Annotated in this window: 46 protein-coding genes and 1 tRNA gene (1 of these 47 only partly in view); 34 read left to right on the forward strand and 13 right to left on the reverse strand. The window is 71.0% G+C overall.

Annotated elements, in window-relative coordinates; all coding sequences use genetic code 11:
- The 4 genes from H490_RS26095 to H490_RS26110 form a co-directional block, all read left to right on the forward strand.
- Positions 1–87, forward strand: the end of a protein-coding gene (locus tag H490_RS26095) for a hypothetical protein (RefSeq protein ID WP_017884431.1). It extends 312 nt beyond the left edge of the window; only the last 87 of its 399 coding nucleotides appear in the window; its start codon lies beyond the left edge, outside the window; its stop codon occupies positions 85–87.
- On the forward strand, positions 87–1,034 hold the full coding sequence (locus H490_RS26100; RefSeq protein ID WP_017884432.1) for a bifunctional riboflavin kinase/FAD synthetase: 948 nt from the start codon (positions 87–89) through the stop codon (positions 1,032–1,034). The genes H490_RS26095 and H490_RS26100 overlap by 1 nt, the downstream gene beginning before the upstream one ends.
- A 303-nt stretch (positions 1,035–1,337) precedes the next feature.
- Positions 1,338–3,536 carry a DEAD/DEAH box helicase gene (locus tag H490_RS26105; protein WP_017884433.1) on the forward strand — a complete coding sequence of 733 codons (2,199 nt, stop codon included), beginning with the start codon at positions 1,338–1,340 and terminating at the stop codon, positions 3,534–3,536.
- 353 nt (positions 3,537–3,889) lie between these two features.
- On the forward strand, positions 3,890–4,927 hold the full coding sequence (locus tag H490_RS26110; RefSeq protein WP_031290110.1) for a 6-phosphofructokinase: 1,038 nt from the start codon (positions 3,890–3,892) through the stop codon (positions 4,925–4,927).
- Positions 4,928–5,072: 145 nt separating this feature from the next.
- Here H490_RS26110 and H490_RS26115 read toward each other — a convergent pair whose 3' ends face one another.
- Positions 5,073–5,345 (reverse strand): mycoredoxin, encoded by a 273-nt coding sequence (locus H490_RS26115; RefSeq protein WP_017884435.1) that lies wholly within the window; start codon positions 5,343–5,345, stop codon positions 5,073–5,075.
- Between the two features lie 302 nt (positions 5,346–5,647).
- Here H490_RS26115 and H490_RS26120 point away from each other — a divergent pair, with 302 nt between their 5' ends.
- The 5 genes from H490_RS26120 (at position 5,648) to ilvA (ending at position 11,233) form a co-directional block, all read left to right on the forward strand.
- Positions 5,648–6,964 (forward strand): inorganic phosphate transporter, encoded by a 1,317-nt coding sequence (locus H490_RS26120; RefSeq protein WP_017884436.1) that lies wholly within the window; start codon positions 5,648–5,650, stop codon positions 6,962–6,964.
- Entirely contained in the window at positions 6,961–7,260 is a 300-nt protein-coding gene (locus tag H490_RS26125) for a hypothetical protein (protein WP_017884437.1), read from the forward strand. Before H490_RS26120 ends, H490_RS26125 begins: the two co-directional genes overlap by 4 nt.
- A gap of 45 nt (positions 7,261–7,305) precedes the next feature.
- A complete protein-coding gene (locus H490_RS26130) occupies positions 7,306–8,709 on the forward strand; it encodes an aldehyde dehydrogenase family protein (RefSeq protein WP_031290111.1) in 1,404 nt (467 codons plus the stop codon).
- Between the two features lie 83 nt (positions 8,710–8,792).
- The gene (locus tag H490_RS26135) at positions 8,793–9,989 is read left to right on the forward strand and encodes an AI-2E family transporter (protein ID WP_017884439.1); all 1,197 of its coding nucleotides are present in this window, start codon (positions 8,793–8,795) and stop codon (positions 9,987–9,989) included.
- Positions 9,986–11,233 (forward strand): threonine ammonia-lyase, encoded by a 1,248-nt coding sequence (gene ilvA, locus H490_RS26140; RefSeq protein WP_017884440.1) that lies wholly within the window; start codon positions 9,986–9,988, stop codon positions 11,231–11,233. The genes H490_RS26135 and ilvA overlap by 4 nt, the downstream gene beginning before the upstream one ends.
- A 221-nt stretch (positions 11,234–11,454) precedes the next feature.
- Here the strand turns inward: ilvA and H490_RS26145 are convergent, their stop codons facing one another.
- Positions 11,455–12,054: a TetR/AcrR family transcriptional regulator gene (locus H490_RS26145; protein WP_017884441.1), complete on the reverse strand. Its 600-nt coding sequence runs from the start codon at positions 12,052–12,054 to the stop codon at positions 11,455–11,457.
- Between the two features lie 243 nt (positions 12,055–12,297).
- Here H490_RS26145 and H490_RS26150 point away from each other — a divergent pair, with 243 nt between their 5' ends.
- The 3 genes from H490_RS26150 (at position 12,298) to H490_RS26160 (ending at position 16,468) form a co-directional block, all read left to right on the forward strand.
- Entirely contained in the window at positions 12,298–14,013 is a 1,716-nt protein-coding gene (locus H490_RS26150) for an amidohydrolase (RefSeq protein WP_017884442.1), read from the forward strand.
- A gap of 136 nt (positions 14,014–14,149) precedes the next feature.
- Positions 14,150–15,559, forward strand: a complete 1,410-nt coding sequence (locus H490_RS26155) for an APC family permease (RefSeq protein ID WP_017884443.1) — start codon at positions 14,150–14,152, stop codon at positions 15,557–15,559.
- A gap of 114 nt (positions 15,560–15,673) precedes the next feature.
- Complete coding sequence (locus tag H490_RS26160; RefSeq protein WP_017884444.1) at positions 15,674–16,468, forward strand: TSUP family transporter; 795 nt, start codon at positions 15,674–15,676, stop codon at positions 16,466–16,468.
- A gap of 124 nt (positions 16,469–16,592) precedes the next feature.
- On the opposite strand, the gene greA is transcribed toward H490_RS26160, so the two are convergent.
- On the reverse strand, positions 16,593–17,078 hold the full coding sequence (gene greA / locus H490_RS26165) for a transcription elongation factor GreA (protein ID WP_017884445.1): 486 nt from the start codon (positions 17,076–17,078) through the stop codon (positions 16,593–16,595).
- Between the two features lie 249 nt (positions 17,079–17,327).
- Positions 17,328–17,792, reverse strand: coding sequence for a DUF4307 domain-containing protein (locus H490_RS26170; RefSeq protein WP_238560338.1), 465 nt, complete (start codon positions 17,790–17,792; stop codon positions 17,328–17,330).
- Between the two features lie 85 nt (positions 17,793–17,877).
- Between H490_RS26170 and mca the strand changes: the two genes are divergently transcribed.
- The 3 genes from mca to recQ are packed head-to-tail and all read left to right on the forward strand — an operon-like array spanning position 17,878 to position 21,203.
- Positions 17,878–18,744: a mycothiol conjugate amidase Mca gene (mca, locus tag H490_RS26175; RefSeq protein ID WP_031290113.1), complete on the forward strand. Its 867-nt coding sequence runs from the start codon at positions 17,878–17,880 to the stop codon at positions 18,742–18,744.
- Positions 18,741–19,004: a hypothetical protein gene (locus H490_RS26180; protein WP_152424267.1), complete on the forward strand. Its 264-nt coding sequence runs from the start codon at positions 18,741–18,743 to the stop codon at positions 19,002–19,004. The genes mca and H490_RS26180 overlap by 4 nt, the downstream gene beginning before the upstream one ends.
- A 6-nt stretch (positions 19,005–19,010) precedes the next feature.
- The gene (recQ, locus tag H490_RS26185) at positions 19,011–21,203 is read left to right on the forward strand and encodes a DNA helicase RecQ (protein ID WP_017884449.1); all 2,193 of its coding nucleotides are present in this window, start codon (positions 19,011–19,013) and stop codon (positions 21,201–21,203) included.
- A 73-nt stretch (positions 21,204–21,276) separates the two neighbouring features.
- Here the strand turns inward: recQ and trhA are convergent, their stop codons facing one another.
- Complete coding sequence (trhA, locus tag H490_RS26190; RefSeq protein ID WP_017884450.1) at positions 21,277–22,080, reverse strand: PAQR family membrane homeostasis protein TrhA; 804 nt, start codon at positions 22,078–22,080, stop codon at positions 21,277–21,279.
- Between the two features lie 102 nt (positions 22,081–22,182).
- On the opposite strand from trhA, the gene H490_RS26195 reads away from it, so the two are divergent.
- The 4 genes from H490_RS26195 (at position 22,183) to H490_RS0116110 (ending at position 26,153) form a co-directional block, all read left to right on the forward strand.
- Entirely contained in the window at positions 22,183–22,968 is a 786-nt protein-coding gene (locus H490_RS26195; RefSeq protein WP_017884451.1) for an isoprenyl transferase, read from the forward strand.
- Complete coding sequence (locus tag H490_RS26200) at positions 22,965–23,768, forward strand: SDR family NAD(P)-dependent oxidoreductase (RefSeq protein ID WP_017884452.1); 804 nt, start codon at positions 22,965–22,967, stop codon at positions 23,766–23,768. Before H490_RS26195 ends, H490_RS26200 begins: the two co-directional genes overlap by 4 nt.
- 74 nt (positions 23,769–23,842) lie before the next feature.
- Complete coding sequence (locus H490_RS26205) at positions 23,843–25,243, forward strand: amidohydrolase (protein WP_017884453.1); 1,401 nt, start codon at positions 23,843–23,845, stop codon at positions 25,241–25,243.
- A gap of 154 nt (positions 25,244–25,397) precedes the next feature.
- Positions 25,398–26,153: a nucleoside phosphorylase gene (locus H490_RS0116110; protein ID WP_017884454.1), complete on the forward strand. Its 756-nt coding sequence runs from the start codon at positions 25,398–25,400 to the stop codon at positions 26,151–26,153.
- Between the two features lie 208 nt (positions 26,154–26,361).
- Here the strand turns inward: H490_RS0116110 and H490_RS26210 are convergent, their stop codons facing one another.
- Both H490_RS26210 and H490_RS26215 read right to left on the reverse strand, forming a co-directional pair.
- Entirely contained in the window at positions 26,362–26,853 is a 492-nt protein-coding gene (locus tag H490_RS26210) for an S-ribosylhomocysteine lyase (RefSeq protein WP_017884455.1), read from the reverse strand.
- 145 nt (positions 26,854–26,998) lie between these two features.
- The gene (locus H490_RS26215) at positions 26,999–27,301 is read right to left on the reverse strand and encodes a hypothetical protein (protein ID WP_017884456.1); all 303 of its coding nucleotides are present in this window, start codon (positions 27,299–27,301) and stop codon (positions 26,999–27,001) included.
- 282 nt (positions 27,302–27,583) lie between these two features.
- Between H490_RS26215 and H490_RS26220 the strand changes: the two genes are divergently transcribed.
- Positions 27,584–28,141 (forward strand): purine-nucleoside phosphorylase, encoded by a 558-nt coding sequence (locus tag H490_RS26220; RefSeq protein WP_017884457.1) that lies wholly within the window; start codon positions 27,584–27,586, stop codon positions 28,139–28,141.
- A gap of 91 nt (positions 28,142–28,232) precedes the next feature.
- On the opposite strand, the gene H490_RS26225 is transcribed toward H490_RS26220, so the two are convergent.
- Positions 28,233–28,323 (reverse strand) — tRNA-Ser (locus H490_RS26225).
- A gap of 48 nt (positions 28,324–28,371) precedes the next feature.
- Entirely contained in the window at positions 28,372–30,909 is a 2,538-nt protein-coding gene (locus tag H490_RS32545) for a helix-turn-helix transcriptional regulator (RefSeq protein WP_202950834.1), read from the reverse strand.
- Positions 30,910–31,313: 404 nt separating this feature from the next.
- Here H490_RS32545 and H490_RS32365 point away from each other — a divergent pair, with 404 nt between their 5' ends.
- From H490_RS32365 to H490_RS26255, 7 genes are all read left to right on the forward strand, one after another.
- On the forward strand, positions 31,314–34,160 hold the full coding sequence (locus H490_RS32365; RefSeq protein WP_017884459.1) for a choice-of-anchor G family protein: 2,847 nt from the start codon (positions 31,314–31,316) through the stop codon (positions 34,158–34,160).
- Positions 34,161–34,455: 295 nt separating this feature from the next.
- Positions 34,456–35,007 carry a DUF5819 family protein gene (locus H490_RS26235; RefSeq protein WP_017884460.1) on the forward strand — a complete coding sequence of 184 codons (552 nt, stop codon included), beginning with the start codon at positions 34,456–34,458 and terminating at the stop codon, positions 35,005–35,007.
- Complete coding sequence (locus H490_RS26240) at positions 34,977–35,246, forward strand: hypothetical protein (protein WP_152424268.1); 270 nt, start codon at positions 34,977–34,979, stop codon at positions 35,244–35,246. Before H490_RS26235 ends, H490_RS26240 begins: the two co-directional genes overlap by 31 nt.
- On the forward strand, positions 35,243–36,334 hold the full coding sequence (locus H490_RS0116125) for an HTTM domain-containing protein (RefSeq protein ID WP_017884462.1): 1,092 nt from the start codon (positions 35,243–35,245) through the stop codon (positions 36,332–36,334). Before H490_RS26240 ends, H490_RS0116125 begins: the two co-directional genes overlap by 4 nt.
- Positions 36,335–36,369: 35 nt before the next feature.
- Positions 36,370–38,025 carry a helicase HerA-like domain-containing protein gene (locus tag H490_RS26245; RefSeq protein ID WP_017884463.1) on the forward strand — a complete coding sequence of 552 codons (1,656 nt, stop codon included), beginning with the start codon at positions 36,370–36,372 and terminating at the stop codon, positions 38,023–38,025.
- 105 nt (positions 38,026–38,130) lie between these two features.
- The gene (gene radA / locus H490_RS26250) at positions 38,131–39,453 is read left to right on the forward strand and encodes a DNA repair protein RadA (RefSeq protein WP_017884464.1); all 1,323 of its coding nucleotides are present in this window, start codon (positions 38,131–38,133) and stop codon (positions 39,451–39,453) included.
- 29 nt (positions 39,454–39,482) lie between these two features.
- Positions 39,483–40,985, forward strand: coding sequence for a malate:quinone oxidoreductase (locus H490_RS26255; protein WP_031290115.1), 1,503 nt, complete (start codon positions 39,483–39,485; stop codon positions 40,983–40,985).
- Positions 40,986–41,163: 178 nt separating this feature from the next.
- Here H490_RS26255 and H490_RS26260 read toward each other — a convergent pair whose 3' ends face one another.
- Positions 41,164–41,928, reverse strand: coding sequence for an HAD-IIB family hydrolase (locus tag H490_RS26260; RefSeq protein WP_017884466.1), 765 nt, complete (start codon positions 41,926–41,928; stop codon positions 41,164–41,166).
- Positions 41,929–42,020: 92 nt separating this feature from the next.
- Positions 42,021–42,449 carry a DUF6941 family protein gene (locus tag H490_RS26265; RefSeq protein ID WP_017884467.1) on the reverse strand — a complete coding sequence of 143 codons (429 nt, stop codon included), beginning with the start codon at positions 42,447–42,449 and terminating at the stop codon, positions 42,021–42,023.
- Positions 42,450–42,583: 134 nt separating this feature from the next.
- Here H490_RS26265 and argF point away from each other — a divergent pair, with 134 nt between their 5' ends.
- The 3 genes from argF (at position 42,584) to argH (ending at position 46,252) form a co-directional block, all read left to right on the forward strand.
- Positions 42,584–43,522: an ornithine carbamoyltransferase gene (argF, locus tag H490_RS26270; protein ID WP_017884468.1), complete on the forward strand. Its 939-nt coding sequence runs from the start codon at positions 42,584–42,586 to the stop codon at positions 43,520–43,522.
- A gap of 25 nt (positions 43,523–43,547) precedes the next feature.
- Positions 43,548–44,663 (forward strand): DUF4870 domain-containing protein, encoded by a 1,116-nt coding sequence (locus tag H490_RS31755; RefSeq protein ID WP_017884469.1) that lies wholly within the window; start codon positions 43,548–43,550, stop codon positions 44,661–44,663.
- A 152-nt stretch (positions 44,664–44,815) separates the two neighbouring features.
- Positions 44,816–46,252 carry an argininosuccinate lyase gene (gene argH / locus H490_RS26280; protein ID WP_017884470.1) on the forward strand — a complete coding sequence of 479 codons (1,437 nt, stop codon included), beginning with the start codon at positions 44,816–44,818 and terminating at the stop codon, positions 46,250–46,252.
- A 121-nt stretch (positions 46,253–46,373) separates the two neighbouring features.
- Here the strand turns inward: argH and H490_RS26285 are convergent, their stop codons facing one another.
- Positions 46,374–48,185: a YncE family protein gene (locus tag H490_RS26285; protein ID WP_017884471.1), complete on the reverse strand. Its 1,812-nt coding sequence runs from the start codon at positions 48,183–48,185 to the stop codon at positions 46,374–46,376.
- 289 nt (positions 48,186–48,474) lie between these two features.
- Between H490_RS26285 and tyrS the strand changes: the two genes are divergently transcribed.
- A complete protein-coding gene (tyrS, locus tag H490_RS26290) occupies positions 48,475–49,818 on the forward strand; it encodes a tyrosine--tRNA ligase (protein WP_051066201.1) in 1,344 nt (447 codons plus the stop codon).
- 137 nt (positions 49,819–49,955) lie between these two features.
- Here tyrS and H490_RS26295 read toward each other — a convergent pair whose 3' ends face one another.
- On the reverse strand, positions 49,956–50,537 hold the full coding sequence (locus tag H490_RS26295; protein WP_031290116.1) for a helix-turn-helix domain-containing protein: 582 nt from the start codon (positions 50,535–50,537) through the stop codon (positions 49,956–49,958).
- A 141-nt stretch (positions 50,538–50,678) separates the two neighbouring features.
- Here H490_RS26295 and speB point away from each other — a divergent pair, with 141 nt between their 5' ends.
- The 3 genes from speB to H490_RS26310 all read left to right on the forward strand — a co-directional run bounded on the left by speB (position 50,679) and on the right by H490_RS26310 (position 53,586).
- A complete protein-coding gene (gene speB, locus H490_RS26300) occupies positions 50,679–51,626 on the forward strand; it encodes an agmatinase (RefSeq protein ID WP_017884474.1) in 948 nt (315 codons plus the stop codon).
- A 125-nt stretch (positions 51,627–51,751) separates the two neighbouring features.
- A complete protein-coding gene (locus H490_RS26305) occupies positions 51,752–52,162 on the forward strand; it encodes a YybH family protein (protein WP_017884475.1) in 411 nt (136 codons plus the stop codon).
- A complete protein-coding gene (locus tag H490_RS26310; RefSeq protein ID WP_017884476.1) occupies positions 52,159–53,586 on the forward strand; it encodes a purine-cytosine permease family protein in 1,428 nt (475 codons plus the stop codon). Before H490_RS26305 ends, H490_RS26310 begins: the two co-directional genes overlap by 4 nt.
- Positions 53,587–54,257: the final 671 nt, after the last annotated feature.

The following is a 54,257-nucleotide window of genomic DNA, read 5'->3' on the forward strand; positions in this document are numbered from 1 at the left end:
CTGCCGGTGCTGGGCCTGCTGTGGCTGCGGAGCACCGCGCGCGCGGCCGGTGCCGGTGCCGCCGCGGGCGGTGAGGGATCGGCCTGATGCGCGTCATCGAAACGCTCGAGGCGATCCGACCCGCCGACTATCCCGAGGGCAGCGGCGTCGCGATCGGCAAGTTCGACGGGCTGCACCTGGGACACCGGGCGATCCTGCGCACCCTCATCGAGGGAGCGCACGCCGCCGGCCGCCCCGCCGTGGTGCTCACCTTCGCGAACAACCCCCTCAGCCTGCTGCGCCCCGAACTCTGCCCCCGCCCGCTCATGAGCCGCGAGCAGCGGCTCGAGGGCTTCGAGGCCGCCGGGGTCGACGATTGCGTGATGATCGAGTTCGACGAAGCGGTGGCCTCGATCCCCGCGGCAGATTTCGTGCGCGACGTACTGGTCGGGCGGCTGCGCGCCAAGCACATCATCATGGGGGCCGACTTCCGGTTCGGCCACCGCGGCGCGGGCGACGGCGGGCTGCTGCGAGAGCTGGGGGAGCGGTACGGATTCAAGGCCGAGACGCTCCAGTTGGTCGCCGCGGACGGCACCGGGGAGGTGTCGTCGTCGCGAGTGCGCGAGGCGGTGCTCGCGGGTGACGTCGAGGCCGCCGGGCGAATGCTCGGCCGGTCGCCCGTCGTGCGCGGCGAGGTCGTGCGGGGCGACGCGCGCGGGCGCGAGATCGGATTTCCCACCGCCAACCTCGGCGGTGAGATCGAGGGCCTCGTGCCGGCCGACGGCGTCTACGCCGGGTGGGCGGTGCTCGGCGACGACGACGCGGATCCGCGTCCCGCCGCGATCTCCGTGGGCAACAACCCCACCTTCACGCCCGACGCGCTGTCTCGCGTGGAGGCGTTCCTGCTCGACTTCTCGGGCGACCTGTACGGGCAGCGGATCGAGGTGCGCTTCGCGCATCGGCTGCGCGGCATGGAGCGCTACGACTCGCTCGACGCGCTGCTCGAGCAGATGCGAGCCGACGTGGTGCGCACCCGGGAGCTGCTGAGCCGCTGATCTGCCGATCCGGCTCACGGCGTTCCGCGTGAGCCGGATCCCTGATCGCGCCGCTCCGGATGAACGAGCCGAGGGGGTCATGGGCGGCTCGTGCACCGGAACGCCGCCCGTGCCGACGACATGCTCCCGGTGTTCGGGAAATCCTGGGGCTCTCGCAGGTGCGGATGGTAGGATCGGAGCACGGTCGCGATCCGCGAAGCGTTCTCGAGCCCCATGCCGCGCATGAGGTCAGGCTCTGAAGCCGCATGCGACCCCGGCTCCGGCATGCAGGCCGGGGCTGCACCACGCCGATCAGGAGATCCATTGGCACTCACCACTGCCGAGCGTCAGCCCGCTGCGAACAGCGCAGCCGAGCACACGCCGAAGTCTTCCCGCGCCCAGAAGGCGCAGAACGCCCAGAAGGGCGGCCAGCAGCGCGGCGGCGCTCGCCGCAAGCACACCCACAACGAGGGCATCATCCCGCTGCTCGCCCGCGCCGTGCGCGAGGTCGAGGCGTCCGCTCAGCGCGGCAAGGCCTCGCCCGCCGGCCGCACGAAGTTCCACGTGATCGCGCTCCTCATGCGCGAGGAGCGCGCCCGCGTCAAGACCGACGAGAACGTGAGCGAATCCGAGCGCACCGAGACGCTGAAGCGGCTCGACGGCGTCGCCGCGATCCTCGCGAAGACCGCTGCGCGCGACACGAGCCTCATCACCCTGCTCGAGCCGACCGCGCCCATCACCGAGGCGACCCGTCTGCTCAAGCGCAAGATGCTCACCCAGGCCGGCATCGAGCTGCCCGAAGAGCAGCCGAGCAAGGCCGAACCCGCTCGGGCGTTCGTGCCGCCCGAGCTCGCCGAACGCCAGGTCGAGCCCGCGGGCATCGAGACCCGCATGCTCGCCAATCCCTTCCTCGCGCCCGACCTCACTCCGCCCCGCAAGCCGACCCCGGTGGTGCGGCTCGCCAACTGGGAACTGCTCGGCCCCCTGCTCAAGTCGTTCGAGCAGGGCGGCGGAGGATCCGCGTGCATGGAGCTCCCCGAGCCCCCCGTGCCCGACCGCCTCGCCCCGGCCGGCCGCGAACTCATGCCCCACCAGGCGCGCCTCCTCGCGAGCGTGCGCGACGGGCACCGCAGCTTCCTGCTGGCCGACGAGCCCGGTCTCGGCAAGACCGCGCAGTCGGTGCTGGCCGCCTCGGTCGCGGAGGCCTACCCGCTGCTCGTCGTCGTTCCCAACGTCGTCAAGATGAACTGGGCTCGCGAGGTGGAGCGGTGGACCCCGCAGCGCCGCGTCACCGTCATCCACGGCGACGGTCAGGACATCGACGCGTTCGCCGACGTGTTCGTGGTCAACTACGAGATCCTCGACCGCCACCTGAGCTGGATCTCCCGCTTCGGGTTCAAGGGCATGGTCGTCGACGAGGCCCACATGATCAAGAACGTGCAGTCGCAGCGGTCGCGCAACGTGCTCGCGATCGCCGAGCGCATCCGCGAGCGCACCCCCGGGGTCTCGCCGCTGCTCATCGCTCTCACCGGCACCCCCCTCATCAACGACATCGACGACTTCCGCGCCATCTGGCGCTTCCTCGGCTGGATCGACGCCGAGAAGCCGGGTCCCGAGCTCATGGCGCGGCTCGAGAGCAACGGGTGGACGCCCGCCGACCCCGCCTTCTACCCAGAGGCGAGGCAGAGCGTCGTCGACATGGGCATCGTGCGCCGTCGCAAGATCGACGTCGCGGCCGACCTGCCGGCGAAGCGCGTGGTCGATCTGCCCGTCGAGCTCGACGACGAACTGGGGCGCGGCATCCGCGAGGCCGAGGCGAAGCTCGCCCGCAAGCTGCTCGACCGCTTCACCGCGGTCAAGAACGGCAAGCTCGGCGAGAAGCTCTCGGACGACGCGATCATCCGCATGGTGTGCGCCCAGGAGCTCGAGGAGTCGAACGCCTCGAGCGACGGCACCAACGTGTTCACCATGGTGCGCCAGATCGGCCAGGCCAAGGCGGGGCTCGCCGCCGACTACACCGCGCAGCTCGCGCGCTCGGTCGGCAAGGTGGTGTTCTTCGCGAAGCACATCGACGTGATGGATCGGGCCGAGGCGCAGCTGGCCGAGGCGGGCCTGCGCACGGTCTCGATCCGCGGCGACCAGACCGCGGCGTTCCGCCAGGACCAGATCGACGCGTTCAACAAGGATCCCGATGTGGCGGTGGCGGTCTGCTCGCTCACCGCGGCGGGTGTGGGCGTCAACCTGCAGGCCTCGTCGAACGTGGTGCTGGCCGAGCTCAGCTGGACCGACGCCGAGCAGACGCAGGCGATCGACCGCGTGCACCGCATCGGTCAGGAGGAGCCGGTCACCGCGTGGCGCATCGTCGCCGCTCAGACGATCGACGCGAAGATCGCCGAACTGATCGACGGCAAGGCGGGGCTCGCGGCGCGCGCTCTCGACGGCGCTGCGGCGCCGGCCGAGGACGCCGATTCGGTGCAGCTGCTCGCGCTCATCGAGGTGCTGAACAGGGCGCTGGCGCAGTAGGCGGACGCGCCAGCGTTCGCCGCGCCAGCGCGGCGCCCACAGGCGCCGGCCCACGGAGCGGAGCGCGGGGTGGCTGGCGCAGTAGGCGGACGCGCCAGCGTTCGCCGCGCCAGCGCGGCGCCCACAGGCGCCGGCCCACGGAGCGGAGCGCGGGGTGGCTGGCGCAGTAGGCGGACGCGTCAGCGTTCGCCGCGCCGACCTGTCCGATTCCGTGCCGATTTTGGCCGGATTCGATCTGTCAGCTCCATTCTTGCCACGGCTAGCATGGAGCACGTCAGAGGTCGTGCGCACTGGCGCGACCCCGGGACGCGGGCATCCGGGCCCGTGCGGCAGTCGATTCGAGGGAGACCCACATGCGCATCGGTGTGCTCTGCTCAGGAGGCGACAGCCCCGGTATGAACGCGGCGATCCGGGGGGCGGTGCTGCGCGGGGTCGACGTGCACGGCTTCGAGATGGTCGGCTTCATGGACGGCTGGCGGGGGTTCCACGAGGGAGACCGGATCCCGCTCGACCGGTCGGCGGTGCGCGGCCTGTCGCCGCTCGGCGGCGTGATGCTCGGCACGAGCCGGGTGCCTCCGTTCGCGAAGGGCAGCGACCCTGTCGAGGGCCTGCGGGCCGTGCGGGATCGTGCGGCCGAGTACGGCCTCGACGGCCTCCTGCTGATCGGCGGCAACGGCACCCAGACCGTCGCGAGCCTGCTCGACGAGGGGGGCGTGCCCACGATCGGACTGCCCAAGACCATCGACAACGATCTCGGGGGCACCGACTACACCTTCGGCTTCGACACCGCCGTGTCGATCGCCTCGGAGGCGATCGACCGCCTGCGCACCACGGGCGAGTCGCATCGGCGCTGCATGGTGCTCGAGGTCATGGGCCGAGACGCGGGGTGGATCGCCCTGCACGCGGGCATGGCGGCCGGCGCCCAGGTCTCGCTGATCCCCGAGTTCCCCGAATCGATCGAGCAGATCGGCGAGTGGGTGCTGAGCGTGCGGGATCGCGGCCGCTCATCGCTCGTGGTCGTCGCCGAGGGCTTCCGCCTTGCGGGCGCCGACCGCGCGGTGACGCGCGAGGGGCTCGACGGCTTCGGTCGGCCGCGGCTGGGCGGCGTGGCCGAGGTGCTCGCACCGCTCATCGAGCAGCGCACGGGGATCGAGACTCGCGCCACGGTGCTCGGCCACGTGCAGCGGGGCGGATCGCCGACGGCCTTCGACCGAGTGCTCGCCACCCGCACCGGCATCGCCGCCGCCGACGCCGTGCTCGCGGGGCAGTGGGGCACGATGGCCGGTCTGCGCGGCGACCGCATCGAGATGGTGCCGCTCGAGGAGGCGGTGGGTCGGCTGAAGACCGTGCCTCCCGAGCGCTACGAGGAGGCTCGCCTCAACTTCGGGTAGCGCCGCGGTCGGATCGGCTCGCATCCGCTCTTCGGGGCGTAGCGGTTCTTCGGAGCGGATCCGGTGCTGCGATCCGAAACGTTGGCGAGCTCCGAGATTTCGAAGACGACGATCCGGGCCGCGCAGAGAGCGGCGGGTGCCGCGGCTACAGCCCGAGCGCCGCCTTGACGTCGTTCAGCGACGGATTGGTGGCGGTCGTACCGTCGGGGTACACCACCGTGGGCACCGTCTGGTTGCCGCCGTTGACCTGCTCGACGAGCTCGGGGGTGCCCGGGGTGTGCTCGATGTCGACCTCGCTGTACCCGATGCCGGTCTTGTCGAGCATCAGCTTCAGGCGTTTGCAGTAGCCGCACCACTCGGTCGAGAACATGGTGATGGTGCCCGCCTCGGGCACGTAGTCGGTCAGCGCTGCGCTCATGTTCCGCTCCTCGCTCGTGATGCGATCCTGGGCTCAGCCTACTCGCGCGACCTCCGAGCCCGCCGGGTGCGGCGAGCCCCGCGAGGGGAGCGAGGGCGATGGTCGGGCCGACGGATCGCCGGGCCTTCCGAACGCCAGGTGAACGGGCGGTGAACTTCAGCCCCTGGCTTGACCTGTGCTGGGCGAGGTGAAACCATAATGTACGGCGCGCGCGGTGTGCCGATGTCCTCGGAACGAACTGTGAACATCGGGTGTCTTCGCGGGTGATCCAAGCACCACATGCTCCCGAACGAAAGACGCCGGTGGAACTCACTCTCATCGTGCTGCTGGTCATCGTGCTGGCACTCTTCTTCGACTTCACCAACGGCTTTCACGACACCGCCAACGCGATGGCCACCCCCATCGCGACCGGTGCGCTCAAGCCGAAGACCGCGGTGCTGCTGGCCGCGATCCTCAACCTCGTGGGCGCCTTCCTCTCGACCGAGGTGGCCAAGACCATCTCGGGCGGCCTCATCAACGAGGGCGACGGCGGGGTGCTCATCACCCCCGAGATGATCTTCGCCGGCCTGATCGGCGCCATCGTCTGGAACCTGCTCACGTGGCTCTACGGGCTGCCGTCCAGCTCGTCGCACGCGCTCTTCGGCGGCCTCATCGGCGCGGCCATCGTGGGCGCCGGCATCTCGTCCGTCAACGGCGGCGTCTTCCTCTCGAAGATCCTGATCCCGATGCTCGCCGCGCCCCTCACCGCCGGCATCGTCGCGTTCACGGCGACCCGCGTCGCCTACGCGATCACACGACGCCACGACGGCAAGAAGGACGGCCGCGGGCGTTTCCGCTACGCGCAGATCGCGTCGTCGTCGCTGATCGCGCTCGCGCACGGCACCAACGACGCGCAGAAGACCATGGGTGTCATCACGCTCACACTCGTCGCGGCGAACCTGCAGGATCCCGGCACCGGTCCGCACCTCTGGGTGATCACGGCCTGCGCGCTCGCGATCGCGCTCGGCACGTACTCGGGCGGTTGGCGCATCATCCGCACTCTCGGTGCGGGCCTGACTCAGGTGAAGCCGGCGCAGGGCTTCGCGGCCGAGACCAGCACTGCGGCCACGATCCTCGCCTCGAGCCACCTGGGCTTCGCGCTCTCGACCACGCAGGTCGCCTCGGGGTCCGTGATCGGATCCGGCCTCGGCCGTCGCGGTTCGAGCGTACGCTGGCGCGCGGTCGGCCGCATCAGCCTCGGCTGGCTCTTCACGCTGCCCGCCTCGGGCGTCGTGGCGGCCGTAGCCGCGCTCATCGCGCATATCGGCCCGATCGGCATCGTCATCGACGCGGTGCTCGGCTTCGGCTTCATCCTCTTCATCTTCTGGCGCTCGCGCCGCAACCGCGTCGATCACTCGAACGCGATCCCGGTGCCCGACGTGGCCGAGGCCGGCTACGCCGTGCGCGTGAAGAAGGGCAAGATCAAGAAGGTCAAGACGAAGACCGGCACGATCCCGCCGCTCACCCCGGTCGCGCAGTCGGCGGCGCGCGATGACATGGCCGCGCGCGAAGCCGTGAAGGCCGCCAAGGGGGCGGCCGCCGAGAAGCGCGCGGACGAGGCCCGGGAGGATGGCCGATGAACATCGACTGGATGGCGTTCCTGATCGTCTTCGCCTCGGCCCTGCTGGCGGCGGTGTTCGTGGTGGCGCTCTACTCGCTCGGGATCCGCTTCCTCGCGACCCCCGCGCCCCGCGCGCCCCGCGCCGACGGCAGCTTCGAACCCGACGGGCCGTCTCGCGATGACGAAGACGACGATGTCGACGATCTGGGTCGGCCCCGGTGGGCGACCGTCGCCGCCAACGTCTGCTTCGCGCTCTCGGCCCTCGCAGTGCTGGTGGGCATCTTCCTGATCATCCCCGCGCTGCACTTCTGGTGATCCGCCGCCCCGCCGACTGTCGGGGGACGGGAGTAGCCTGTGCGCATGAGCGAGACCCAGGTCGATCGGATTCCAGGTATCGTGGCCGGGCTGCGCCACGGATTCGAGCGCGGGATCACCCGTCCTGAGGCGTGGCGGCGCGAGCTGCTGCAACGGCTCCGAGCGCTGCTGCTGGAGCGCGGCGCCGACTTCGAACGCGCGCTGCACGACGACCTCGGCAAATCAGGCACCGAGGCGCAGCTCACCGAGATCGGGTTCCTGGTCGCCGAGATCGACCACGCGCTCGGGCACCTGCGCGCGTGGATGCGCCCACGTCGCGCGGCAGCGCCGTTGGCGGTGCAGCCGGCCTCGGCGCGGGTCGTGCCCGAGCCGTTGGGCGTCGCCCTCGTCATTGCCCCGTGGAACTACCCGCTCATGCTCGCGCTCTCGCCCGTGATCGGCGCGATCGCCGCGGGCAACGCGGTGGTCGTCAAGCCGAGCGAGCTCGCACCCGCCACCTCGAGACTCATCGCGAGCACCGTGCCCGACATCCTCGACCGTCGCGCCGTCGCCGTGGTCGAGGGCGGCGTGCCCCAGACCACGGCGCTGCTCGAGCAGCGCTTCGACCACATCTTCTACACGGGCAACGGGCGGGTCGGCCGTATCGTGTCCCGCGCCGCCGCCGAGCACCTCACCCCGGTCACGCTCGAACTCGGCGGAAAATCACCCGTGTACGTCGACGGCACCGTCGACCTGGCGGAGAGCGCGAAGCGCATCGCCTGGGGCAAGTTCATGAACGCGGGCCAGACCTGCGTCGCCCCCGACTACGTGCTCGGAACAGCGCCCGTGCTGCGAGCTCTCGGGCCCCTGCTCGCCGAAGCGATCCACGACCTGTACGGCAGCGCGCCGCACCGCAACCCCGACTACGGCCGCATCGTGAACGACGCCCAGTTCGAGCGCCTGCTCGGCTACCTCGACGACGGCGAGGTGCTGGTGGGCGGTGGCCACGACGCCGACAGTCGCTTCATCGAGCCGACCGTGCTGGTCGGCGCCGATCGGGAGTCGGCCGTGATGCGCGACGAGATCTTCGGGCCGATCCTGCCGCTCGTCGAGGTCTCCGGCCTCGACGACGCGCTCGCGTTCGTGACCGGTCGCGACAAGCCCCTCGCCGCCTACGTCTTCAGCGATTCGGCGCCCGTGCGCGAGCGCTGGGAGCGCGAGACCAGCTCGGGGGCGCTCGGCTTCGGCGTGCCGGTGCTGCACCTCGTCGCGCCCGAACTGCCCTTCGGCGGTGTCGGCGAGAGCGGCACCGGCGCGTACCACGGCGAGCGCTCCTTCCGGGCGTTCAGCCACGAGAAGGCCGTGCTCTCGAAACCGCTCGCCCCCGACACGCTTGCCGCCACGATCATGCCGCCGTTCACGCCGCAGAAGGACGCCCTGGTTCGCCGGTGGCTGCGAAAACTGCTGTGAGCGCGGGCCGAGCGCCCCGGCAGGCGAGCCCAGCCCACGCGCATATAAGCGGTTGTGCAACCGCTGCTCGGTAGGATTGTGCCGTGGAAGAGCCCAGAAGCGAACTCGGCGACGCCGTGCACGACGATGCCGCGCACGAGCTGCCCCTCGGCGTGCGGGTCGCTGCGGCCTGGTCGTGGCGCCTGATCCTCATCGGCGTCGCCTGCGCGGGGGTGCTCTGGCTCATCGTGCAGGTGCGGATCATCGTGATCCCGCTGCTCGTCGCGATCCTGCTCACCGCACTGCTCGCGCCCGTCGTGCAGTGGTTCGAGAGGCGCGGCGCACCCCGCTGGATGGGCGTGCTCTTCGCGCTCGCGATGTTCGTCGCGGCGGTGTGGATCCTCGTCACGCTCATCGCGACTCAGCTGCGCAGCGGCTTCGATGACGTCGCGAAGCGCTCCGAAGAGGTGTGGTGGCAGCTGCTGCACTGGGGCGAGGCGACGCTCGGGTTCTCGGCCGTCGAGGTCGAGGGCTTCACCGGGCAGATCATGAAGACGGTCGAGGAGCACCAGTCCGAGATCTGGAACGGCGCCCTCGGCGTCGCGACGACCGCGGGCCAGCTCATCACCGGCACCCTGCTCACCCTGTTCTCGCTCATCTTCATGCTGATCGACGGGCGCCGCATCTGGTTCTGGGTGCTCGGCTTCCTGCCGGCCAGGGCCCACGCCCCCGTCGACGCCGCCGGGCGCGCCGGCTGGATCTCGGTCGGGCAGTACGTGCGCGTGCAGATCTTCGTAGCCTTCGTCGACGCCGTCGGCATCGGCGCCGGTGCCGCCCTGCTCGGAGTGCCGCTGGCGATCCCGATCGCGGTGCTCGTGTTCCTCGGGTCGTTCATCCCGTTCCTCGGCGCCATCACCACCGGCGCCCTCGCCGCGTTCATCGCGCTCGTCTACAACGGGCCGGTCAACGCGCTCATCATGCTCGGCGTGGTGATCCTCGTCAACCAGATCGAGGGCCACGTGCTGCAGCCGCTCGTCATGGGCAGCGCCGTGAAGGTGCATCCGCTGGGCGTCGTGCTCGCGGTGTCGACCGGCGCGCTGCTCGCGGGCGTACCCGGGGCCCTGTTCGCGGTGCCCATCGCGGCCTCGGCCAATTCGATCGTCAACACGCTGGTGCAGAAGCAGTGGCAACCGGGATCCGATCCTGTCGCCGACTACCACCGTCGCGAGAAGACCTCTCTGCGGGCCCGTCATCGCGCCCGCAACGTCGCGCGCCTGCTGCGCAAGGAAGGACATTCATGAGCGAGGCCGCTCCCGCCGCCCCCACCCTCGAAGACTTCGAGCGCGCGCTCGAGACGGTACACCGGGTGACCCAGCGCACCCCGTTCGAGTCGTCGCGCTACCTCGCCGAGGTGCTCGACGTGCCGTACGTCTACCTCAAGTGCGAGAACCTGCAGCGCACGGGCGCGTACAAGCTGCGCGGCGCCTACAACCGTCTGACGCAGCTCACCGCCGAGGAGCGCGCCCGCGGCGTGGTCGCGGCTTCGGCAGGCAACCACGCCCAGGGCGTCGCATTCGCCGCGCGGGAGCTCGGGATCAGGGCCACCATCTTCATGCCGCTCGGCGTCGCCCTGCCGAAGCTGCAGGCGACTCGGCACTACGGGGCCGAGGTGGTGCTCGAGGGCGCCACCTTCGACGAGACCAACCGCGCCGCGCAGGAGTTCGTGGAGCAGAGCGGCGCGATCTTCATCCCGCCCTTCGATCACCCCGCCGTGATCGAGGGTCAGGGGACCGTCGCGCTCGAGATGCTGCAGCTGCAGCCCGAGATCGAGACCCTCATCGTGCCCATCGGCGGCGGCGGGCTCATCTCGGGTGTGGCGTCGGCGGCCAAGCAGTGGGCCGAGCGTGCGGGGCGCCCGATGAAGGTCATCGGCGTGCAGTCCGAGAACGCGGCCCCCTACATGCCGTCGCTCGAGGCCGGCCACCCGGTGACCATCCAGACCAGACCGACGATCGCCGACGGCATCGCTGTCGCCCGTCCGGGCGAGCTGAACTTCGAGATGGTGCGCGAGTACGTCGACGAGGTTGTGACCGTCAGCGACGACGACATCGCCCGCGCCATCGTCATGCTGCTCGAGCGGGCGAAGCTCGTGGTCGAGCCAGCGGGTGCTGCGGGCGTCGCGGCGATCCTCGCGGGCAAGGTGCACGCGTCGGGCGTCACCGCGACGATCCTGTCGGGCGGCAACATCGATCCGCTGCTGCTGCAGCGCGTGATCGGCCACGGGCTCGCGGCGTCAGCTCGCTACCTCAAGCTGCGGATCCTGCTGCCCGACGTTCCGGGCCAGTTGGTGCGCACGGCGTCGATCGTGGCCTCGCAGAACGCCAACGTGGTCGAGGTGATCCACACCCGGCACGCGACCGAGCTTCCGATCAGCGAGGTCGAGCTCGAACTGCACATCGAGACCCGCGGTCCGGAGCACGGCGACGCGGTCGCGCAGGCGCTGCGCGACGCGGGCTACACCGTGCGGGTGGGCGAGCGGTACTAAGGAAAAACGCGCCAGCGTTGTTGGGTACCGCTCGCGGCCGCTGTGCGGCCGGCCCACGGAGCGCAGCGAGGGGTGGAGCGGTACTAGGGAAAAACGCGCCAGCGTTGTTGGGTGCCGCTCGCGGCCGCTGTGCGGCCGGCCCACGGAGCGCAGCGAGGGGTGGAGCGGTACTCGCCCGGAGCGAAGCGTCGGGTCGGGATTCGGCGAAGCTCCGGCGCGCGTCACTCGGGGAGGGCGGCTCCGGCCTGTGCGGCGAAGAGGTGGATCGCGCGCTTGGCGTCGTCGAGCGTGATGCTGCCGCCGGCGACGATGTGCAGCCCGTAGGCGTCTTCGAGTGCGACGAAGTTCATGGCGACGTCGTCGAGGGGGCCGGTGAGCGAGAACGCCCCCGACTCGACTCCCTCGGAGAGGATGCGGCGGTAGAGCTCGAGCTGTTCGCGGTAGAGCCGCTGCACGAGTTCGTCGTGCAGCGGCGACTTACCGGCGAGCACGTCGAACTCGTAGAGCAGGCGCATGAGGGCGTCGTCGGGCCCCTCGGGCAGGCCGGCTTCGATGGCGGTCGCGAGTTTCGCCGCGGCGCCCTGCTGACGCGCGACGAGCGCGGCGCGTTCGGATCCGACGCGCTCCATGCCGGCGGCGTGCGCCTCGACGAGGATCGCCTCGAGGTCGTCGTAGTAGTAGAGCAGCGCTCCGCGGGTGACGCCGGCCTGGTTGGCGACGTCGGTGAGCGAGAGGTTGCGCAGTCCGTGTTCTGCGGCGGCGGTGAGGGCGGCGTCGACCACCTCGCGGCGGCGCTGCTTCTGGGTGCTCGGGCGTGCCATGCCTGCCAGTATGCCAGGCGCGACGGGCGGGTCGTTCGTGGCGACAGCGCGCATCACTCGCGGCATCGGCCCCCGGGGAGGCTCTGCGCGGTCGGCTCGCGGAAGGGTGCCGGCGCCGAGCGGGTGTGCGGCCAGCACGTGTTTCTTGACATTCGAGTAAATTAATTTACTCTGGAGTGAAAGAACTTGATCCTCGGCACCGCGCGCCGTCAGCGCGGCCGAGCCGCACACGCAGGAGATGACATGGCCGTCGACACCCTCTACACCGGTGGCAGGATCCGCACCTTCGATCCCGACCAGCCCTGGGCGGAGGCCCTCGGCGTCACCGGCGACCGCATCGCCTACGTGGGATCGGACGTCGACGCCCCCTCCGCGCGCCGCACCGTGCAGCTCGAGGGCCGTCTGCTCACCCCGGGCGTCGCCGACACCCACAACCACCTGCTGCTCGGCTTCGACGACCTCGCCGTGAGCCTCGACCAGGTCACGAGCCTCGATGTCGTGCGCGCCCGCATCGGCGAGTTCGCAGAGACCCACCCCGAACTCGAGTGGATCTGCGCCGAGAACGCCCTCTACTCCGTCGTCGAGGGCCGCCGGCCGAACGCCGACGACCTCGTGGGCGTCACCGACAAGCCGGTCTTCATCACCACCTACGACCAGCACTCGGTCTGGCTCAACCGCCCCGCACTCGCCAAGCTCGGCATCCTGAACGGCGGCGACATCGCCTGGGGCAACCCCGAGATCGACGCCGCCACGGGCGAGCCCACCGGCTGGGTCACCGACTTCTACACGAGCGCCATGACGATCGACGGCCTCGCCGAGCTGCAGCGCGACATCCCCATGTACTCGCCCGATCGCCGCTACGCGAAGATCGCGAACAGCCTCGACATGGCCGCGCGCTTCGGCATCACGACCGTGGTCGAGCCGCAGGTGCCCCTCGCCGAGCTCGACCTCTTCGCCCGTGCCGAGCGCGAGGGGCGCCTCACGAGCCGCACCATCGCCGCGATCTACCATCCGGTCGGGGCCGACGGCGACTTCCGCGCCCGCATCACCGAGGCGATCCGCGACACACCCCAGCACGAGCGCTTCAAGCTCGGTCCCGTCAAACTGTACGCCGACGACGTGATCGAGCCCCACACCGCCGCGATGCTGCAGGACTACGCCAACCGCCCGGGCCACCGCGGTCACACGAGCCTCGAACCCACCGAGTTCACGAGGCTCTTCACCGAGCTCGACCGCCTCGGCTACCAGGTGCACACGCACGCGACCGGCGACTGGGGCATCCGCCTCACCCTCGACTCGATCGAGGCCGCGCAGCGCGCGAACGGCCGCACCGACACCCGCCACGGCATCGTGCACGTCGAGTGCCTCGATCCCGACGACCTGCCGCGCTTCCGCGACCTCGGCGTCGTCGCCGCGATGCAGCCCCGCCACGCCTCGCCCGATCTCGTCGCCGGCACCTGGATGGAGAACGTCGGCGAGGCCCGCTGGGACCGCGCGTGGCGGTTCCGCTCGATGATCGACTCGGGCGCGCGCGTCACCTTCTCGAGCGACTGGCAGGTCGGCGAAATGGATCCGCTCGTGGGCGTCTACAGCGCCATGACCCGCGCCGGCCTCGACGGTTCCCAGGCGTGGACGCAGGGCGAGCGCGTCGGCCTCGACGCCACGCTCGAGGCGTACACGCGAGGCGGGGCCGAGGCGTTCCACCACGAGAACGCGCTCGGAATGCTGCGCGAGGGCTACCTCGCCGACATCGTCGTGTGGTCGGGCGACCTCTACGACATGGATCCCGCCGAGATCCTCGAGCAGCGTGCCGACCTGACGGTGGTCGGCGGGTCGGCGATCCACGACGTGCGCGGCGAGCTCGGCGGCACGGCGGCCGCGGCGGCGGTGCAGGATCCGGCCGGCGCCGGCCAGAGCTGCAGCGAGCCCGACGACAGCCACCACTGCCACTCCCACTGATCCGCTCCGATTCCCTGCCCGGCTCGCCCTCTGAACCTGGCGGGGCGGCGAGCGCACTCGCTCCCGCTCCTCCGAGAGGCTCGGGAGCGGCACGAGCCCGGCGAAGCCCCGATACCACGAAGAAGTGAAGGAACCCATGTCAACGCTCCCCTCCCGCTCAGCCGTCGCCACGGGCGACGACCAGCTGGCCCACACGATCACCCATCAGCCCGGGCAGCTCAAGCGCACCCTCAAGCTGCGCCACCTCGTGTTCATCGGCCTCGCCTACATGGCGCCCATGGCGGTGTTCGACATGTTCGGCATCGTGGCCGACGAGACCGACGGCCACGTGCCGCTCGCGTACCTCGTGGTGATGGTCGCGGTGCTGTTCACCGCCTTCAGCTACTCCCGCATGGTGCGGTTCTTCCCGATCGCGGGGTCCGCCTACACCTACGCGAAGGAGGCCATCAACGCGCACCTCGGCTTCCTCGTGGGCTGGGCCGCGACGCTCGACTACCTGCTGCTGCCGATGATCAACGCGATTCTCTCGGGCATCTACATGGGGGCCGTGTTCCCCGAGGTGCCGTTCTGGGTGTGGGTGCTGCTGACGGTCGGCATCTGCACGGCTCTCAACCTGGTGGGTGTGAAGCTCGCCGCGAGCATGAACGTGCTGCTCGTCTCGATCCAGCTCGTCGTCGCCGTGGTCTTCGTCGTGCTGACGATCGTGAACATCGTGAACGGGGCGAACGGCGCCGAGTTCACGATCCAGCCCTTCTTCTCGAGCGACATCCAGGCTGCCGCGATCGCCGCCGGCGCCGCGATCCTCGCCCTCTCGTTCCTCGGCTTCGACGCGGTCTCGACGCTCGCCGAGGAAGCGGAGCAGCCCACGCGCGACATCCCGCGCGCCATCTTCATCATCGTCGCGGTGGCGGGCGCCTTCTTCATCACCGTGACCTACGTGATGCAGGTGCTCTTCCCCGACGTCTCGCAGCTCGCCGACATCGTGGGGGCGTCGCCCGAGATCGCGAAGTACGTCGGCGGCGCCGCGTTCCAGGCGATCTTCGTGGGCGGCTACATGATGGCGGTGCTGGGCTGCGGCATCACGCAGCAGATGAGCGCCGCCCGCCTGCTCTACGCGATGGGGCGCGACGGCGCGCTGCCGAAGCGCCTGTTCGGCCGGGTGAGCCCCAGCGGGGTGCCCATCGGCAACGTGCTGCTGGTCGCGGCGATCGCCCTCACCGCGCTCTTCGTCGACCTCGACCAGGCGGCCTCGATGATCAACTTCGGCGCGTTCATCGCCTTCACCTTCGTGAACCTCTCGGTGATCTTCGTGTTCTTCCGCTTCCTCAAGCGGCGCGGAGCCGGGGCGTGGCTCGGCTTCGTCGCGGTGCCCGCGATCGGCGTGGCGATCAACGTGTGGCTGTGGTTCAGTCTCGACACCGTGTCGATGATCATCGGCGGCGTCTGGATCACGATCGGCCTCGTCTACCTCGTCGTGAAGACGCGCGGCTTCCGGGCCGCGGCTCCCGACCTCACGGGCCCGATCAACATCGGCATGTACGAGTAGGCGGCCCGACCCGGAGGGGCGGCGAGCGGCGCGGAGACGCGCGGCTCGCCGCCCCTCTGGCTTCAGCGCCCGTTCGGTGAGAGGCTACCGGAGGTGAGTGCGAGCGCGGCGACGATGACGTTCCTTCCGGGGGACGCCGACTGGGGTGTGCTCGCACTGCTCATCGTCGCCGCGTTCGCCGCGGGCTGGATCGACGCGGTCGTGGGCGGCGGCGGCCTGCTGCAGCTGCCGGCGCTGCTGCTCGTGCCCGGCATCACGCCCGTGCAGGCGCTCGCCACGAACAAGCTCGCCTCGATCTTCGGCACCGCGACGAGCAGCGCCACCTACTACCGGCTGGTGCGCCCGAGCCTGCGCACGGCGCTGCCGATGGCGGCGATCGCGCTGCTCGGAGCATTCGGCGGGGCGTCGGTGGCGGCGTTCCTGCCCGCGCAGGTGTTCAAGCCGATCATCGTGGTCGCGCTGATCGCGGTGGCGCTCATCACGCTCTTCAAACCGGCGCTCGGCGCGGTCACCCGCCTCAAGCACCGCGGGTCGCGTCACGTGGTGATCGCGACCGTCGCGGGCGCGGGCATCGGCTTCTACGACGGCGTGCTCGGGCCGGGCACCGGCACCTTCCTGGTGATCTCGCTCGTGGGCCTGCTCGGTTACGACTTCCTGCAGGCGAGCGCCAAGGCGAAGATCGTGAACTTCGCGACGAACGCGGGGGCGCTGCTCTTCTTCATCCCGCTGGGCGCGGTGCTGTGGCCCCTCGGGCTAGCGATGGGGCTCGCGAACGTCGTCGGCAGCCTCATCGGGTCGCGCATGGCGATCGCGAGGGGCACCCGTTTCGTGCGCACGCTGTTCCTCGTGGTGGTGGGAGTGCTCATCGTCAAACTCGGGTTCGACGTCTGGAACGAGAACCTCGCCTGAGGCTGCGGCGGCCCCTTCGCGGGAGGGAGCGCGGCGCTGCGGCGGGCACGCAGCAGGGCTCGGGATCGCGCACCGCGATCCCGAGCCCTGCGTCGGCGAGCGGCTCGGCTCGTGAGCGAGCGGCTCAGCCGGTGTAGGTGTCGACCGCGAGGATCTTCACCGGGATCTGGTTGCCGTTCGGGGCGACGTAGCTGGTCTCGTCGCCGATGCCCATGCCGATGATCGCGAGCCCGAGGGGGCTTTCGGCGCTGTAGACGTCGAGGTCGGAGCCGTCGGCGAGCTCGCGGCTGCCGAGCAGGAAGCGCTCCTCGTCGCCGAAGATCTCGGCCGTGACCACGGTGCCGACCTCGACGACGCCGCTCGCCTGGGGGGCCTCGCCCACGACGGCGTGCTTCAGCAGTTCCTCGAGGTCGCGGATGCGGGCCTCCATCTTGCCCTGCTCGTCTTTCGCGGCGTGGTAGCCGCCGTTCTCCTTGAGGTCTCCCTCTTCGCGTGCGGCTTCGATGCGCGCCGCGATGTCCTTGCGACCCGGCCCCGAGAGCTCATCCAGCTCGGCCTTGAGTCGATCGTAGGCGTCCTGGGTCAGCCAGGTCTGGGTGGGCTCGGCCATGTCGATCCTCGTTTCCTTGGTTGTTCCTGACGTCGCAGCGCACCGGTGGCGCCGTGTGCGCTGATGCTCAGGGATACACACAACGCCCCGACCGAGTCAGGGCGCAGCCTCCAGGGTATCACCGCGACCGCGAGCCGGGAGGGCGCGATCCGATGCGGCCCGTCCGTCACGGGTCGGCCCCTCGCCGCGGCCCCGGACGCCCGCTCGAGGGGAGCCGGCTCCGTCGCCGCGCCCGGAGGTGAGGCCGCGCTACTCGACCACCCAGCACTCGCGGGCGGTCGCCGCGGTGGCCGGGTTGGTGGTGATGAGACGAGTGGTGACGGCGTGGGTGTGCTCGTCGGTGAGCGGCAGCTCGACCACCTTCCAGCCGACGGTGGCCTTCGTCGTGTTGAGCGCCTCGACCGCGCACGCGACCGGGGTGCGCGGCGGTGCGCTCACCTCGAACTTCACGTCGAGGGCGAAGTCGCTGACGCGGGTGAAACCGATGTCCTGCCAGGAGACGCGGTTCGTGGTCTGCCAGCCGCTGAAGAGCAGGTAGCCCACCCCCGCGAGCACCAGCGCGCCCGCGGCGATCCAGCCGAAGCGCCGGTCGATGCTGCGACGGCGGCCGGTTCCGTAGCGATCGTCGAGCGACTGGGTGGCGCCGGGAGCCGCAGCGGAGGGCGAGGGATCGGCTCCGGGGGGCTGCGCCTGCGCCGCTGCCGCATCCAACACGGGAACCTCCGATGCGCACTGGGTAAACTGTGTGATCGTTGCCAGCGTACCGGGATCCGCCCGGGAAGCACGTGAGAGGACTCGCATGACCCTCAGGTTGATCGCAGTGCACGCCCACCCCGACGACGAGTCGAGCAAGGGGGCGGCGACGTACGCGCACTACCTCGATCAGGGCGTCGAGGTGCTGATCGTCAGCTGCACCGGCGGCGAGCGCGGCGATGTGCTCAACGAGCTGGTCGCGCGCGACCCGAAGAGCCGACGTGATCTCGCGGGCCTGCGCCGCGACGAGATGCAGAACGCGCAGCGCATCGTGGGCTTCGAGCATCGGTGGCTGGGCTACCAGGACTCGGGGCTGCCGGGCGAGGGCGATCCGGTGCCCGCCGGATCCTTCGCCGACATCCCGGCCGAGGTCTCGGCCGAGGCCCTCGTGCGCGTCGTGCGCGAGTTCCGCCCCCACGTGATGATCACCTACAACGAGCAGGGCGGGTACCCGCACCCGGATCACATCCGCTGCCACGAGGTGAGCCGCATCGCCTGGGAGCGCTCAGGCGACGCGGGCGCCTACCCCGACGCGGGGGCGCCGTGGAGCATCAAGAAGCTCTACTACGAAGAGATCTTCAACGCCGAGCGCGTCATGACCGTCTACCAGTGGCTGCTCGACCACGAGCCGCAGTCGCCGCTGATCGAGCAGTTCTCGGAGCTCAAGGAGTGGATGTCGCGCCGTGCCTACCGCGGCACGGCGAAGATCGAGGTGGGGCGCTTCTTCGAGCGTCGCGACGAGGCGCTGCGCGCGCACGCGAGCCAGGTGCCGCCCGACAGCGCGTTCTTCTTCTGGCCGAACGAGCTGCAACGGCAGGCCTGGCCGTTCGAGGACTACCGGCTCGCGGCGTCGCGCGTGGCGACGAGCGAGTTCGAGGCCGATCTGTTTCAAGGAATCGAGGAGGACGCGTGAGCGTGTGGAGTGTGGTGGCGCGAGTCGCCGAGGAGAGCACGGAGTTCGACCCCAACAAGGTGACGCCGGGCTTCGAGGGCTTCGTGTTCACGGGCCTCATGGCGGCGGGCATCATCGTGCTCGGCTTCCTGCTGGTGAACCGCCTGCGCCGCAACGCGTACCGGCACCAGGTGCGCGAGGACATCGAGCGGGAGCTCTCGGACGAGAACGGCGGATCGCCGGATCAGGGTTCCGATCCCGAAGCCGACCAGCGGAACTGACGCGCCGTGAGCGGTCGCGACGGGAAGCCCGCGCTCGGCACCGGAGCCGGGTCTGAGGCGTTCGGCGACCCCGGCGAGTTCGGTGGGGGCTTCGACGCCGACGGGGCTTTCGACACCGACGAGCGCTGGCCGGGGGAGGCCTGGGGCGCTCCCGCACCCGACGGCTGGGCGGGCCGCGGGGCGTCGATCGGGGGCCGGCCCGCGGGGGAGCGGGCGGGATCGGCGCCCCTCGATCCCGAGTCGTCGCGCTCTGCCGCGGCGACCGCCGCCGCACCGCTTGCGGCACCCGGTGCCGCTGCTGCCGCTGCCGGTGCCGCTGCTGCCGGTGCCGCCGCCGGCGGCCCGCACGTCGGCCAGGACCCGCTCGCGGTGCTCGCCGAGGTCTTCGGATATGAGTCGTTCCGGGGCGACCAGGAGGCGATCGTGCGCCAGGTCGTCGACGGGGGCGACGCCGTCGTGCTCATGCCGACCGGCGGCGGCAAGTCGATCTGCTACCAGATCCCTGCGCTCGTGCGCGAGGGCACCGGGGTCGTGCTGTCTCCGCTCGTGGCGCTCATGCACGACCAGGTCGCGGCGCTGCAGCTCGCGGGCGTGCGCGCCGCCGCCCTGAACTCGGCGATGTCGATCGAGGATCGCCGCGAGGTCGAACGCGCCTACCGCGCGGGCGAACTCGACGTGCTCTACCTCGCCCCCGAGCGGCTCTCGGCGCCCGGCACGGTGCAGCTGCTCGAACAGGGGCGCATCGCCCTCTTCGCGATCGACGAGGCCCACTGCGTCTCGCAGTGGGGTCACGACTTCCGACCCGACTACCTGCGCCTCGGCGCCCTCGCCGAGCGCTGGCCCGACGTGCCCCGCATCGCGCTCACCGCGACGGCCACCCCCGAGACCCACCGCGAGATCACGGAGCGCCTGCACCTCGAGAAGGCCCGGCACTTCGTGTCGAGCTTCGACCGCCCGAACATCCGCTACCGCATCGTGTCGAAGCAGAACGCGCGATCTCAGCTCATCGCCTTCATCCAGGGCGAGCACTCCGGCGACGCCGGCATCGTCTACGCGCTGAGCCGCAAGCGGGTCGAGCAGACGGCCGCCTCGCTGCGCGACGCCGGTATCGACGCCGTCGCCTACCACGCGGGGTTGCCCGCGCACGAGCGGCTCGACGCCCAGACCCGCTTCCTGCGCGAGGACGGCGTGGTCGTGGTCGCCACCATCGCCTTCGGCATGGGCATCGACAAGCCCGACGTGCGCTTCGTGGCGCACATCGACCTGCCCAAGTCGATCGAGGGGTACTACCAGGAGACGGGGCGCGCCGGCCGCGACGGGCTGCCCTCGCAGGCGTGGCTCGCCTACGGGCTGCAGGACGTCGTGCAGCAGCGCCAGATGATCGAGTCGGGCGACGGCGACGCCGCGACGCGCGCCAATCAGACGCGGCACCTCAACCAGATGCTCTCGCTGTGCGAGGGCGTGGAGTGCCGTCGCCGGTTCCTGATCCGCTACTTCGGTCAGGACGCCCCCGAGGCGTGCGGCAACTGCGACGTCTGCCTCGACCCGCCGAAGCTGTGGGACGCGACGACGCCGGCCCAGATGCTGCTCTCCACCGTCATCCGCACCCAGCGGGAGCGGAACCGCACCTACGCCGCGGGCCAGCACATCGACGTGCTGCGCGGGGTCGGCTCCGAGCGCGTCACCCAGATGCGGCTCGACGAGCTCTCGACGTGGGGCATCGGCAAGGAGTGGTCGGTCGCGCAGTGGCGGGGGCTCGTGCGCCACCTGCTCGCCGTCGGGCTGCTCGAGGCGCGCGGCGAGTGGGGCGTGCTGGCGCCCACGGACGCGGCGAAGCCCGTGCTGCGCGGCGACGAGCAGGTCATGATGCGCGAGGAGGTCGTCGCGAAAGCCGGCTCGGGTCGGAGCGCCCGCGGCTCGCGGGCGGCCGGATCGGCGGCGGGAGCGAAGCGATCGGCCGCTGCCGCCGACCTCAGCCCCGAACAGGCCGAGGTCTTCGAGCGCCTACGGGAGTGGCGCGCGGGCGAGGCGCGCAAGCAGGGCGTGCCGGGCTACGTCGTCTTCGGCGACGCCACGCTCGCCGCACTCGCGGTGCACCGACCGACGAGCGACGACGAGATGCTCGCGATCTCGGGCATCGGCCAGGTCAAGCTCGAGCGCTACGGGGCCGCAGTGCTCGAGGTGCTCGCCGCGGGCTGATCCGGTCGGACGGCTCTGTGGCCGGCGCGGGTGCGGGACCCGCCGCGGGCCGATCCGCGCGACTGACCCCGTCTTACCGCAGGTAGACCGGATCGAGCGCGACGAGCAGCGCGGCCGTCCAGTGGCACAGGAACGCGAGCACCGTCAGCGCGTGGAAGATCTCGTGGAAGCCGAACACGCCGGGCACGGGATTCGGTCGCTTGAGGCCGTAGACCACCGAGCCGAGCGTGTAGAGCAGACCGCCCACGATCACGAGCACCATCGCGGCCGGGCTCGCGTGGTAGATGTCGACGAGGAACATGACGGCCGCCCACCCGAGCAGCACGTATAGGGGAACGTAGAGCCAGCGCGGCGCCCCGATCCAGAACACCCTGAACCCGATGCCGAGCAGCGCGCCCGCCCACACGAGCACCAGCAGCAGCACGCCCTTGTCGAGGGGCAGCGCGAGCAGCGCGATCGGAGTGTAGGTGCCCGCGATCAGCAGGAAGATGTTGGCGTGGTCGAGGCGGCGGAACACCTGCTTGGTGCTGGGTTTCCAGTCGAAGCGGTGGTAGAGCGCCGAGACGCCGAAGAGCAGCATGCTCGAGAGCGTGTAGACGACCGACGCCCACTTGGCGACGGGGCCGTGCGCGAGCGAGATGAGCACGATGCCGGCGGCGATCGCGACGGGGAACATCCCCGCGTGGATCCACCCGCGCCAGCGGGGCTTCGGCTCGCCGCCCGCTGCGGGGGCGGGCTCGCCGCCCGGCTGGTCGTGGGCGTGGTCGAGCGCGTCGGCGAGCAGCGGGAGGGAGAAGCGGTCCGGCTCCGGGAACGGTCGCTCCTCGGCGGACTCGGGCAGCGGACGTGGTGCTTCGGGGGAGCCGGGCGTGCTCATGCTTCGAGTGTATGTTCCATACAGTTCCACCAGGGCATATATGTGCGGATCCCCAGCCGCCGGCCCCGGGATCGCCACCCGCGCAGGCGATACACTCTCAGGGTGAACGCCCCGCCCACGACGCCGCGCGCCGGACTGCTCTACCGGCTCTACCAGCGGCGCCTGCGCCGGGAGATCGATCCGCGCCGCGTGCCCCGGCACATCGCCGTGATCGTCGACGGCAATCGCCGCTGGGCCAAGCAGCGCCTCCAGGAGCGGGCCGCCTTCGGGCACCGCGCGGGCGCGCAGAAGGTGCTCGAGTTCCTGAGCTGGTGCGAGGAGGCCGGCGTCGGCACGGCGACCCTCTACCTGCTCTCTGCCGACAACCTGCGGGCTCGGGATCGGCAGGAGCTCGAGGACCTCTTCGGCATCATCGCCGCACTCGCCGCGCAGCTGGCCGAGAACCCGCGCTGGCGGGTCAAACACGTCGGCTCCTGCGACGGCCTCTCGCCCGAACTGGCCGACGCCCTGCGCGACGCCGAGCAGCGCACCGCCGATCACGAGGGGCTGCACGTCAACCTCGCGGTCGGCTACGGCGGCCGCAGCGAGATCACGGCAGCAGTGCGCGACATCATCGCCGAGCACCAGGCGGCGGGCGGCACCATCGACACCCTCGCCGAGCACCTCACGCCCGAGAACATCGGAGAGCACCTCTGGACGCGCGGTCAGGCCGACCCCGACCTCATGATCCGCACCTCGGGCGAGCAGCGGCTCAGCGACTTCATGATCTGGCAGTCGGCGCACTCCGAGTTCTACTTCGTCGAGGCGCTCTACCCGGATCTGCGCGAGGTCGATTTCCTGCGAGCCCTGCGCGACTACTCGTCGCGGCAGCGACGGATGGGGGGATGAGCGTGACGCGCGATACGAGCCTGCCCGACCTGGGCGGGCAGCGGGTGCTGGTGACGGGCGCCTCCGGCGGGGTCGGCGGCGGGATCGCCCGGCGCTTCGCCGCTGCCGGAGCGCACGTGGCGGTGCACTACCGCGGCGCCTCGGCGGCCTCGGTCGACGCCGCCTTCGAGCTGGTCGAGCAACTGCGGGCGCACGGCTCCCACGCGGTAGCGGTGCGTGCGGATCTCGGTGAGCCCGGATCGGCGGGTCGCCTCGTCGAGGAGACCGTGCGGGCGCTCGGCGGCCTCGACGGCCTCGTCAACAACGCGGGCATTCAGCCTCTGACCCCGCTCGCCGAGACCTCGCGCGAGGAGTGGGACGAGGTGCTCGCCACCAACCTGGGCGCGGTGTTCGAGCTCTCCCAGGCCGCGGCGGCCGCGATGGGGGCTGCCGGCACCCGTCCGAGCCGCTGGATCACGCACATCGCCTCGGTCGAGGCGAGCCGCCCCGCCCCGGCGCACGCGCACTACGCGGTGGCGAAGGCGGGTCTCGTCATGCACGCCCGCGCGGCGGCGCTCGAGCTCGGACCCGCGGGGATCCGGGTCAACACGGTGTCTCCCGGACTGGTGGATCGTCCGGGCCTCGCCGAGGCCTGGCCGGAGGGCGTCGAGAGCTGGATCTCGCACGCCCCGCTCGGTCGCCTGGCCACGTCGCGGGACATCGGCAACGCGTGCGTACTGCTCGCCTCGCCCGCCGCGGCCTTCATCACGGGCCAGGATCTCGCCGTCGACGGCGGCATGCTCGCCACCCCGGGCTGGTAGCCGCGCCGCCGGCCGGCGCAGGCAAGAGCGTCGGCGGCTGACGATACAGTGGGCGTGGAAGAGAGGGAGACGCCATGAGCGAGACCATTCTGAGGGCCGACGCGATGCTCACTCCGGGCGGGGTGGTCGTCGACGCCGAGCTCGCGTTCGATGCCGACGGGCGCATCACCTACGCCGGGTCCGTGCGCCCCGAGAGCATCGCCAACCTCGACCTCGGCGGGCCACACGGCGCCGAGGGCGTCAGCCCGGCCGTCCATGAGACCGGCGTGCCCGCCCACTCGGGCCGGGTGACGCACGACCTCACGGGTCACGTGCTCATGCCGGGGCTCGTGAACGGCCACACCCACTCTGCGATGACGCTGCTGCGCGGCGTCTCCGACGATGAGGGCTTCATGCCGTGGCTCGCGGCCGTGCAGGCGCTCGAGCAGCACCTCACTCACGACGACGTCGAGGTCGGCCTGCAGCTCGCGATGGTCGAGATGATCGAGACCGGCACCGTCGCCTTCGCAGACATGTACCACTGGGACGAGCCGCTCATCGAGCTCGTGCGCGCCGCGGGCATGCGCGCGATGGTCGCCCTCGCCTCCTTCGCACCCGACGCGGTCGGCTTCCCCGGGGTATCGCCGTGGAACGGCGCCGAGGCGACCGCCCAGACCGAGGCGCTCGCCGAGCGGTACGCGGGCGATCCGCAGATCCGCGTCGCCTACGGCCCTCACGCCCCCTACACCTGCCCTCCCGAGTTCCTGCGCGACATCACCGCGCGGGCGCTCGAACGCGGCATCCCGATCCACACCCACATCTCCGAGTCGGCGGCCGAGGTCGAGCAGATCCTCGAGCGCTACGGTGCGACGCCCGCCGACCACCTCGACTCGCTCGGCCTCTTCGACGCCGAGGTGCTCGCCGCGCACTGCGTGCACCTCACCGAGGGCGAGATCGAGCTGTTCGCCCGCACCGGCACGGCCGTGAGCCACAACCCGGTCTCCAACCTCAAGCTCGGCAACGGCATCGCCGACCTCCCCGCTTGGCAGCGGGCCGGGCTGCGCATCTCGCTCGGCACCGATTCGGTCGCGAGCAACAACACCCTCGACCTGTTCGAGGAGATCAAGACCGGCACCATCCTGCACCGCGGCGCGCAGCAGGACGCCGCGATCGTGCGCGCCGCCGACGTGCTCGACATCGCCACCCGGCGCGGCGCCGAGGCGATCGGCTTCCCTGAGACGGGCGCGCTCGAGGCGGGTCGCCTCGCCGACGTGATCGCACTCGACGTGACGGGATCCGCGGCCACGCCCCTCGACCTCGCCGCACAGCCGGGCGCCCTCGTCTCGCATCTCGGGTTCGGGGCCACCGGGGCCGACGTGCGGCACGTGTTCATCGGCGGCCGCCACGTCTACGCCGACGGCGAGCACCTCACCCTCGACGCTCCCGCGATCCGAGAACGGGCCGCCGTGGCCCGCTCGCGGCTGCTGGCTCTCTAAGGCCGGGGGTCGTCCCGGAGATACGGGATCTGCCGAATATATGGTGGATCTTCGGCTGTAGAACAGATACTTGGCAGATTCCATATCGACGGCCGACGGCGACCTTCACCCGAACCTTCCGAACCCCCGACAACCCGACCGAAAGGCCTCCGCCATGGCACCCGTCCGACTCCCCGCCGACGCCGAACTCCCACTGCTGCGGGCCCGGGTCTCCGACCTCGCCGATCGCGCCCTGGTCGTCGGCGACCCCGCTCGTGCGGCCCGCGTCGCCGAACGACTCGACGACGCCCGTCAGATCGCCGCCAACCGCGAGTACCACGTCTACGCGGGCACCCATCGCGGCGTGCCCGTCACCGTCGCGTCGCACGGCGTCGGCGCCGCGGGCGCGGCCGTCTGCTTCGAAGAGCTGGCACGCGGGGGCGTCACCCGCATCGTGCGCTCCGGCACCGCGGGCGGCATGCAGCCCGACGTGGTCGACGGCGCGATCGTCGTCGCCACCGGGGCCGTGCGCGCCGACGGGGTCAGCCACCAGCTGGTGCCCACCGAGTTCCCCGCCCTCGCCACCCCCGAGCTCACCATCGCGCTCAAGGCCGCCGCCGCGGCCACCGGGCTCGACGTGCACAGCGGCATCGTCGTCACGGGCGACATGTTCTACCCGAGCGACGTCATCACCGGCGTCGACCTGCGCATGTGGCAGCGTGCAGGGGCCGTCGCCGTCGAGATGGAGGCCGCAGCGCTGTTCGTGATCGCCGCACTGCACGGCATCGAGACCGGCGCGGTCTTCGCGATCGACGGCAACCCGCTCGCCGCCCAGGACGAGACGATGGACGGCTACGACCCCTACCGCGAGATCGTGACGCGCGCCGTCGACGGAGCGCTCGAGGCCGCCCTCGACGTGCTCGTGGGCTAGGCGGCCTCACTCCGAGCGGCTCTGCGCCGCGCTGGCTCGGCGCAGGAACACGGAACGGGAGTCTCGACTGCCGCATCCTCGGTCGGATCGCAGCAGGTCGAGACTCCCGATGTGCGTGTGCACGGCGCGAGGCCAGGCATGGACGTTGGGTCCGGAGCGGTGCTGGGCGCTGCTCCGAGGCGGCGCTGGGCGCTGCTCGGGGGCTCCGTCAGACGAGGCGCGAGCGGTCGAACGCGTCGAGGCTGATGCCCTGATCCAGCACCTGCTTCGCCCACTCCTTCGCGGAGTGCAGACTGTGATCGCGGTAGTTGCCGCAGCTCACCGCCTCGGTGCCGGGAACGTCGTCCCACGTGACCCGCTCGACCAGATCCTCGAGCGCGCTCTTGATCGCCGCGCCCACCTGCTCGGGCGTCGGCTCGCCCCAGGCGATCATGTGGAAGCCCGTGCGGCAGCCGAACGGAGAGATGTCGATGAGTCCGTCGAAGCGGGTGCGCAGCAGCGCCGCCAGGGTGTGCTCGATCGTATGCAGGCCCGCCGTAGGAATCTCGCCCTCGTTCGGCTGCACGAGCCGGATGTCGTAGTTCGAGATCGCGTCGCCCTTCGGCCCGTGCTCCACGCCGATCAGGCGCACGTACGGGGCCAGCACCTTCGTGTGGTCCAGGGAGAAGCTCTCAACCTCGGCAAGTTCGACATCGCTCATGCGGCCAGTGTAGCGACGGGCGCGAAGGGTGACACGAGTGTTACCGCGGCTTGCAGCGCGCGGCTCTCGGGTGGCAGATCCGACCTCGGTGAGCTCAGAACCGCGGTTCTCGTCTCACCGAAGCCGAATCTCTCGCCGAAGCCGACTACGCCGCGCGAGCGATGTCGCGGCGGGTGAGCGCGATGCGGGCGCGGGATCCGCGGGCCTCGGGATCCTCGGCGACGCGCACCTCCCATCCGGCGCGATCGAGGCGGCGGAGGTCGCCGCGCGCCTCGTCGAGACGGTCGGTCTCGACGAGGTACAGCGTGCGCCCCTCGGTGCGGTAGACCGAGCGGTGCTGCGCCCACTCGGGCACGTGCATCTCGTGATCCTGGCCGAGGGAGTGGTAGGGGGTGCGCAGCGGGCGCTCGCGCCGCTGCTGCAGGTCGATGATGTTGCTGGTTTCCATGATGAGTCCTTTCGGGGCGCACCACCGTGGCGCACCGATGTATCGATGTGCGCACGGCGCAGTGCCAAGGCGGCCGTGTGGAAGGGCCGGGGCCGTGCTGCTGAGCTTCGCGGGACTCGCGGAGTTGATCTCTCGACGCCTTGAATCTGTCCGATTGCTTCGGGCGGAAACGCGTGTCTCTCACAAGCTCAGTTCTACAGTTTAGAACATGTCTTCGAAAAACGCTAGTGTGGGTTGAGTTTCGCATCGACCGGCGTTCCCCGCGCCATGAGGAGTCAGCCCATGCCCCAGCCCTCCACGCTGCTCGTGTTCGCGCACCGCGACGAGGCCTCCGCCTTCTCGGACGTGCCTCACCTCGTGACCGGGGTCGGCAAGGTGAACGCGGCCGTGGCGCTGGCGGGCGCGCTCGCCGCGGGCGGCGTGGAGCGGGTCGTCGTGCTCGGCACGGCGGGCGTCGTGAGCGACGGCCCCGAGCGCCCCAGCCTCGAAGACGTCTACCAGATCACGGGAGCGGTGCAGCACGACTTCTCGCTGCCCTCGCCCGAGCTGCGCCCCAGCGGTGCCGCGATCCTGCCCCCCGAGCGCACGGCCGTGATCGCGACCGGCGACGTCTTCGTGAAGAACGACGCGCAGCGGGGTCACATCGCCGGGCTCGGGGCCTCGCTGGTCGACATGGAGGCCTACGCCTATGCGAGCGTGTGCGAGCGCTTCGAGGTGACGCTGCAGATGTTCAAGGTGCCGTCCGATTTCGCCGACAGTGCGACCACCGACGAGGAGTGGGACACCATCGTGTTCCGCAAGAGTGAGCAGCTGCGCGCGTTCTGGGACCGCCTCGGCTGAGCCGGGCCCCGCGCTACGCGCCGCCCGCATCCCCGGACATGACGAAGGCCCCGACTCGACCGGATCTCTCCGGGAGGCGGGGCCTTCTCAGTGGCGGTGACGGTGGGATTTGAACCCACGGTGCGGGGTTACCGCACACGACTTTTCGAGAGTCGCACCTTCGGCCGCTCGGACACGTCACCGCGAAAAAGAATACGGCATCGGTGCGTGCAACGCGAATCGGGGCCGGCTCATCGGGCGTGTTGGCGCCCCGCCGCTCGAGATCCTCCCACCCCGTCGCCCCCGACCTGCACCCAGAGCTTCGCCCGCATCGCCTCGCGGCTCGTGACGCCGAGCTTCGCGCGCGCCTGCGCGAGGTGGGATTCGACGGTGCGCACGCTGCACCGCATGCGCTCGGCGATCTCGCGGTTGCTGAGCCCCTCGGCCGCGAGCTGCGCGGTGGTCGTCTCCCGAGGGGTGAGCCGCTCGCGGGGCACATCCTCGATCGCCCCCGCGTCGAACCACGGCACGCGGCGCTCGGTCGCGGCCTTCAGCGCTGCGAGGCGGGCGTCGGCCGCTGCGACGCTGCCGCTGGCGCGCCGTCGCAGGAAGATGCGCCGGGCCTCCTGCAGCGCGGAGGCGGCGGACCCGAGGAAGGCGCCGGCCTCGAGCCTCTCGGCCGCGCGCATGAGAGCGGCGGGATTCTGGGCGCGCAGCGCTTCGAGGTGCCCGCGGATCGGCTTGCGATGCGGCAGCTCTTCGATCTCCGGCGGATCCTCGCGGTCGGCGGCGCCGGGGCGGGCCCGTGCCGCCGCGGGCTCCGGTTCGGCGAAGGTCTCTGCGCGCACCGACTCGAAGCGCCCCGAGAAGTAGAGCAGCACCTGCGCGCAGTACGAGCGGGTCGACGCGAGCTCCTGACCGCTCGCCGTCGACATCGAGCTGACCTGATCGATGAGCGCGTGCAAGCGGTAGGCGACGAAGCGGGGCGCATGAGCGGCGAACCCCGCCCACTCGGCAGCGGATCGCGTGAGGTCTCCGCAGAACAGCGCCGTGCGCGCGGCGAAGAGATGCCTCAACCAGATGCGGTGGCGGGATGCCCCGGGCAGCCGGTCGACGAGATCGAGCAGCTTGGGATCGTCGTCGATCTGCGCCGGCGCGAAGAACCTGATGACGCTCTGCGCCACGATCGTCGTCAGCAGCAGGTCGCGCAGCAGTTCGGAGGAGTGGATGGCGACGTGCGCGATGCGCTTCTCGACGGCATCGCTGTTGAACTCCCGGTAGCGCACGCCGTTGCACCCGGCCTCCAGCGAGAGCAGCTGCTCGGCGAGCAGCATGATCTCGGGAAGCGGGTGGCTGCGGGCGATGCGCAGCAGATCGGGGATGTCGACCGAGAGCGGGTGCGTATCGTTCCACCGGCGGATCACGAGCAGCGCGTCGGTCCACTCCGGGTCCTCGACGATGTCGGGATCCGCCTCGAACGGCAGCCCGGCCTCTGCGGAGAGGCGGGCGCGCAGCGCCAGCTGAGCGATTCTCTCCTCGGGGTCCGTCGGCGGAAGGTCGCAGTTGCCGCGCGGAGGCCGCGTTACGAGGAGCGTCTGCAGTCCGGTGTGCGCGTCGCGCAGCAGCGTCGTGAGCCGGGCGCGTCTCACGGGGCACAGGCCGGGCCCGTGCGTGCCGAGGCGCAGCAGCAGGTCGCGCGCCCGCTCGCCCTCGCCGAAGCAGATGAGGTCGTCGATGATGCGCTGCAGGAAGCGCGCGTGATGCTCTTCGAGCAGCGGATCGTGTACCGCGGAGCGGTCGTGGCGACTCAGCACGCGCGCGCAGAAGATGGCTTCGCGATCCGGCAGCGGGATGCCGAGGACCTCCTGGGAGAGGAGGTGCATGGCGGTGGTCCGACGGAGCCGGCCGAGCGCTTCGGCGGTCGTGAGGTTGCGCACGGCCGCGGCGTAGAGCTCGGGAACGCCGAACAGCTCGGAGGCCCGCGGGTGCGGCAGCAGGAAACCGCTGTCGAAGAGGCGGGACTGGGTGGAGGAGCCGAAGACGTCGGCGATGCCGCTGCGACTGCGCGGTCCGATCTCCGAGAGCACGATGGCCGCTGCGATCTGCTCGGAGGTGAGCTGCGCCTCCGCGACCCGCACGGGATGGTGCAGTGCGGCGAGATGCAGGTCGACGGTGTGGGTGCGTGTGATCCGGGGCCGAGGCGTGCTCGAGAGCGACCCGCTGCGGTGCAGCTGCAGCAGGGTGAGCGCCGCGCCGGGCAGTCCCCACGAGAGTTGCTGGATGGCCTCCACGGTCACCGATGAGATCGGTTCTGAGCTCGCCCGGTGCACGAGCCTCGCGATCTGGGCGTCGGTGAAGGGCTCCAGGCGCACGGATCTCGTGCGCTCGAGTTTCGGCTGCACTTCGGGGAACAGCTCGTAGAGACGGCGCATGCGCTCGCCGTTGCCGGTGTCGATGTGCGCCTCGGTGACGGTGGCGACGACCTTGCCCCCGTCCGCGATGTGCCGAGCCATCGCCTGCAGCACCTCGTAGGAGGCGAGCTCGTAGTCGTCGAAGAGGGCCAGCGCCCCGGGCGGCATCTGCTCGATGCGCTGCAGCCCATCCCGAGACGCACCGCTCACGAGCACGTGAGGCTCATCTCGACCGGTGAGCAGGGCCGAGAGCGAGCGCAGCAGGTAGGTCTTGCCGCTGCCGTGAGGGCCGGTCACGAGGATCGGTTCCTCCGCGCTGTCCAAGTGGCCGAGGAGCGCCTGCGGAAGTCGCTCGCCGTGCTTCGTTACCCCCTGCATGAGCATTCCCCTCTTGCTCGTCCAGACAGTCGTCGCTGCGTTGCTAGCTGATCTTTTGCACCACACTAGATGGCTTCTGCGGACCGCTGCTCGGCTTTACAGGGCGTAGTCGTTCTGTTATGCATCCCCGTCGGGTTTCATTGGGGAACCCGCACCCGCTTCTCAGTACCGGCGGCACCCCGTCTGGGTAGTCGCTCGCGGGGTTGTGCGGGGTGCTGACTTCCGTGGACCGGCCGGTCCTTTGCTGAAAGCCTCAAGCCGGGTGCACCTCGGCCTCGCACACCGCCGTGCGGAGGGATGCGCATCCCCAACACCCGCATCGAGACGACTGGGGAGTTCTCTTGAAAACAACATCTGAAACACGGAGGGCGAGACGACGCAGAGTCGATCTTCGGCCGCTGGCCGTGGGCACGGCCGCAGCCGTGGGCATGGCCTTCGCGGGCATCGCCGCACCGGCCGCCACGGCGGCGCCGGGAGACACGTCGGCAGCGACGGGCACGTCCCTGAGCGGCTCGATCCTGACCTATCTCGACGCGGACGTCGTCGCCGACCTCGCCGGTGCCGCCGCTGCCAACGACGGCACCGTCGCACCGTCGGTCACCGACGCGAACACCCTCGACCTGACGGCGCTCTCGGCCCTCAACGTCACCATCCCAGGCGGCGTGCAACTGCCGCTGGACTTCGCGAGCGCCGGGGTCGTCGGCCAGTACGCGAGCGCGCTGCCCAACGGGTCCTCCGTCGGGGCTTCGGGCCTCGTCAGCGAATCCGGCGCGATCGGCACCGGCGTGGAACCCGCGCCGGGCGTGGCGCCGGGCCCACTGCACATCAACCTCGGCAACGCGGTGAACGCTCTCGCGGGCGAGACCACCGCGGATCTGATCGACGAGCTCGCCTCGCTCGACCTCACCGTCGGCGCGGTGAGCGCGAACGCCTCGCAGGCGGCTCCATCCGCAGCGGTCGGCGACTACGAGATCGCGGGAGCACGGCTCGTGATCGGCAGCGAGACCGTGGCCGGCCTCTCGACCGCCGTCGAGGGTGAGCTCGCCTCGGCTCAGACCCTGCTGAACGGGGTGCAGGCGCAGCTGAACTCAGGTGTGCTCGGGCTACTCGGCACGCTCAGCGGTGTGGGCCTGCTGGAAGCCGACATCACCGTGAACGCGGACGGCGTCTTCGACGCCGCCTCTGGGCTCGTCACCGGTGAACTCACCGATCCGGCCTATCCCGGTGTGACGATCAACCTCGGTACGGGTGAGATCATCGTGGATCTCGAGCAGATCATCGATCTGAACAACCTCTCGCCGGGAACGAACGTGCTCTCGGGCGACACCCTCGAGCTCGTCGAGGCTCGAGTGCTCGCGCTGATCAACGGGCTGCTGGCCGACGTGACCGAGAGCGCGACGACCGCGCTGCGCTCGCTCGCGGTGACCGGCCACGCCGGGATCCCCGCGGTGGTCGTCGGCGGAATCGAGGTCACACCGGCCATCGACCTGCTCACGATCGACACGACCGTCGGCAGCCTGCTCGACGGCGACACCGGCGGCATCGCACTCCTCGGCCTCGGGCTCGGCCTCCCGGGCGGCCTCGCAGCCGTGGTGAGCGCGCTCACCTCGCCGCTGCAGAGCACGGTCACCCAGGTGACGGGTCTCACAGCCGCCGTGCTCGAACCCGTGAACTCGGTGCTGAGCCCGGCGCTGACCGACCTGCTGCCCCTGGTCGCCACCCTGCAGACCAACGTGCAGGAGACTCCCGCGACCGGCGTCTTCTCGGAGACCGCTCTGCGCCTGACCGTGCTGCCGGGCGTGAGCGCGGTCACGGTGGACCTGGCCAATGCCACGGTGGGGCCGAATGCGACCGCGGCCGCCGAAGTCGCCATCACTTCGCCCGCCGACGGCGCCGACTTCCCGGTCGCCGACGCGGCCGAGACGACGGCCGTCGTCATGACCGGCACCGGTGAGCCGGGCCTCGGCGTCACGGTCTCCCTCCCCGGGCAGACGGCGCAGACCGCGACCGTGAGCCCCGAGGGCACCTCGTCCGTGACCTTCGCCGCGGTGCCCGTCGGAGCGCACACCATCACCGCCGCGCAGGTCGGTGGGAGCACCGACTCGGTGGCGATCACCGTCACCGCGGCGGGTGCGGATCCGGGTGCGGATCCGGGTGCGGATCCGGGTGCGGATCCTGGCGCAGATCCGGGTGCGGATCCTGGTGCCGACCCCGGTGCGGATCCGGGTGCGGACCCCGGTGCCGACCCCGGTGCGGATCCGGGTGCCGACCCTGGTGCTGATCCGGGTACTGACCCGGGTGCCGATCCTGGTGCTGACCCCGGCGCGGATCCCGGCGCGGACCCGGGCGCGGATCCCGGTGCCGACCTAGGCGCTGACCCGGGTGCTGATCCCGGCGCGGACCCGGGTGCGGACCCCGGTACTGATCCGGGTGCGGACCCGGGTGCGGATCCCGGTGCCGACCCAGGCGCTGACCCGGGTGCCGATCCGGGTACCGATCCGGGTGCGGACCCCGGCGCGGACCCCGGCGCGGATCCGGGTGCGGATCCCGGTGCCGATCCCGGTGCCGACCCTGGCGCCGACCCGGGTACTGACCCGGGCGCCGATCCCGGTGCTGATCCGGGTGCGGACCCCGGTGCTGATCCGGGTGCGGACCCCGGTGGAGATCCTGGTGCCGACCCGGGAGCCGATCCTGGCACCGATCCGGGTGCGGACCCGGGTACGGATCCTGGTGCTGATCCCGGCGCTGATCCGGGAGCGGATCCCGGTAGCGATCCGGGAAGCGACCCCGGCGAGCCGACCGCTTCGCTGACCGCCAGCCCCACCACGGTTCACGTGGGTGGCACCGTCAGCCTCACCGGCACGGGCTTCCTGGCCGGCGAGAACGTGATCGTGACGCTGCCCGACGGCTCGAAGCGCACGGTGGCGACCGACGCATCCGGTGGCTTCACTACCGCGTGGGTCGTTCCCGCGGGCTTCGCTCCGGGCCTCGCCTCCTTCGGGGCGCTGGGCGACACGAGCGGTCGCACCGCGAACGCGAGCGCCACGGTGCTGGCGCAAGCGGGGCCGGGAGGCGGGACGCCCGGCACGCCGGGTGCGAGCGGCGCGCGGCCCTCCGCGGGCGGGGCGAAGCTCTCTACGACGGGCTCGGATCTCGCCGCACTCGCTCCGGCCGGTGCGCTGCTGCTGCTCGCGGGAGCCGGGGTGATCCTCGCCTCGCGGCGCAGGCGGGCGGACGTGACCCGCTGCTGAGGCGCCCGGGACGGGACGCGGCGGCCCCGGAGTTCGTTCCGGGGCCGCCGCGGCCCTCACGGCCGTGAGACGGGGCGGTCGGCCGCTCCCGTCTTCAGATCAACCGGGGGAACGGGGCCGACATGGTCATCGAAGTCGAACAGGCCGAGGCGGGCCGGGCCGCCGCGAGCCGCGCACCCTCCGACGGCGGGCGCCGTGCGGGCTCGCGAGACGCCCGTGGCGGGGGCGCCGCTCGCGATGCGGGCGGTGGCCGGGCGACCCCCGCGCCGCCAGGATCGCCGCGGGTTCGACCGCGGTGCTGCTCGCGGTGCACATGCTCGCGACGGCGATCTTCAACGCCCCCGCCCCGGAGGTGCGCGGCAGCAGCGCGTGGCAGCTGGCCAACGGCTACGTGCAGCCGTACCTCGTTCAGGACTACAAGATCTTCGCGCCCGAGCCCATCGACTCCGACCGGCAGTTCTGGGTGCGCGCATGGGTGGAGACCCCCGGCGGCGAACGCATCACCTCGGAGTGGGTGAACGCGACCGAGGTCGAACTCGCCGCCGACTCTCGCAAAGTGCTTCGGAAACAGCTCTCGATCGTCGGAGCCGAGCGGTTGATGGCCGCGTATCGCGGTCTCACCGATGCGCAGCGGGCCGCTGCGGCCGAGAACCACCTCGAGGGATCGGAGCTCTATGCGCTTCGAGACGCGATGATCGCAGCCGACGGATCGAATCCCGGCGCGGTCGACGCCTTCATCCGGGCGGGCAACTTCACGACGTCGTACGCGACGCAGGTGTCGCGCGCCCTCTGGGGGATCAGGGCGAGATCACCGCCGTGCAGACGAGGGCGGTCTACAGCCCCGTGATCCGCTGGGACGATCGCCGCGATCCCGCAGCCGAGCGACCGGCCTCCTCGTACACCGACCTCGGCTGGACGCCCACGCTGGAGTGGGCCGGGCAGGATCGCGAGGCCTTCGCCCGCAGCTTCCGGGCCTGGGCGGAGACCGTCGGGGTCACGACCCGCCTCGAACCGCCCGGCGCGGCGAACGCCGACTCGGACGCGAACGCCGACTCGGGCACCGACGGACAGGAGGCCGCACGATGAGCGCATCGCAGCGGAACGCCGCGTTCTCTCCGGCGGCGCGCCCCCGCGGGATCGCACCCCGGGTGGCCGACCGCTTCCTGCACTGGCTGCTCGACGAGCGCCGGTCGACCTACGGCCTCGCGCTCATGCGCATCGGCATGGGCGGCATGACGGTCCTCATCCTGGCGATGTACCTGCCGAACTTCTCCTACACCTTCGGCGAGGGATCCCGGTGGGGCGAGGCGCTGTTCCGCACCTCGTCCGTGAACGACTTCCTCTGGCCGATCTCGGCGCTCTTCTCCCGCGACGACCCCGACGGGGTGCGACTCGCGAAGACGCTGCTGCTGATGGCGGTCGCGGCGGCGTACCTGCTCGGGTGGCGGATGCGCATCACGGGCCCGGTGTTCGTCGCCATGTGGCTGGGGTTCACGACGCTCAACCCGGTCGTGTTCAACTCCGGGCACTACCAGACCTTCCGAGTGTTCCTGCTGTTCCTGCTGCTCGCCGACACCTCGCGGCGGTGGTCGCTCGACGCCCGGCGGCGCGCGCGGCAGGGCGAGGATCCGGCGCTCGGCTGGGGACGGTGGCGGCTGCCCTCGTGGGTGCCGGTGCTGGCGAACAACGCCGCGGTGCTGCTGATCGGATACCAGCTGTGCGTGATCTACGTCAGCAGCGCCCTCTGGAAGCTGCAGGGCAGCACCTGGGTGTCGGGCGTCGCGTCCTACTACCCGCTGCAGGTCGAGGAGCTCACGCTCTTCTCCGGCCTCAACCACCTGGCGTGGCAGATCACGCCGCTCGTGTTCGCGACCACCTGGCTGAGCGTCTACGGGCAGCTGCTGTTCCCGGTGATGCTGCTGACCCGGCCGACCCGCGTCATCGGTCTGATCCTCGTGACCGGCATGCACGCCTCGATCGCGGTGCTGCTCGCCCTGCCGTGGTTCTCGCTCGTCATGATCCTCGGCGACATGATCTTCATCAGGGACGACACCTGGCGCAGAGCCCTCCGCCGGGTCGGGGGCCGCCGCCCGCGAGCCCTGACGCGCACGGTTCGCGCCCCGCGATCCCGTCCGGCCGCCGCCCGCGCGCCGCATCGCTCGGCTACTCTGTGAGACGACGGGAGTGTCACACCGCGAGGAGCGAGCGCATGGGCGAACCACTGACCGAGGAGCAGATCGAGACGGTGCGTGCGGGCTACCCCGCCGCGGCGGACGGCGGCCCCACCATGCTCGAGCTCGGGGCGCTCGTGAACGGCGAGCCGCGCGCCGACGTGCAGATCACCATCCCGCTCGGCATGCTGAACCGGCACGGCCTCATCGCGGGGGCGACCGGCACGGGCAAGACCCGCACGCTGCAGGTGCTCGCCGAGCAGGTCGCCGCCCACGGTGTGCCCGTCTTCGCGGCCGACATCAAGGGCGACCTGTCGGGCGTCGCCGTCGCCGGAGAGCCGAACGAGAAGCTGCTCGCCCGCACCGAGGGCATCGGGCAGGCCTGGCAGCCGCGCGCCTCGCAGACCGAGTTCTTCACGCTCGGCGGCATGGGGATCGGCGTGCCGATCCGCACCACCATCGAGAAGTTCGGCCCGGTGATGCTCTCGAAGGTGCTGGGGCTCAACCCGACCCAGGAGTCGAGCCTCGGGCTCATCTTCTACTACGCCCGCGAGGAGGGCCTGCCGCTCGTCGGGCTCGACGACCTGCAGGCGCTGCTCGCGTACCTCACGAGCGACGACGGCAAGGCCGAGATCGCGCGGATCGGCGGCCTCTCGAAGCAGACCGTCGGCGTGATCCAGCGGAGCGTCATCGCCTTCGCCGCCGAGGGCGCCGATGTCTTCTTCGGCGAGCCCGCCTTCGACCCCGCCGACCTGCTGCGCACGATCGTCGACGGCGACGGGATCGAGCGCGGCGTCGTGAACCTGCTCGAGGTGCCCGGGGTGCAGGATCGGCCGGTGCTCTTCTCGACCTTCCTGATGTTCCTGCTGTCGGAGCTCTTCGAGACGCTGCCCGAGGTGGGCGACCGGGACAAGCCGAAGCTGGTGTTCTTCTTCGACGAGGCGCACCTGCTCTTCGCCGACGCCTCGAAAGCATTCCTGCAGCAGATCACCCAGACCGTGCGGCTGATCCGCTCGAAGGGGGTGGGCGTGTTCTTCGTGACGCAGACCCCCAAGGACGTGCCGGGCGACGTGCTCGCGCAACTCGGCTCGCGGGTGCAGCACGCGCTGCGCGCCCACACGCCCGACGACGCGAAGGCGCTGAAGGCGACCGTCTCGACCTATCCGAGCTCGGGCTACGACCTCGCCGATGCGCTGCAGTCGCTCGGCACTGGCGAAGCCGTCGTCACGGTGCTGGGGGAGAAGGGATCACCCACCCCGGTCGCGTGGACCCGGCTGCGCGCGCCGCAGGGATCGATGGATCCCGCCCCCGCGGTGACGGTGCAGGCGGCCGTGCTCGTGTCCGAGCTGCAGCCGAAGTACGGCGAGGCGGTGGACGAGCGCTCGGCGGCGGAGATGCTCGAGGAGCGCGCGACCGAGGCCGAGGCCGCGAGGGCCGAGGAGGAGGCGCGGATCTCGGCCGAGAAGGAGGCGGCCGCCGCCGCGAAGGAGGCGGAGAAGGCCGCCGCAGCCGCAGAGCGGAAGGCCGAGCGCGAAGCCGCGGCGATCCAGCGCAAGCTCGAGCAGGAGGAGGCGCGGCGGGAGCGGGAGCGGGCCGCGGCCGCGAAGAAGACCGCGGATCGGGTCGGTTCGGTGGTCACGTCAGGTGTGCGCACCGTGGTGAACCAGGTGCTGCGCAACCTCTTCAAGAGGTAGGCGGCGCGTCGGCGCCCGGCTCTCACGGGCGGCCGCGCTCCGGTTGCCCGGCGTGCGGTGCGGCCCGGCACCGGAAATGTCCGAGGCTGCCGCTAGGCTCGCCGCATGGCGAGAACGAGCAGCGCGTACGCGTGCACCGAGTGCGGTTGGCAGACCTCGAAGTGGGTCGGCCGCTGCGGCGAGTGCCAGCAGTGGGGCACGGTCGAGGAGCGCGCCGCGGCGGGCGCCTCGCTCGCGCGCACCACGCGTGCGGTCGCGCCGGGGCTCGGGCGCGAGGCCCGACCCATCACCGAGCTCACGGGCGAATCGGTGCGGCACCGCCAGACGGGCATCGGCGAGCTGGATCGTGTGCTCGGCGGCGGGGTCGTGCCCGGCGCGGCGATCCTGTTCTCGGGCGAGCCGGGGGTGGGCAAGTCGACGCTGCTGCTCGACGCCGCCGCGCGCGCGGCCTCCTCGGGCGCGCGCGTGCTCTACGCGAGCGGTGAGGAGTCGACGGGGCAGATCCGCATGCGCGCCGAGCGCACGGGTGCGCTGCACGACACGCTGTTCCTCGCGGCCGAGACCGACCTCGCGACCGTGCTCGGCCACATCGAGGCGGTCGATCCGGCGCTCGTGATCGTCGACTCGGTGCAGACCCTCGCGAGCGGCGAGGTCGACGGTGCGGCGGGCGGCCCGGCGCAGGTGCGCGAGGTCGCCGGCGCGCTCATCCGGGCCGCCAAGGGCCGGGGCACGCCGGTGATCCTGGTCGGGCACGTCACGAAAGACGGCTCGGTGGCCGGGCCCCGGCTGCTCGAGCACCTGGTCGACGTGGTCTGCCACTTCGAGGGCGACCGGCAGACGTCCCTGCGGTTCCTGCGCACGCTCAAGAACCGCTTCGGCCCCACCGACGAGGTGGGCTGCTTCGAGATGCAGGATCGCGGCATCGCCGAGGTGCCCGACCCCAGCGGCCTGTTCCTCAGCCGGGCGGCGGCGCCCGTGAGCGGCACCTGCGCGACCGTCGCCATGGAGGGCCGGCGGGCGCTGCCCGTCGAGGTGCAGGCGCTCGTCGCCAAGAGCGCGACGCCCAACCCGCGACGGGTCACGAGCGGCGTCGACCCCTCACGGGTGGCGATGATCCTGGCCGTGCTCGAGCGGCGCGTGGGCGCCCGGCTGCACGACCAAGACGTGTACGTGTCGACCGTCGGCGGTGTGAAGCTCGCCGAGCCGGCCGCCGACCTCGCCATCGCGCTCGCGGTGCTCTCCGCCATCACCGACCGTCCGCTGCCCCACGACCTCGCGGCCTTCGGCGAGATCAGCCTGGCGGGCGAGGTGCGGCCCGTCGTGGGCGGCGCGCAGCGCGCGAGCGAGGCGGCGAGGCTCGGGTACACGAGGGTGGTCGACGCGACCGCCGAGACGCTTCAGAGCGCCCGCAAGCACGCGGGTCTGTAGCCTCCCGCGGGAGGGTAGACTGAACGACCGTGAGTAAGAACACGGTAGACGTCGTCCTCGTCGGCGGTGGTGTGATGAGCGCCACCCTGGGCACTCTGATCAAGCAGGTGCAGCCCGACTGGTCGATCGAGATCTTCGAGTCCCGCTCCCAGGTGGCGACCGAGAGCAGCAACGCCTGGAACAATGCGGGCACCGGCCACGCCGCGCTCTGCGAGCTCAACTACATGCCCGAGGGCAAAGACGGCTCGCTGTCGGCCGCGAAGGCGATCGACATCAACGAGCAGTTCCAGCTCTCCCGCCAGTGGTGGTCGTCGCTCGTCAAGAAGGGTGTGCTCGGCGAGCCCTCGTCGTTCATCAACGCCACCCCGCACATGACCTTCGTGCGCGGCGAGGCGAACGTCGACTACCTCCGCCGCCGCTACGAACTGCTGAAGGGCGAACCCCTCTTCGCCGACATGGAGTTCAGCGACGATCCCGCTCAGATCGCCGAGTGGACGCCGCTGCTCGTCGATCGTCGCGCGAAGGACGAGGTCTTCGCCGCCACCCGCTCCGAGAGCGGCACCGACGTCGACTTCGGGGCGGTCACCCGACAGCTCATCGACCACCTCGTCGCCGAGGGCGCGGGCCTGCACCTCGAGCAGCGCGTCACCAAGCTGCGCCGCCAGGCCGACGGCACCTGGAACGTGCACGTCGAGAACCTCGCCGGCCACGCCCGCACGATCGTGAACGCCAAGTTCGTGTTCGTCGGAGCGGGCGGCGGCGCGCTGCCGCTGCTGCAGACCTCGGGCATCCCCGAGATCAAGGGCTTCGGCGGCTTCCCGATCAGCGGCAAGTTCCTCAAGTGCGACAACCCCGAGATCGTGAAGCAGCACCGCGCGAAGGTGTACGGCAAGGCCGCGGTGGGCGCACCGCCCATGTCGGTTCCGCACCTCGACACCCGCGTCGTCGACGGCAAGGAGAGCCTCCTCTTCGGCCCGTACGCCGGCTTCAGCCCCAACTTCCTGAAGAAGGGCTCGTGGTGGGATCTGCCCGGGTCGGTGCGCGCGCACAACCTCGGCCCCATGGTGAAGGTCGGCCTCACCGAGTTCTCGCTCGAGAAGTACCTCGTCGGCGAGGTGCTCGCGAGCCGCGAGAAGCAGATGGCCGCGCTGCGCGAGTACATGCCCACGGCGCGCACCGAAGACTGGCAGATGATCACCGCCGGCCAGCGCGTGCAGGTGATGAAGAAGGATCCGCAGAAGGGCGGCATCCTGCAGTTCGGCACCGAGGTCATCACGGGCGCCGAGGGCTCGATCGCAGGTCTGCTCGGCGCCTCGCCCGGCGCCTCGACGGCGGTGCACGCCATGGTCGGCGTGCTGCAGCGCTGCTTCCCCGAGCAGTACGACAGCCGCTGGAAGATCGTGTTCAAGCAGCAGATCCCCGCCCTGGGCGAAGGCGTCAACGGCAACGCGGCCGCCGCCGCGGCGACGCTCGCCGAGACCGCCGAGGTACTCGGTCTGGTGCCGGCCGCTCAGCCGGCCGTGGCAGCCTGAGCCGCGATCCGCAACCGCCGGGAGGGCGTCCGAGAGGGCGCCCTCTTCGCGTCTCCGGGGTGCGCCGTGCCGCGGGTAGCGGCGCTCCGCGGACGCCGTGAGCGCCAGAGCCTGCACGTCGTGCTGAGCGCGCGGCTCAGTCTGCCGGCAGAGCGGCAGAGCGGCAGAGCCGCGCGGCTCAGTCGGCGAGCAGCGCCTCCAGGAAGACAGCGGTGTCCTCCCAGCCCTCGACCTCCTGGCAGGCGACGCCGAGGGCCTTCACCGGGTAGTCGTTGCCGTCGGGGTCGAGCCGGTCGCCCACGAACAGCATCGCGTCGAGCGGGATCCCGGTGTGCGCCTCGAGCTTGCGCATGCCGTACGCCTTGTCGATGCCCTGACGTGTGATGTCGACCGAGGTCGAGCCGCCGCTGCGCACCTCGAGGTGCGGCAGACGGTCGGCCACGGCGGCGCGCAGCGCGTTCTTCTTCGCTCCGTCCGGATCCCACGCCTGCTTCACCTCGACGGGCGCGCGCTGGCCGAGGGCCGAGAACGTGACCTGCGATCCGCGATCCTCGAGGATCTCGCCCCAGGGCTCGGCCTCCCACAGCCCGAGGCGCTCGGCCTCCTCGCGCAGCGCCGCGAGCGCGGCGTCGCGCTCCTCAGGGGTGAGGTTCTCGCGGTACACGGTGACCCAGCGGCCGCCCTCGCGCCGCTCGTAGCGCGTGCCGCAGGTGGGCAGCAGGTGCAGACGCTCGAGCGCGGCCTCGTCGACGCCCTCGAAGGAGTCGAGGCGATCCACCAGCTGGGCCTCGAACTGCTCGAAGTTGCCGCCCGAGATCACGGCGACCGTGGTGCGCCCGAGCAGCCGGGCGAACACAGCGAGCATGCGGGGATCGACCGGGGATTTCGAGGGGGCGAGGGTGTCGTCGAGGTCGAAGGCGATGAGACTGGGCAGCGCGGTCATGTCTCAATCCTTCCATGAGGGGACGGGGTGCCGATCCGCCCTCGCGCCGGCCCACGCCCGGCCGCGCCCCGCGAGGGTGAGTGCCGGCGGGGCTAGAGCGACGACTCGTCGAGCGGCGGCATGGCGGTCGCGTTCGCGTAGAAGCGCACGTCGACCCGTTCGAGGCCGGTGCCCTCGAAGACGATGCGGTAGCTGCCCGGCATCGGCACCTGCGCCTCGGTCAGCGGGAAGACCATCGGGATGTAGCCCGAGGCGTCGTTGCCGCCGCCGAGGCTGAACGTGCCTTCGAGGCCGAAGACCTCGGCGCCGCCCACCGCGGGCTCGCAGCGGGCGCGGAACGAGCGCTCCGGATCGCCTCGGCGGGCCTCGCTCTCGTCGTACTCGACCACGATCACGAGCGTGGCGCCCAGCGGGGCCGGGTAGCTCTCGCGGTTGATCGTGTTGATGAACCCGGAGAGCACGCTCAACGTGCCCTCGCGCACGTTCGCCGCGTCCGCCAGAAAAGCCGCAGCCACTCGCATCACTGCCTCCTCGAGGTCGTGCGCTCCACTCTGCCACGCTCCGCTGGGTGCGCGCCCGGCCGTCGTGCGGGGGATCGGGCTCGCGCACCGGTTCGGCGCCGATCCCGGGTCCGGTCAGCGACTAGGCTGGACGCGTGACCAGACACTTCCTGCGAGACGACGACCTCACGCCCGCCGAGCAGCGGGAGGTGCTCGAACTGGCCGAGCGCCTGAAGCGAAATCCCTATGCGGAGCGCCCGCTCGAGGGCCCGCAGTCGGTGGCCGTCTTCTTCGACAAGACGTCGACCCGCACGCGCTTCAGCTTCGCGGCCGGCATCGCCGAGCTGGGCGGCAGCCCCATCGTGGTGAATCCGGGAGAGGCGCAGCTCGGCGCGAAGGAGACGATCTCGGATACGGCGAGGGTGCTCTCGCGCATGGTCTCGATGATCGTGTGGCGCACCTTCGCGCACGCGGGGCTCGAGGAGATGGCGGCGAACGCCACTGTTCCGGTGATCAACTCCCTCTCCGACGACTTCCACCCCTGCCAGATCCTCGCCGACCTGCAGACCATCCGCGAGCACCGCGCAGCCCGCAAGGGCGGCGAGCTCTCGGGCCTCACCGCCACCTACGTGGGCGACGCCGCGAACAACATGGGGCACTCGTACCTGCTCGGTTTCGCGACCGCGGGCATGCACATCAGGGTCGCGGGTCCCGACGGCTACCACCCGCGCGAGGACATCGTGGCGGATGCGAAGCGGATCGCCGCCGAGACGGGCGGCAGCGTCACGATCCTCACCGACCCGGTCGAGGCGGTGCGCGGCGCCGACGCGGTCATCACCGACACCTGGGTCTCGATGGGGCAGGAGGGCGAGAAGGCCGAGCGCGTCGCGACCTTCGGCGCCTACCGGGTCACGCCCGAGCTGATGGGGCAAGCCGCCGACGATGCGATCTTCCTGCACTGCCTGCCCGCCTACCGGGAGTACGAGGTGGCCCCCGACGTGATCGACGGCCCGCAGAGCGTGGTGTGGGACGAGGCCGAGAACCGGGTGCACGCGCAGAAGGCGCTCATGGCCTGGCTGCTGCAGCAGGGCTGAGCCGAAAGAACGAGGGGGAACGGGCATGGCGAACAGGAGTTATCTCTACACGGTCGATCGGATCCCCGACGGCTCGGGGGCACCCCTGAGCCTCCGGGCCGTCTCTGAGTGGAACTGGGATGTTCCGCTGCTGCACGAGATCCTGCTCGCCGGATCGCCCCGACTCTGCCCCTCCACGATCTGGGCCGCGCCGGCGCAGGCGATCGCGGGGGAGTTCGAGGCCGGCGTCGCGAACCTGGAGCGGGTCTTCGCGCGGCTGCCCCGCACTCCCGAGGTGGAGCGCGGCATCGCCGAGGCCCGTGCGTTCCTCTCCGACCCCGCGACGCGCGGCGCCTACTTCCTGCTCGAGCCCGCAGAGGTCCACGCGCTCTCCGACAGCGCCGAGGAGGCGCAGCAGGAGCTCGACGGGCTCGTGCACGGCCTGCGCGATCCTCAGGCCGTGATCGACTTCGCGGCCGGATACGACCTCGACAAGATCGACGAGGTCACGGGTCGCGGCGCGTGGGCGCGCACGGTGTACTACGAGCCGGGCGGCGCGGCCTCGGATCCCGCCGCGAGTCAGGCGCCCGCGCCGCAGCAGAACGGCGCGCAGGATCAGGCGCCCGCGCCGAGCGGTGCGGCACCGGCCGCGCAGCCGGCGCCGGCTGCCGAGCAGCCGTCGTTCGCCCCGCCGCAGTACCGGCAGCCGGCCGCCGCGGCGGGCCCGGGCGCCCCAGCGCAGCCCGCGGCTCCCTATTCCTTCCAGCCGCGTCCCGCGACGGGCGGCGTCGCCTGGGGTCTCGGTTTCCTCGCGTACATCCCGATCCCGTTCGCCTCCGTGCTCATCGCCGGTGTCGTGATGATGATCAGCGGACTCTCGATGCGCAGCCGGGGGCCGCTCGCCGCTGCGAACGGCCGCAACGCGGCGAACTGGGGGCTCACGCTCATCGTGCTCACGGTGGTGCTCGTGGGAGCCACGATCGTGTGGGGTGTCAGCGCGGGCGGCGGAGAGGGCAGCGGCTTCTTCCCATTCGGGATCCCGCTGCTGATCTGGGTCTGCGTCTCGGTGGCCCACGTCGTGTTCGTCATCATGGGCCTCGTGCGCGCGGGGAAGGGGCAGGTCTTCCGGGCGCCGGCGATCCCGTTCTTCGGTCGTTCCTGAGCTCGCGGGCGAGGTGCGCATCGACGGGTGCGCACGTCACCAGTGCGCTGCGCCGCACCGCTGGGGCGGGGGCGGCTTCGAGGCTCGCAGCGGCACGGCCGGCGGATCCCTCGCGAGCAAGCCGGCGCCGACCCGAACGGTAAGCTGGACGGGTGACTGAGCGCATCGAGAACGAAGACACTGGCAATCGCGCGGCCGAGGCCGGGGCCCTCTGGGGTGGACGGTTCGCGAGCGGCCCGTCGCCCGCGCTCGCCGCGCTCTCGAAGTCCACGCAGTTCGACTGGGTGCTCGCGCAGTACGACATCCGGGGATCGAAGGCTCACGCCACCGCCCTCGCGGCAGCCGGCTACCTCAGCGACGACGAGCTGCGCGACATGCGCGCGGCGCTCGACGAGCTCTCGGCCCGCGTCGCCGACGGTCGCGCAGTGCCGGCCGCCGACGACGAAGACGTGCACTCCGCGCTCGAACGGCTGCTCATCGAGATCACGGGTGTGCAGCTCGGGGGCAAGCTCCGCGCGGGCCGCAGCCGCAACGACCAGATCGCCACGCTCGTTCGCCTCTACCTGCTCGACCACGCGGCTGTCATCAAGGCCCAGCTGCTCGACCTGCTCGACGCCGTCGCCGAGCAGGCGGGCAAGCACCCCGACGCGATCCTGCCCGGCCGCACCCACCTGCAGCACGCGCAGCCCGTGCTGCTCGCCCACCAGCTCGCCGCCCACGCCTGGCCCGTCGTGCGCGACCTCGAGCGCCTGCGCGACTGGGCTCAGCGCGCCGGCGCGTCGCCGTACGGGGGCGGAGCGCTCGCCGGATCCTCGCTCGGCCTCGACCCCCGGCTCGTCGCGCGAGAGCTCGGCCTCGGCGATCCGCTCGAGAACTCCATCGACGGCACCGCGGCCCGCGACGTCGTCGCCGAGTTCGCCTTCATCTGCGCCCAGATCGGCATCGACCTCTCGCGCCTCAGCGAGGAGATCATCATCTGGAACACCAAGGAGTTCGGCTTCGTGCGGCTGCACGACGGCTACTCGACCGGATCCAGCATCATGCCGCAGAAGAAGAACCCCGACATCGCCGAGCTCGCGCGCGGCAAGTCGGGCCGCCTGATCGGCAACCTCACGGGCCTGCTCGCGACGCTCAAGGGCCTGCCGCTCGCCTACAACCGCGACCTGCAAGAGGACAAAGAGCCGGTCTTCGACTCCGTGCAGCAACTCGAGGTGCTGCTGCCCGCCTTCACCGGCATGGTCGCGACGATGAGCTTTGACACCGCGCGCATGGCCGAGCTCGCGCCCCAGGGCTTCTCGCTCGCCACCGACGTCGCCGAGTGGCTGGTGAAGCAGGGCGTGATCTTCCGCGACGCGCACGAGATCTCGGGCGAGCTGGTGCGCTACTGCGAAGAACGCGGGATCGAGCTGCACGAGCCGAGCGACGACGAGCTGGCCTCGGTCTCGCCGCACCTCACGCCCGGCGTGCGCGAGGTGCTGACCATCGAGGGTTCGGTGAACTCGCGCACGGGCGCCGGCGGCACCGCGCGGGTGCGCGTCGAGGAGCAGCTGGCCCGCCTGAACGAGCGCATCGCGGAGTTCCGCGGCTAGGGGCGGCTGCGGGGGTCTTCCTCCGCGGCGGGCGCCCTGCTCCGCAGCCGGATCGGCCGCCGTCGAACGACGAAGCCCCCGCAGACACGGTCTGCGGGGGCTTCGTGCGTTTCGGAGTGGATCAGGCGCGGCGGCGCAGGCGCGCGGCGGTGACGGCCGCGGCTCCGACGGCGAGCAGGATCGCCGCGGCCCAGAGGGGCTGGCCGCGGTCGGCATCGGAACCGGTGCTCGCGAGGCGGTTCCCGTCGGCGGCCGTGTTCGATCCGCCGCCGTTCGGCGCGGGCGGGGTCGGCTTCGGTGCCGGGGCGGCCGCGAGCGTGATCTGACGCACGGCCGCCGCGGGGGCGCCCTGGGCGGTGAAGCCCGAGGCGACGAGGTGGTGGGCGCCGGGCTCGATGCCGCTCGCGGGGATCGTCACCTGGAAGGTGGCGGTGCCGTCGGCGCCGACCTGGCCCGAGCCGAGCAGCACGGGGGAGGAGTGCAGCGAGACGTCGACGAAGGAGGCGGGTGCGAATCCCGTGGCCACCACGTCGACCTTCTGGCCGAACAGTGCGGAGGCGGGCTGGGACCCGGCGAAGGCGATGGTGGCGCCGCCCGTGGGCATCGGAACCGACGCCGGGGCCGCGGGGGCCGTGATCGTGACCGCCTGCGACGGCTGCGACGGCGTGGACCCGGTGTCGGTGGTCGCGGTCACGACGAACTGCACGGGGCCGACGGGCAGGCCGGTGATGATGCAGAACGTGGCGGTCGTGACGCAGAGCGCCTGGTCGCTGCCGGCCGCGGTGACGGTGTAGGTGGGGGAGCCAGTCGCCGAGGCGCCCCAGAGCACCGCGGCCTGACGGGCGCCGGGTGTGGCCCGCACGTTCGTGGCGGGATCCGGGGCGGGGGCGACGTGCTCGAGCACCGAGATCACGCTGTCCCACGTGTTCGTGACGTAGATGCGGGTGCCGTCGGGGGAGATCGCGGTGTCCCAGAGGCCGGCGGACAGCGCGACGGTGTCGGTGACGTCGAGGCTCGCGGGATCGATGACGAAGACGTCGCCCAGCAGGTCGGCGGCGACGATCTCACCCGTCACGGGATTCACCGAGAGCGAGGCCGAGGGGAACATGCCGTCGAGGCTCCGCGAGTCGGTGAGGGTGAAGGTCGCGGTGTCGATCGAGAAGAGCGCACCCGCGTCGTCGAGCACGTAGAGCGCGGAGCCGTCGGGGGAGATCGCGATGTCGGCCGGGGAGGAGCCGGGTAGATCGAGCATCGTCGAGGCGTTCTCGCAGCCGCAGATGTCTCCCCACTCCACGGCGTCGAGAGCGATGGCGGTGACCGACTCCTCGATCAGGTTGGCCGTGTAGACGATCGGCAGCGAGGGGTGAGCGGCGATCGCCATGCTGAAGTTGCTCAGGCCCGCCCAGCGCTCGAGGGCGCCGGTGAGCGGGTTCCGTTCGGAGAGTTGGAGGCCGCCATCGACGCTGAACACGGTGCCGGTGTGCTGCGAGTAGGTCATGGCATCGACCCCGGGCCCGGCCTCCGAAGCGATGGTCCAGGTGCCCGGCGTCAGCGAGTAGACGTCGTTGGTGCCTGCGGCGAGCACGCGGTAGCCGTCGGGCGCGGGCACGGTGAGGATGGGCTCGCCCCACCCGTCGACTGCGCGGTCGACGCCCGCCTGGGTCGCGACGTCGATGACGTTGACGACGTCGCCATCCTCGTAGTTCACGAACAGGTGATCGTTGCCGGGCGAGACGGCGACATCACGCGGATTGAGGTGCGACGTGGTGAAGGTCTCGCTGGCCTGCCACCCCGACTGGGGGCCGGGATCGGGCTCCGCGAGTGCTGCGGCCGGCCAGGCGAACGATGCGGCGACCGCTGCGAGGGCCGTGGCGATCGCGGCCGAACGCTGCGCGCGGCGGGTGCGGGCGGGGGTGACGCGGGTGTCGCGCATGATCCTCCTCGTTCGAGTGCTCGACTGCTCAGGTTAGCCAGCGCCTGTGACCCGGTCCACGGCACTGGGCGTTTTCTCCTAGGGGAGGCGGCTGCCGCCGTTCTGTGCGCGGCATCGGCGCAGCGCCGAGCCCGTGGGGCCACCCCGCTCGCTTCGGGCAGCGGCGAATGGTCGAGATGTGCTGCGCGCCGCGAGGATCCCGACGCTTTTCGACCGCTCGCGCGATCGCGGCGGCGCGCGACCCGGCTCGGGGGAGCGCCGGCGCCGGCGCGGCGCGTGTCGCGGTACGATGTCAGGCGTGTCTGTAGCAGAAGAACGAGCCGAGATCCTGGCCGCCCAGCGCAACGACGACAGCTTCGCCACCCTGTGGGACGAACTGCAGTGGCGCGGGCTGGTGCACGTGTCGACCGACCCCGAGGCGCTGTCCGAGCTGCTCGAGGGTGAGCCGTTCACCTATTACTGCGGGTTCGACCCGACGGCGCCGAGCCTGCACCTCGGCAACCTCGTCCAGCTGCTGCTGCTGCGTCGACTGCAGCTCAAGGGCCACAAGCCGCTCGGCCTCGTCGGCGGTTCCACCGGACTGATCGGCGATCCGCGCCCCACCGCCGAGCGCACCCTCAACAGCCGCGAGACCGTGGCCGAGTGGGTCACGCGCCTGCAGGGGCAGGTGACGCGGTTCCTCGCGAGCGACGGCGAGAACGCGGTGCGCCTCGTCAACAACCTCGACTGGACGGCCCCGCTGAGCGCGATCGACTTCCTGCGCGAGGTGGGCAAGCACTTCCGCGTCGGCACCATGCTGAAGAAGGACGCGGTCGCCGCGCGCCTCAACTCCGACGAGGGCATCAGCTACACCGAGTTCAGCTACCAGGTGCTGCAGGGCTTCGACTTCCTCGAGCTGTTCCGCCAGTACGACTGCGTGCTGCAGTCGGGCGGCAGCGACCAGTGGGGCAACCTGACGAGCGGCACCGACCTGATCCGCAAGGTCGAGGGGCGCTCGGCGCACGCCGTCGGCACCCCGCTGATCACGAACGCCGACGGCACGAAGTTCGGCAAGAGCGAGGGCAACGCCATCTGGCTCGACCCCGAGATGTGCTCGCCCTACACCTTCTACCAGTTCTGGCTCAACCAGGCCGACGCCGACGTGATCGACCGCCTCAAGGTGTTCACCTTCCTGTCGCGCGCCGAGATCGAGGACTACGAGCGCCAGGTCGCCGAGGAGCCCTTCAAGCGCGCCGCGCAGAAGCGGCTCGCGCTCGAGGTGACCACGCTGGTGCACGGCGCCGCCGCGGCGCAGGGCGCCATCGACGCCTCTGAGGCGCTGTTCGGCCGCGGTGACCTCGCGGCGCTCGACGAGTCGACGCTGCGGGGCGCGGTGTCCGAGCTGCCGCAGGTCGTGCTTCCCCCCACTGCCAAGTTTATTGCTAGGCCCATCACGCAGCTGATGGTCGAGGCCGGGCTCGTGAAGAGCGCGGGCGAGGCTCGCCGCGCGATCGCGCAGGGCGGCGTCTACGTGAACAACGCCGCGGTCGAGAGCGAGGATCGCGCCCTCGAGGCGGCCGACCTGCTGCACGGGCGGTTCGCGGTGCTGCGCCGCGGCAAGAAGACCCTCGCGGGCGTCGTCGCGGCGGGCTGAGCCGGTCTCGGGGCGTGCTCAGTGAGTCTGCCTCTATTTTTCGAGCCGGCCTGCAATTCGCGCGAATTGCAGGCCGACTCGAACGAAGCGGGCCGACTCGATAGCGGCTCGCCGCCGAGCGGACCGGCGGGGATCGCCTAGGCCGATCCGCTCCACGCGGCGGGCACCAGCACCCACACCACCTCGGCTCCCGCGTCGGCGGTGCGCCAGGTGTGCGGGGTACGCCCGGGGAAAGTGAGGGTGTCGCCGGCTTCGAGCACGTCCTCGCGCCCGGCGAACTCGACGATCACGGCGCCCGAGACCACGTGCAGCGACTCCACGGCGCAGTTGACGGTGTAGAGCTCGTCGCCCCCGTTCGCGTGGGGCTCGAGGGAGGATCGCAGCAGCTGCACGCGCTCCTCGGTGCGGGGCGTGATGAGGCGCTCGTCGGCGCCGCTGCCGCCCATGTTGATGCGCGGGGCGTCGGCGAGGGCGACGCGCTGCACGTCGGGCGCTTCGAACAGGTTGCCGACGGGCAGCGACAGCGCCTGGCAGATCTGCACGAGCGTGGGCACGCTGGGCATGGTGTCGTCGCGCTCGATGCGGCTGAGGAAGCCCTTGGTGAGGCCGGTCGCGTTCGCGAGCTGCTCCAGGGTCATCGACTGGGCGCGGCGGGTGGATCGCAGCTGCGCTCCGATGCGCACGGGCGTCTCGTCTGCGGTGGGGTGTACCGGTCTCATGGTGTGGCGCCCTTCTGCGAGTGGCCGATCCCGCCCCGTGGTCTCGTTGACTGCGTGGGAGGAACCGGCCTATAGTGAGTGCGAGTTCACTGATAGAACCCTCATGTTTACTATAAGACAACTTTGAAAGGAAGTGGGAACGTGACCGAACACACGCCTCAGGGCCCGGTCGACGCGAGCCTCACCCCGCGCTACGCCGGGATCGCGACCTTCGCCAAGCTGCCCCGCATCGAGGACGTGCCCGCCGCCGACATCGCCGTCGTGGGCGTTCCCTTCGACACGGGGGTGAGCTTCCGCCCGGGCGCGCGCTTCGGCCCCTCGCACGTGCGCGAGGCCTCCCGCCTGCTGCGCCCCTACAACCCTGCGCAGGACATCTCGCCCTTCGCCCGCAAGCAGGTCGTCGACGCCGGCGACATCGTGGCCAACCCCTTCAGCCTCGACGAGGCGGTGCGCCAGGTCGAGGAGGCCGCCACCGAGCTCGGCGAGCAGGTCGACAAGATCGTCACCATCGGAGGAGACCACACCATCGCCCTGCCGCTGCTGCGCGCCATCAACAAGAAGCACGGCCCCGTCGCGGTGCTGCACTTCGACGCCCACCTCGACACCTGGGACACCTACTTCGGCGCGCCCACCACGCACGGCACCCCGTTCCGCCGCGCATCGGAGGAGGGCCTCATCGACCTGACCGCCTCGATGCACGGCGGCACCCGCGGCCCGCTCTACGGCAAGGGCGACCTCGAAGACGACGTGAAGCTCGGCTTCCAGATCGTCACGAGCGAGTTCATCGAGGAGCACGGGATCCCCGCGGCCCTCGAGAAGATCCGTGAGCGCGTGGGCGACAAGCCCCTCTACATCTCGATCGACATCGACGTGCTGGATCCCGCGCACGCCCCGGGCACCGGCACGCCCGAGGCCGGGGGTCTCACCAGCCGCGAGATGCTCCGCCTCATCCGCGGCCTCGCCGATCTGCAGATCGTCGGCGCCGACGTCGTCGAGGTCGCACCGGCCTACGACCACGCCCAGATCACCGCGGTCGCCGCGAGCCACGTCGTGTACGAGCTCGTGAGCGCGATGGCCGGCCGCGACTGATCCTCTCCGCCGGTCGCGCGGCGGATCCGATCCCGCACAGTGGCTCTCGGATCCGCCGCGCCGCCGACGCCCTCCGGCTCGCGGAGCCGTTTTCTCCGCACCATGAATCCAAGGGAGTATTCGCAATGCACACCCCCACCGAGGCCGACGTGCTCGCCGCGGCCGACGCCATCATCGAGGCGTTCGCGGCGACCGACACCGCCGCCTACTTCGCCGGTTTCTCAGCCGACGCCAGCTTCGTCTTCCACCCCGAGTCCGCGCGCCTGAACTCGCGCGCCGAGTACGAGGCCCTCTGGGCGGGCTGGATCGCCTCCGGCTGGCGGGTCAGCGCCTGCAGCTCCAGCGACCGCCTCGTGCAGCCGTTCCCCGGAGGCGCCGTCTTCAGCCACACCGTCGCCACGAGCATCGACTCCGCCGAGGGCCCCGACTCCTACGTCGAGCGCGAGAGCATCGTCTTCCGCGTCGCCGAGACGGGCGGCCTCGAAGCGATCCACGAGCACCTTTCGACGGTGCCGGACGACGGGAGCGCGGCGTGACCTCTCCCGAGACCATGGCCGTCAACCTCGACGGCCACGACGACTCCGCGGGCCCGGTGCGCGGCACACAGTCGCTGCTGCGCATCGCCATGATCTGGCTCGCGGCAAACCTGGTCGTGACCACGCTGCTCACCGGCACGCTCTTCACCCCGGCCGTCTCGTTCGGCACCGCGTCGGCGATGATCGTGGTCGGCACGCTCATCGGCGTGATCGTGCTCGTGCTGATCGGCAACATGGGCACGCGCACGGGTCTGCCGACGATGGCTCTCACCCGCGGATCCTTCGGGATCAGGGGCAGCCTCGTGCCGGCGGCTGCGAACCTCATCATCCTCATGGGGTGGAGCTGGGTGCAGGCGATGCTCGCGGGCGTCACCGTCAACTACCTCGTGCACGAGGCGACCGGCTTCTCGAATCCCATGCTCTTCTCGGCAATCTGCCAGGCCATCGTGGTGGTGCTGGCGATCTTCGGGCACACGGGCATCTCGCGCGTCGAGCCCTGGCTCGCCCTCGCGATTCTCGTGGTCATGGGCTTCGTGTTCGCGGCGGCCTTCGGGGCGTTCAGCCCTGCGGAGTTCGCGGCGATCCCGGTCGACGCCGAACTGGGCGGCACGCCCTTCATCACGCTGGACATGGTCATCGCGACCGCGATCTCGTGGACGGTGCTCTCGGCCGACATGAACCGGCACGCGAAGAGCAGCACCGCGGGCATCGTGGGGTCGGGCATCGGGTACACCCTGTCGACGACGATCGCCATGTTCCTCGGCCTCGTCGCTTTCAGCGCGGTGCTGCTGCACGGCGACCGCGAGCCGATCCCGTTCGATCCGGCCACCATCGTCGCCGAGTTCGGCTGGCCGCTCGGCATCGCGATCTTCCTGTCGGTCATGGCGACCAACACGATGGTGGTGTTCGGCATGGTGACGTCGGTGGTGAACGCCCAGTCGAAGTGGCACCTGAAGTTCCTGCCCACCGCGCTCGTGCTCGGGGCGATCTCGGTGATCGGCTCGACCTTCCTCGGGCTGCTGAACCAGTTCACCGACTTCCTGTTCGTCATCAGCGCGTTCTTCGTGCCGGTGTTCGCGATCATGATCGCCGACTACTACCTGCTCAAGCACCGCGGCTACTCGCGGCAGATCCTGCACGAGCGGTCCGAGAGCCGCTACTGGTACACGGGCGGCGTCAACTGGGTCGCCGTCGTGGTCTGGGTGATCGGCGCCGTGCTGTCGTACGTGCTCGCCTATGTCGCCCCGAGCCCGATCGGCGCGAACATCCCGGCGTTCGCGGTGAGCTTCCTGCTGTATCTCGGCCTCATGGTGCTCATCGGTCGGGGCGGGGCCTGGGGCCTGCGCGACCCGCGCGACGCCGACCCCACGGGGCACCTGCTCGACGGCGCCGACGAGACGGCGGCGCTGCGACTGGAGCGCTGAGCGCGGCGGCCGGGTTCGATACAGGCCCGGCAGGTCGCGAGAACAGAAGCCGCTCGCTGTCGCCCCACCTCGGTGGGGCGGTGGCGGGCGGCTTCTCGTGTTGCCGGGGCCCTGAAGGACGAGACACGCCCGGGAAGCGCGGTCGAACCGTGTGATCGGGCCATTTCGGCCCGGTTTTCGGGGGAGCCGCACTGTGACAGCGGAATGGGTGCTGAGGGCAAGAACCGCGGAATCACGCGGAGACACGCCCGGGATGCGGGCGGTAATTGCAGAAGGACTGGGATCTGCGTAATGTATTCCCTTGTCAGCGCGACGGAGCGGGACGCGAAAGCGGCCCAGATCGGTTGCGAATCGGATCTCACGAAGATCACCCGCGAGGGACTTGATGAAGTCTGCTCGGGCGTGTAAAGTGGGACTCTCGATCTCACCACCGAGATCCATCCTGAAAGAGGATGAGATTCTGATGCTCGTTCATCGAAACGAGTTGGATTTGCGAAGAGCAAGTCCAAGTGGTAAGTTAGACAGGTTGCTGTTCGGAAGGCTTTGGCTGGTACGGGTGGTGTCTGGTCTTTGAGAACTCAATAGTGTGCACTTGATTGTCATATGCCAATTATTTATCCCCGGCATCGGCTGTTTTGGTTGGTGTTGGAGATTCCTTTTTTGGATAACGA

The organism is Leucobacter sp. UCD-THU, assembly GCF_000349545.1.
Lineage (GTDB): Bacteria > Actinomycetota > Actinomycetes > Actinomycetales > Microbacteriaceae > Leucobacter > Leucobacter muris.

Excerpts from the sequence above, each read along its gene's own strand:
- radA (WP_017884464.1), top strand. The coding sequence starts at position 38,131 with ATGGCGAGAACGAGCAGCGCGTACGCGTGCACCGAGTGCGGTTGGCAG.
- H490_RS26305 (WP_017884475.1), top strand. The coding sequence starts at position 51,752 with ATGCACACCCCCACCGAGGCCGACGTGCTCGCCGCGGCCGACGCCATC.
- H490_RS26210 (WP_017884455.1), bottom strand. The coding sequence starts at position 26,853 with ATGAGCGATGTCGAACTTGCCGAGGTTGAGAGCTTCTCCCTGGACCAC.
- H490_RS0116125 (WP_017884462.1), top strand. The coding sequence starts at position 35,243 with ATGAGCGCATCGCAGCGGAACGCCGCGTTCTCTCCGGCGGCGCGCCCC.
- H490_RS26295 (WP_031290116.1), bottom strand. The coding sequence starts at position 50,537 with ATGAGACCGGTACACCCCACCGCAGACGAGACGCCCGTGCGCATCGGA.
- H490_RS26205 (WP_017884453.1), top strand. The coding sequence starts at position 23,843 with ATGAGCGAGACCATTCTGAGGGCCGACGCGATGCTCACTCCGGGCGGG.
- H490_RS26100 (WP_017884432.1), top strand. The coding sequence starts at position 87 with ATGCGCGTCATCGAAACGCTCGAGGCGATCCGACCCGCCGACTATCCC.
- H490_RS0116110 (WP_017884454.1), top strand. The coding sequence starts at position 25,398 with ATGGCACCCGTCCGACTCCCCGCCGACGCCGAACTCCCACTGCTGCGG.
- H490_RS26155 (WP_017884443.1), top strand. The coding sequence starts at position 14,150 with ATGTCAACGCTCCCCTCCCGCTCAGCCGTCGCCACGGGCGACGACCAG.
- H490_RS32545 (WP_202950834.1), bottom strand. The coding sequence starts at position 30,909 with ATGCAGGGGGTAACGAAGCACGGCGAGCGACTTCCGCAGGCGCTCCTC.
- H490_RS26200 (WP_017884452.1), top strand. The coding sequence starts at position 22,965 with ATGAGCGTGACGCGCGATACGAGCCTGCCCGACCTGGGCGGGCAGCGG.
- trhA (WP_017884450.1), bottom strand. The coding sequence starts at position 22,080 with ATGAGCACGCCCGGCTCCCCCGAAGCACCACGTCCGCTGCCCGAGTCC.
- H490_RS26125 (WP_017884437.1), top strand. The coding sequence starts at position 6,961 with ATGAACATCGACTGGATGGCGTTCCTGATCGTCTTCGCCTCGGCCCTG.
- H490_RS26220 (WP_017884457.1), top strand. The coding sequence starts at position 27,584 with ATGCCCCAGCCCTCCACGCTGCTCGTGTTCGCGCACCGCGACGAGGCC.
- H490_RS26130 (WP_031290111.1), top strand. The coding sequence starts at position 7,306 with ATGAGCGAGACCCAGGTCGATCGGATTCCAGGTATCGTGGCCGGGCTG.
- H490_RS26260 (WP_017884466.1), bottom strand. The coding sequence starts at position 41,928 with ATGACCGCGCTGCCCAGTCTCATCGCCTTCGACCTCGACGACACCCTC.
- H490_RS26160 (WP_017884444.1), top strand. The coding sequence starts at position 15,674 with ATGACGTTCCTTCCGGGGGACGCCGACTGGGGTGTGCTCGCACTGCTC.
- H490_RS26245 (WP_017884463.1), top strand. The coding sequence starts at position 36,370 with ATGGGCGAACCACTGACCGAGGAGCAGATCGAGACGGTGCGTGCGGGC.
- H490_RS26145 (WP_017884441.1), bottom strand. The coding sequence starts at position 12,054 with ATGGCACGCCCGAGCACCCAGAAGCAGCGCCGCCGCGAGGTGGTCGAC.
- ilvA (WP_017884440.1), top strand. The coding sequence starts at position 9,986 with ATGAGCGAGGCCGCTCCCGCCGCCCCCACCCTCGAAGACTTCGAGCGC.
- H490_RS26285 (WP_017884471.1), bottom strand. The coding sequence starts at position 48,185 with ATGCGCGACACCCGCGTCACCCCCGCCCGCACCCGCCGCGCGCAGCGT.
- H490_RS26265 (WP_017884467.1), bottom strand. The coding sequence starts at position 42,449 with ATGCGAGTGGCTGCGGCTTTTCTGGCGGACGCGGCGAACGTGCGCGAG.
- H490_RS26110 (WP_031290110.1), top strand. The coding sequence starts at position 3,890 with ATGCGCATCGGTGTGCTCTGCTCAGGAGGCGACAGCCCCGGTATGAAC.
- H490_RS26115 (WP_017884435.1), bottom strand. The coding sequence starts at position 5,345 with ATGAGCGCAGCGCTGACCGACTACGTGCCCGAGGCGGGCACCATCACC.
- greA (WP_017884445.1), bottom strand. The coding sequence starts at position 17,078 with ATGGCCGAGCCCACCCAGACCTGGCTGACCCAGGACGCCTACGATCGA.
- mca (WP_031290113.1), top strand. The coding sequence starts at position 17,878 with ATGACCCTCAGGTTGATCGCAGTGCACGCCCACCCCGACGACGAGTCG.
- H490_RS26150 (WP_017884442.1), top strand. The coding sequence starts at position 12,298 with ATGGCCGTCGACACCCTCTACACCGGTGGCAGGATCCGCACCTTCGAT.
- H490_RS31755 (WP_017884469.1), top strand. The coding sequence starts at position 43,548 with ATGGCGAACAGGAGTTATCTCTACACGGTCGATCGGATCCCCGACGGC.
- tyrS (WP_051066201.1), top strand. The coding sequence starts at position 48,475 with ATGTCAGGCGTGTCTGTAGCAGAAGAACGAGCCGAGATCCTGGCCGCC.
- H490_RS26215 (WP_017884456.1), bottom strand. The coding sequence starts at position 27,301 with ATGGAAACCAGCAACATCATCGACCTGCAGCAGCGGCGCGAGCGCCCG.